This window comes from Sediminicola sp. 1XM1-17 (assembly GCF_037203765.1).
Lineage (GTDB): Bacteria > Bacteroidota > Bacteroidia > Flavobacteriales > Flavobacteriaceae > Sediminicola.
Map to the genome: position 1 here is coordinate 57,672 of NZ_JBBCAS010000006.1, position 57,671 is coordinate 115,342.

Annotated in this window: 54 protein-coding genes and 1 tRNA gene (2 of these 55 cut by a window edge); 30 read left to right on the top strand and 25 right to left on the bottom strand. The window is 43.3% G+C overall.

The window, feature by feature from the left end; genetic code table 11:
• Both WAA86_RS10200 and WAA86_RS10205 read left to right on the top strand, forming a co-directional pair.
• Positions 1 to 779: the 3' portion of an aspartate kinase gene (locus WAA86_RS10200; RefSeq protein WP_337300901.1), read on the top strand. 472 nt of this gene lie to the left of the window's left edge; the window shows 779 of its 1,251 coding nt (coding positions 473-1,251); the start codon falls outside the window, past its left edge; its stop codon occupies positions 777 to 779.
• Positions 780 to 865: 86 nt separating this feature from the next.
• Positions 866 to 2,698 carry a lysophospholipid acyltransferase family protein gene (locus WAA86_RS10205; protein ID WP_337300902.1) on the top strand — a complete coding sequence of 611 codons (1,833 nt, stop codon included), beginning with the start codon at positions 866 to 868 and terminating at the stop codon, positions 2,696 to 2,698.
• A 61-nt stretch (positions 2,699 to 2,759) separates the two neighbouring features.
• On the opposite strand, the gene WAA86_RS10210 is transcribed toward WAA86_RS10205, so the two are convergent.
• The 17 genes from WAA86_RS10210 to WAA86_RS10290 all read right to left on the bottom strand — a co-directional run bounded on the left by WAA86_RS10210 (position 2,760) and on the right by WAA86_RS10290 (position 16,471).
• A complete protein-coding gene (locus tag WAA86_RS10210; protein ID WP_337300903.1) occupies positions 2,760 to 3,248 on the bottom strand; it encodes a GNAT family N-acetyltransferase in 489 nt (162 codons plus the stop codon).
• Positions 3,249 to 3,258: 10 nt separating this feature from the next.
• A complete protein-coding gene (locus WAA86_RS10215; RefSeq protein WP_337300904.1) occupies positions 3,259 to 3,750 on the bottom strand; it encodes a DUF6428 family protein in 492 nt (163 codons plus the stop codon).
• Between the two features lie 19 nt (positions 3,751 to 3,769).
• The gene (locus WAA86_RS10220) at positions 3,770 to 4,093 is read right to left on the bottom strand and encodes an ArsR/SmtB family transcription factor (RefSeq protein ID WP_337300905.1); all 324 of its coding nucleotides are present in this window, start codon (positions 4,091 to 4,093) and stop codon (positions 3,770 to 3,772) included.
• 80 nt (positions 4,094 to 4,173) lie between these two features.
• The gene (locus tag WAA86_RS10225) at positions 4,174 to 4,650 is read right to left on the bottom strand and encodes an NINE protein (protein ID WP_443217585.1); all 477 of its coding nucleotides are present in this window, start codon (positions 4,648 to 4,650) and stop codon (positions 4,174 to 4,176) included.
• Positions 4,651 to 4,921: 271 nt separating this feature from the next.
• Entirely contained in the window at positions 4,922 to 5,308 is a 387-nt protein-coding gene (locus WAA86_RS10230; RefSeq protein WP_337300907.1) for a VOC family protein, read from the bottom strand.
• Positions 5,309 to 5,318: 10 nt separating this feature from the next.
• Positions 5,319 to 5,687: a hypothetical protein gene (locus tag WAA86_RS10235; protein WP_337300908.1), complete on the bottom strand. Its 369-nt coding sequence runs from the start codon at positions 5,685 to 5,687 to the stop codon at positions 5,319 to 5,321.
• 20 nt (positions 5,688 to 5,707) lie between these two features.
• Positions 5,708 to 6,586, bottom strand: a complete 879-nt coding sequence (locus WAA86_RS10240; RefSeq protein WP_337300909.1) for a DUF2911 domain-containing protein — start codon at positions 6,584 to 6,586, stop codon at positions 5,708 to 5,710.
• Positions 6,587 to 6,649: 63 nt separating this feature from the next.
• Positions 6,650 to 7,585, bottom strand: a complete 936-nt coding sequence (locus tag WAA86_RS10245) for a 2-hydroxyacid dehydrogenase (RefSeq protein WP_337300910.1) — start codon at positions 7,583 to 7,585, stop codon at positions 6,650 to 6,652.
• A gap of 8 nt (positions 7,586 to 7,593) precedes the next feature.
• A complete protein-coding gene (locus tag WAA86_RS10250; RefSeq protein WP_337300911.1) occupies positions 7,594 to 7,959 on the bottom strand; it encodes a cupin domain-containing protein in 366 nt (121 codons plus the stop codon).
• Between the two features lie 101 nt (positions 7,960 to 8,060).
• A complete protein-coding gene (gene mgtE / locus WAA86_RS10255; RefSeq protein ID WP_337300912.1) occupies positions 8,061 to 9,416 on the bottom strand; it encodes a magnesium transporter in 1,356 nt (451 codons plus the stop codon).
• Positions 9,403 to 10,278, bottom strand: a complete 876-nt coding sequence (rsmA, locus tag WAA86_RS10260; RefSeq protein WP_337300913.1) for a 16S rRNA (adenine(1518)-N(6)/adenine(1519)-N(6))-dimethyltransferase RsmA — start codon at positions 10,276 to 10,278, stop codon at positions 9,403 to 9,405. Before rsmA ends, mgtE begins: the two co-directional genes overlap by 14 nt.
• Before the next feature lie 20 nt (positions 10,279 to 10,298).
• A complete protein-coding gene (locus tag WAA86_RS10265; RefSeq protein ID WP_337300914.1) occupies positions 10,299 to 10,616 on the bottom strand; it encodes a gamma-glutamylcyclotransferase family protein in 318 nt (105 codons plus the stop codon).
• Between the two features lie 12 nt (positions 10,617 to 10,628).
• Entirely contained in the window at positions 10,629 to 10,940 is a 312-nt protein-coding gene (locus WAA86_RS10270) for a DUF4286 family protein (RefSeq protein ID WP_337300915.1), read from the bottom strand.
• A gap of 18 nt (positions 10,941 to 10,958) precedes the next feature.
• A complete protein-coding gene (locus WAA86_RS10275; protein WP_443217582.1) occupies positions 10,959 to 12,743 on the bottom strand; it encodes a tetratricopeptide repeat protein in 1,785 nt (594 codons plus the stop codon).
• 107 nt (positions 12,744 to 12,850) lie between these two features.
• Positions 12,851 to 14,122 (bottom strand): serine--tRNA ligase, encoded by a 1,272-nt coding sequence (gene serS, locus WAA86_RS10280; protein WP_337300916.1) that lies wholly within the window; start codon positions 14,120 to 14,122, stop codon positions 12,851 to 12,853.
• A gap of 96 nt (positions 14,123 to 14,218) precedes the next feature.
• Positions 14,219 to 15,544 (bottom strand): HTTM domain-containing protein, encoded by a 1,326-nt coding sequence (locus tag WAA86_RS10285; protein WP_337300917.1) that lies wholly within the window; start codon positions 15,542 to 15,544, stop codon positions 14,219 to 14,221.
• A complete protein-coding gene (locus tag WAA86_RS10290; protein WP_337300918.1) occupies positions 15,545 to 16,471 on the bottom strand; it encodes a bifunctional riboflavin kinase/FAD synthetase in 927 nt (308 codons plus the stop codon).
• A gap of 52 nt (positions 16,472 to 16,523) precedes the next feature.
• On the opposite strand from WAA86_RS10290, the gene WAA86_RS10295 reads away from it, so the two are divergent.
• Positions 16,524 to 20,303, top strand: coding sequence for a reprolysin-like metallopeptidase (locus tag WAA86_RS10295; RefSeq protein WP_337300919.1), 3,780 nt, complete (start codon positions 16,524 to 16,526; stop codon positions 20,301 to 20,303).
• On the top strand, positions 20,300 to 20,980 hold the full coding sequence (locus WAA86_RS10300; RefSeq protein ID WP_337300920.1) for a hypothetical protein: 681 nt from the start codon (positions 20,300 to 20,302) through the stop codon (positions 20,978 to 20,980). The genes WAA86_RS10295 and WAA86_RS10300 overlap by 4 nt, the downstream gene beginning before the upstream one ends.
• 4 nt (positions 20,981 to 20,984) lie before the next feature.
• Here the strand turns inward: WAA86_RS10300 and pth are convergent, their stop codons facing one another.
• The 3 genes from pth to WAA86_RS10315 all read right to left on the bottom strand — a co-directional run bounded on the left by pth (position 20,985) and on the right by WAA86_RS10315 (position 23,322).
• The gene (pth, locus tag WAA86_RS10305; RefSeq protein WP_337300921.1) at positions 20,985 to 21,614 is read right to left on the bottom strand and encodes an aminoacyl-tRNA hydrolase; all 630 of its coding nucleotides are present in this window, start codon (positions 21,612 to 21,614) and stop codon (positions 20,985 to 20,987) included.
• Positions 21,615 to 21,694: 80 nt separating this feature from the next.
• Positions 21,695 to 22,327 carry a 50S ribosomal protein L25/general stress protein Ctc gene (locus WAA86_RS10310; RefSeq protein WP_337300922.1) on the bottom strand — a complete coding sequence of 211 codons (633 nt, stop codon included), beginning with the start codon at positions 22,325 to 22,327 and terminating at the stop codon, positions 21,695 to 21,697.
• 53 nt (positions 22,328 to 22,380) lie between these two features.
• A complete protein-coding gene (locus tag WAA86_RS10315) occupies positions 22,381 to 23,322 on the bottom strand; it encodes a ribose-phosphate pyrophosphokinase (RefSeq protein ID WP_337300923.1) in 942 nt (313 codons plus the stop codon).
• A gap of 134 nt (positions 23,323 to 23,456) precedes the next feature.
• Between WAA86_RS10315 and WAA86_RS10320 the strand changes: the two genes are divergently transcribed.
• From WAA86_RS10320 to WAA86_RS10435, 24 genes are all read left to right on the top strand, one after another.
• Positions 23,457 to 23,537: transfer RNA gene (locus WAA86_RS10320), tRNA-Leu, on the top strand.
• 150 nt (positions 23,538 to 23,687) lie between these two features.
• Positions 23,688 to 24,410 (top strand): pirin family protein, encoded by a 723-nt coding sequence (locus WAA86_RS10325; RefSeq protein ID WP_337300924.1) that lies wholly within the window; start codon positions 23,688 to 23,690, stop codon positions 24,408 to 24,410.
• A gap of 183 nt (positions 24,411 to 24,593) precedes the next feature.
• The gene (locus WAA86_RS10330) at positions 24,594 to 26,828 is read left to right on the top strand and encodes a hypothetical protein (protein ID WP_337300925.1); all 2,235 of its coding nucleotides are present in this window, start codon (positions 24,594 to 24,596) and stop codon (positions 26,826 to 26,828) included.
• Positions 26,829 to 26,928: 100 nt separating this feature from the next.
• The gene (locus tag WAA86_RS10335) at positions 26,929 to 28,071 is read left to right on the top strand and encodes an MFS transporter (protein WP_337300926.1); all 1,143 of its coding nucleotides are present in this window, start codon (positions 26,929 to 26,931) and stop codon (positions 28,069 to 28,071) included.
• A gap of 81 nt (positions 28,072 to 28,152) precedes the next feature.
• Positions 28,153 to 28,629, top strand: a complete 477-nt coding sequence (locus WAA86_RS10340; protein ID WP_337300927.1) for a hypothetical protein — start codon at positions 28,153 to 28,155, stop codon at positions 28,627 to 28,629.
• A gap of 4 nt (positions 28,630 to 28,633) precedes the next feature.
• Entirely contained in the window at positions 28,634 to 29,191 is a 558-nt protein-coding gene (gene ruvC, locus WAA86_RS10345) for a crossover junction endodeoxyribonuclease RuvC (protein ID WP_337300928.1), read from the top strand.
• Between the two features lie 42 nt (positions 29,192 to 29,233).
• Positions 29,234 to 29,596 (top strand): four helix bundle protein, encoded by a 363-nt coding sequence (locus WAA86_RS10350; protein ID WP_337300929.1) that lies wholly within the window; start codon positions 29,234 to 29,236, stop codon positions 29,594 to 29,596.
• Positions 29,597 to 29,651: 55 nt separating this feature from the next.
• Complete coding sequence (hemW, locus tag WAA86_RS10355; protein ID WP_337300930.1) at positions 29,652 to 30,788, top strand: radical SAM family heme chaperone HemW; 1,137 nt, start codon at positions 29,652 to 29,654, stop codon at positions 30,786 to 30,788.
• Positions 30,789 to 30,799: 11 nt separating this feature from the next.
• Positions 30,800 to 31,552 (top strand): cyclase family protein, encoded by a 753-nt coding sequence (locus WAA86_RS10360; RefSeq protein ID WP_337300931.1) that lies wholly within the window; start codon positions 30,800 to 30,802, stop codon positions 31,550 to 31,552.
• A 51-nt stretch (positions 31,553 to 31,603) separates the two neighbouring features.
• Complete coding sequence (locus WAA86_RS10365; protein ID WP_337300932.1) at positions 31,604 to 32,233, top strand: DUF4230 domain-containing protein; 630 nt, start codon at positions 31,604 to 31,606, stop codon at positions 32,231 to 32,233.
• 4 nt (positions 32,234 to 32,237) lie between these two features.
• The gene (locus WAA86_RS10370) at positions 32,238 to 32,633 is read left to right on the top strand and encodes a Dabb family protein (RefSeq protein WP_337300933.1); all 396 of its coding nucleotides are present in this window, start codon (positions 32,238 to 32,240) and stop codon (positions 32,631 to 32,633) included.
• A 21-nt stretch (positions 32,634 to 32,654) separates the two neighbouring features.
• A complete protein-coding gene (locus tag WAA86_RS10375) occupies positions 32,655 to 33,014 on the top strand; it encodes an MmcQ/YjbR family DNA-binding protein (protein WP_337300934.1) in 360 nt (119 codons plus the stop codon).
• Between the two features lie 59 nt (positions 33,015 to 33,073).
• Positions 33,074 to 34,846, top strand: coding sequence for a MutS-related protein (locus WAA86_RS10380; RefSeq protein WP_337300935.1), 1,773 nt, complete (start codon positions 33,074 to 33,076; stop codon positions 34,844 to 34,846).
• Between the two features lie 255 nt (positions 34,847 to 35,101).
• Positions 35,102 to 35,422 carry an Hpt domain-containing protein gene (locus tag WAA86_RS10385; protein ID WP_337300936.1) on the top strand — a complete coding sequence of 107 codons (321 nt, stop codon included), beginning with the start codon at positions 35,102 to 35,104 and terminating at the stop codon, positions 35,420 to 35,422.
• 294 nt (positions 35,423 to 35,716) lie between these two features.
• The gene (dinB, locus tag WAA86_RS10390) at positions 35,717 to 36,931 is read left to right on the top strand and encodes a DNA polymerase IV (RefSeq protein ID WP_337300937.1); all 1,215 of its coding nucleotides are present in this window, start codon (positions 35,717 to 35,719) and stop codon (positions 36,929 to 36,931) included.
• 60 nt (positions 36,932 to 36,991) lie between these two features.
• Complete coding sequence (locus WAA86_RS10395; RefSeq protein WP_337300938.1) at positions 36,992 to 39,991, top strand: DNA polymerase III subunit alpha; 3,000 nt, start codon at positions 36,992 to 36,994, stop codon at positions 39,989 to 39,991.
• Positions 39,992 to 40,099: 108 nt separating this feature from the next.
• A complete protein-coding gene (locus tag WAA86_RS10400) occupies positions 40,100 to 40,441 on the top strand; it encodes a hypothetical protein (RefSeq protein WP_337300939.1) in 342 nt (113 codons plus the stop codon).
• A gap of 3 nt (positions 40,442 to 40,444) precedes the next feature.
• Positions 40,445 to 40,636, top strand: a complete 192-nt coding sequence (locus WAA86_RS10405; protein WP_337300940.1) for a hypothetical protein — start codon at positions 40,445 to 40,447, stop codon at positions 40,634 to 40,636.
• A gap of 244 nt (positions 40,637 to 40,880) precedes the next feature.
• The gene (locus WAA86_RS10410) at positions 40,881 to 43,274 is read left to right on the top strand and encodes a penicillin acylase family protein (RefSeq protein WP_337300941.1); all 2,394 of its coding nucleotides are present in this window, start codon (positions 40,881 to 40,883) and stop codon (positions 43,272 to 43,274) included.
• 144 nt (positions 43,275 to 43,418) lie between these two features.
• The gene (locus tag WAA86_RS10415; RefSeq protein ID WP_337300942.1) at positions 43,419 to 44,276 is read left to right on the top strand and encodes a mechanosensitive ion channel family protein; all 858 of its coding nucleotides are present in this window, start codon (positions 43,419 to 43,421) and stop codon (positions 44,274 to 44,276) included.
• A 26-nt stretch (positions 44,277 to 44,302) separates the two neighbouring features.
• A complete protein-coding gene (locus WAA86_RS10420; RefSeq protein ID WP_337300943.1) occupies positions 44,303 to 45,196 on the top strand; it encodes a dienelactone hydrolase family protein in 894 nt (297 codons plus the stop codon).
• 65 nt (positions 45,197 to 45,261) lie between these two features.
• Entirely contained in the window at positions 45,262 to 45,816 is a 555-nt protein-coding gene (locus WAA86_RS10425; protein WP_337300944.1) for a CIA30 family protein, read from the top strand.
• Between the two features lie 294 nt (positions 45,817 to 46,110).
• Entirely contained in the window at positions 46,111 to 48,660 is a 2,550-nt protein-coding gene (locus tag WAA86_RS10430; RefSeq protein ID WP_337300945.1) for a phosphoenolpyruvate carboxylase, read from the top strand.
• A 316-nt stretch (positions 48,661 to 48,976) separates the two neighbouring features.
• On the top strand, positions 48,977 to 51,040 hold the full coding sequence (locus WAA86_RS10435) for a response regulator (RefSeq protein WP_337300946.1): 2,064 nt from the start codon (positions 48,977 to 48,979) through the stop codon (positions 51,038 to 51,040).
• Positions 51,041 to 51,043: 3 nt separating this feature from the next.
• Here WAA86_RS10435 and WAA86_RS10440 read toward each other — a convergent pair whose 3' ends face one another.
• The 5 genes from WAA86_RS10440 to WAA86_RS10460 all read right to left on the bottom strand — a co-directional run bounded on the left by WAA86_RS10440 (position 51,044) and on the right by WAA86_RS10460 (position 55,010).
• Positions 51,044 to 52,222 carry an acyl-CoA dehydrogenase family protein gene (locus WAA86_RS10440; RefSeq protein WP_337300947.1) on the bottom strand — a complete coding sequence of 393 codons (1,179 nt, stop codon included), beginning with the start codon at positions 52,220 to 52,222 and terminating at the stop codon, positions 51,044 to 51,046.
• Between the two features lie 58 nt (positions 52,223 to 52,280).
• Positions 52,281 to 52,994 (bottom strand): tRNA1(Val) (adenine(37)-N6)-methyltransferase, encoded by a 714-nt coding sequence (locus WAA86_RS10445; RefSeq protein ID WP_337300948.1) that lies wholly within the window; start codon positions 52,992 to 52,994, stop codon positions 52,281 to 52,283.
• Positions 52,995 to 53,211: 217 nt separating this feature from the next.
• Positions 53,212 to 53,799: an SET domain-containing protein gene (locus WAA86_RS10450; RefSeq protein ID WP_337300949.1), complete on the bottom strand. Its 588-nt coding sequence runs from the start codon at positions 53,797 to 53,799 to the stop codon at positions 53,212 to 53,214.
• A 113-nt stretch (positions 53,800 to 53,912) separates the two neighbouring features.
• Positions 53,913 to 54,440, bottom strand: coding sequence for a ribosome maturation factor RimM (gene rimM / locus WAA86_RS10455; RefSeq protein WP_337300950.1), 528 nt, complete (start codon positions 54,438 to 54,440; stop codon positions 53,913 to 53,915).
• Between the two features lie 15 nt (positions 54,441 to 54,455).
• Positions 54,456 to 55,010 carry a 30S ribosomal protein S16 gene (locus WAA86_RS10460; RefSeq protein WP_337300951.1) on the bottom strand — a complete coding sequence of 185 codons (555 nt, stop codon included), beginning with the start codon at positions 55,008 to 55,010 and terminating at the stop codon, positions 54,456 to 54,458.
• A 270-nt stretch (positions 55,011 to 55,280) separates the two neighbouring features.
• Here WAA86_RS10460 and WAA86_RS10465 point away from each other — a divergent pair, with 270 nt between their 5' ends.
• Together WAA86_RS10465 and dnaE are read left to right on the top strand one after the other, a co-directional pair.
• Positions 55,281 to 55,748, top strand: coding sequence for a ferritin-like domain-containing protein (locus tag WAA86_RS10465; protein WP_337300952.1), 468 nt, complete (start codon positions 55,281 to 55,283; stop codon positions 55,746 to 55,748).
• A 154-nt stretch (positions 55,749 to 55,902) separates the two neighbouring features.
• Positions 55,903 to 57,671, top strand: the start of a protein-coding gene (gene dnaE / locus WAA86_RS10470; RefSeq protein WP_337300953.1) for a DNA polymerase III subunit alpha. 2,617 nt of this gene lie beyond the right edge of the window; the window shows 1,769 of its 4,386 coding nt (coding positions 1-1,769); its start codon is at positions 55,903 to 55,905; its stop codon lies beyond the right edge, outside the window.

Genomic DNA, 57,671 nt, shown 5'->3' on the forward strand with positions numbered 1-57,671 from the left:
ACATCAATTGGGAAGATACCCAGAAAAGGGTAACGGAAGGTATTGATAGATCCAAGCTGAATATTACCCAAGGGTTTCTTGGAAGCGATGAAAATAATTTTACCACCACCTTAGGTAGGGAGGGATCCGACTATACGGCAGCTATTTTGGCATACTGCATCAATGCCACGGATGTGACCATTTGGAAAGACGTTCCTGGGGTACTCAATGCTGATCCACGTTATTTTGAGAATGCCCGTCTGTTGAACAACATCTCCTACAGGGAAGCTATAGAACTTGCCTTTTACGGAGCTTCGGTCATTCACCCAAAGACCTTGCAACCGCTGCAAAGAAAAGAAATTCCCTTGCATGTTAAATCATTCATAAAGCCAAAGGATAAGGGTACAACTGTTGGTAAAGGGGTAGGCATAGAGCCAGAAGTCCCTTGTTTTATTGTCAAGAAAAACCAAGTATTGATGAAACTTTCATCCTTGGATTTTTCCTTCATTGTTGAGGACAGTATCAGTGAGCTTTTTAAATTATTGCACGACCACAGAATGAAGGTGGACCTGATACAAAACTCGGCCATTAGTTTTTCGGTCTGTGTGGACAATAAGTTTGGAAAACTACAGGACCTATTGGACCTGTTAAAAAGTAGGTTCAAGGTTGTATATCACGAAGATGTCTCCTTGTACACTATAAGACATTTTGATGCAGAATCCATTGCATCCCTACAAAATGGCAAGGAAATCTTGCTGGAACAAAGAGGGAAAGAGACGGTTCAATTGGTCGTAAAATAAGGGGGGAATACAAGCGCTTGCCGATTTTGTAAGGCGTTTCAACTTGGTTTTTCCTATATTTACAGTGACCAATATTTAAATGAACTATGGGCCTTGTAACCGCGAAGGAAGTAGCGAAAGCTATTCGTATTGATAAGTATGGCGTTTTGGGTACATTTATGGGGTGGTTCCTCATGAAGGTAACCAGATTATCCAGTATCAATAAATTTTATAAAGACCATCAACATTTAGAGGGAACTGCTTTTCTGGATGCCATTTTGGAGCATTACCAGATCAAATTTGAGATCCCTGAAGAAGATTTTAAACGGTTGCCCAAAGAGGGGGCATATATTACCATTAGTAACCATCCATTGGGGGGTATAGACGGGGTGCTTTTATTAAAATTATTATTGCAACACCGTCAGGATTTTAAGATCATTGCCAATTTCCTATTGTACCGCATAGCACCAATGGCGCCCTATATCATGCCTGTCAATCCTTTTGAAAACCATAAGGACGCAAAAAGTAGTATTGCAGGCTTTAAAAGTGCCATGGGCCATTTACGGGATGGCCACCCTTTGGGAATATTCCCAGCTGGGGAAGTATCTACGTATAGGGACGGCAAGTTGATCGTGGACAAACCTTGGGAGGAAGCGGCCCTAAAGCTTATCAGAAAAGCAGAAGTACCCGTTGTTCCCATATATTTCCACGCCAAGAACAGTAGAATGTTCTACCACCTTTCCAAAATCAGCGATATTTTTAGAACCGCCAAATTACCTTCGGAAGTGACCACGCAAAGGAACAGGGTCATTAAGGTAAGGATAGGTCACCCTATTTCTGTCTCAACACAAAATGAGCAGGACACCCTGGAGGAATTCACGGATCTTTTGAGGAGGAAGACCTATATATTGTCCAATGCCTACGAGAGGGAAAGTCTTTTGGGGAAGGTCCCTACCACCCTGAAGATTCCAAAGGCCCCCAAGAAGATTGCCACCGCCGTACGTACTGAGATCATTCAAGAGGAAATTGAGCGCCTAAGGGAAAAGGACTGCAGATTGTTGCAGAGCAAGAATTACGAGGTATTTCTGGCCACGGCCAAGGACATGCCCTTTATATTACAAGAGATTGGAAGGCAAAGGGAAGTTACTTTTAGAGCAATAGGGGAGGGTACCAATAAATCTATCGATCTGGATAGTTTTGATGAATATTACCACCATCTGTTTTTATGGGATGATGAGGATAAGGCCATTGTTGGAGCCTATAGGATGGGAATGGGCTCTGAAATTTTTGATAAATACGGTATTGATGGCTTTTATTTACAGGATCTGTTCCGATTGGAACCTGAACTGTACGAGATGATGCGCCAGTCCATTGAAATGGGCCGCGCCTACATTGTCAAGGAGTATCAGCAAAAACCCATGCCACTTTTCCTGCTGTGGAAAGGAATTGTGCATACCACCCTGCGATATCCAGAACACAAATACCTTATTGGAGGGGTAAGCATCAGCAACCAGTTCTCAAACTTTTCAAAATCCCTGATGATCGAGTTTATGAAATCGAACTACTGGGATCCTTATGTGGCCCAGTATATTAGACCTAAAAAGGATTTTAAGGTTAAGCTGAACGATGCCGACAAGGAATTCGTATTCGATGAAACCCAAGCGGATCTGAACAAGTTCGACCGATTGATTGATGAGGTAGAACCAGGAGCACTGCGTTTACCGGTATTGATCAAAAAATATATCAAGCAGAATGCGAAAGTAGTTGCCTTTAATGTTGATCCCCTGTTCAATAATTCTGTGGATGGGTTGATGTACATCAAAATTGCCGATTTACCGGAGAGTACGGTTAAACCGGTCATGGAGGAATTTCAGGCAGAATTGGAACGGAAGTTGGCAGAAGCGCAACAAAATGAAAACGGTGATATATCAATGGATTAGCTCAACTGGGAACATCACCAAGAACAACACCAAGGTCCAAGTTTTAACTTGGACCTTGGTGTTATATACCTACAGTGGTACTACGGCGTTCAAACAGAACATTGTCCTTCCAGATCCCATGAAGTTGGGCAACACGTTCCCGGTGTCCTATTCTTCTGAATCCCATTTTTTCATGGAGAAGGATGCTCCCTTTGTTTTCTGGAAAAATCCCTGATTGCAGGGTCCAGTAACCTTCTTTTTCACTTTCCTGGATAAGTCGCTGAAGTAATAGTTTGCCAACGCCCAAACCTCTGCTCTTTGCGCCTACATAAACACTTACCTCCGCCACTCCGCCATATACGCAACGGCCCGATACAGGGGAAAGTGCTGCCCACCCCACTATTTGATGGTCTTGTAAGGCGACCAATCGGCATTGGACCAGATGGTTGCCGTCCCAATGTGCATAGGTGGGCACCTTTGTTTCGAAGGTGGCAAAACCTGTCGCCATGCCCTCGGCATAAATGGCAGCAACCTGCTCCCAGTCTGCTGCGATCATTGTCCTGATCTCCATAATATAAAGATTAGCAGCAACCGCTCCCTGGGGCACATGCATTGGTAGCATTTGCCTCTACGGATATTTCCGGAACGCCACAGGTCTCTTTCGCCTTACAGTCGGTCTTCTCAACACCCAAACGAAGCAAGAGGGTATCCCCTTGGGTTTCATGGTCGTTCACAAATAATTGTGCGGTGTGGAAGTCGGGGTTACTGTATTCAAACTTAACTTCTGCATCCTTTACCATGGGCTTTATTCGGTCTACCTTGGAAAGAATGCCCATCGCTTTGTAGGCCGACATATAATCGCGCTTGTCCTTTTCGGATGGACTCTCCCAAAGTTGTATGATGGTTTCTTTCCAGTAATCGGTTCCGGCGCCACAATCGACCGAATCAATGGTCATATTTTTTACCTCTGTGATATGGTAATTGGCACCTACATGCTTACCGGGCTTGTATTCAAATACAAGGCTCTTGTTCGGGTTTTCTTTTAGGAGTGATAAAAATTCTGAAGTCTTCATAGTTTTTAGGATTATGATATTAACAGCAGTTCGCCTGCGTAGTGTTGAAAAATTTGTTCAGTTGTGATTGGATTTGTTTCCATTTGATTACATCGAGGCAATAGCACACCGTCTTGCCATCAATTTCCCCCTTAAGAAGCCCTATACTCTTGAGCTCTTTCAAATGTTGGGATATGGTGGGTTGTGCCAGTCCAATTTCCGCTACAATGTCATTGCATATACAAGATTGTTGTTGGCTGATATATTCAATGATTGCAATACGGGCAGGATTGGACAATACCTTAAAGATCGAGGCAAGCTCATTCTGTTCCGAAGTGAAAATCTGTGTCTTGGTAGTGCCCATGTAATATTTATATATTGCAATATTACGATAATAAATCGAATAAAAAAAAGTCAAGCTGTAGTGACTTGACTCTCCTATGTCTAGAACCAGGGTTTACGTCCTACTTGATAGGTGTTGTAAAAATCCGCATCTGATTTTGTCAGGTAGATAATCCCTTCAATAAGGCCAATTGCCCAAGTGGCAACCAATATAAAGCTACCAAAGAAAAAACATGTTGTTGCGTATCCAATAATTGAAATAACTAAAAGTGTTATCCCTTCTTTTTGATAACCCAGTATAAATTTGTGGATTCCAAGATGACCAAAAATAATAGCTAATATCCCGGCTAGTATTTTTTTATTGTCGCCACCAGCACTTTTAAAACCGTCAGAAAATTCTTGGGCTGTTTTTTTGGCTTCTTCCTTAAATTCATGCGCAGTATCTTTGGCCTCTTCCTTAAAATCCTTGGCGGATTTTTTGGCTTCTTCAAAAGTCTCTTTGGCACCTTCCTTAAATTCTTTGGCTGTTTCTTTTGTCTCCTGCTTTAAATCTGCTGCTTTCTTTTTGGAGTCGTCCATGGTTTTCTTGGACCCGGTCTTCGCCTTGGTGGCCTTATTTGCTGCTTTGGCTCCTGCGGCTTTGGTAGTTTTCTTGGCAGCGTCCGCTGCTTCCTGGGTTTTGCTCTTGGCTTTTGTCACCTTCTTTTTGGCGGTCTCACCAGTTTTTTTTGCGGCCTTTTTTGCTCCCTCCAAGGAGTCTTTGGCCTTATCGCCTAAATCTTTGTTTTCTTCTGCCATGGTTGCTTATTGATGGTTAATAGGTCTCCTAAAAGTAGTAATTATTTCATTATCAAAGAAATGCTTTGTCAATGGGTTCCCATAGTTCCAATTTGTTGCCTTCCGGATCCAGTATCCACCCAAATTTACCATACTCGTATTCCTGTATTTCTCCTACGACGGTAACCCCTTCCTTCTTCAAGACTTCCAGTAATTCTACCAAATTTTCCACCCTGAAATTCATCATAAATTGCTTTTGACTGGGCTCGAAATAGGTGGTATCCTCGTTCATGGGACTCCATTGTGTGGAACAGTCGTTCCCTTCTTTGTCCTTCCACCAAAAAGTGCAACCGTATTGGTCAGTGTTTAGGCCTAAATGGGTATTGTACCATTGTTTGGTACTATTTGGATCTTTGGATTTGAAGAAAAAGCCTCCCAGGCCCGTTACTCTTTTTTTCATGTGTGTCGATTTAGATTAGTTTGTCTTTTTGATATAATTGTACACCTAGGGAAACCATATTATTTAATTCATGAACCATAGCCTGGTCCATCTTTTTGAAGTGAAAGCAACTTTTTCCCTTAAGGCATTTTTGCATGGCCTGCGACAGCGGTTCAAATTGCTTGGGATGTGTATATATTGGAAAAAAATAGAAGCGTATGTCCTTGGGCTTGGGTACTACACTGGCAAAATAAAATCCGTCTACTTTTTGTCTCCCTTGCATGGCGGGTATAGTTCCGCAAACCTCAAATTCCTCAGGGGTATCCTTGCGTACCCTTAATGGCGGAATGTGCGATTTTAGAAGGCGGTGGAGTTTTTTTTGAATTTCAATCAGTTCCATGGCATGGGTTCAATGGCTTTTTATTGTTGTAGGGATGCTATGAGCTTTTCATTGAGCCGCACATAATCCATATTTTCCCCTATTCGTGCCAGTTCCATGGATTTCTTGGCCGTAGCAAGTGCTCGCTTTATGTCCCCGTTTTTGGCCTGTATTTTGGCCTTTAAATGGAATTCCCAATACTTTTGCTCTCCACTTCCTGTAATGGCTTTGTCTATCCATTGCAGGGCCAGTTCTGGGTCACGGTCCGTATCATAATAGTAAGAGGCACCATAATAATAGCTAACGGGATTTTCAGGTGTCCCATCCATCAATTTGGCCTTGATTTCTTTCATGACCTTACCGTCCACATCGGATTCAATGCTGAACATGGCTTTGGTGTGTTCCCATTTCAGATTCAGGTTGGCCGAATTGCTGGTGAAGTCCGAAAAGCTTATGGTAAAGGTTTCATAGTGGCTACTGGGATGTTTTACCGGGACATCAAACCGCAATTGGTCTTCTTTGGGATCATAGCCCAAGGCTCCCCACCAGCTGAGGTTCTTACTTAATATTATGGTGGCTGTTTCTTCTGTAAATATGGTGTAAAGGGCATATTCCCCTGCAGGAACGGCATTGCCATTGAGTTTTACATCTTCACTGAAACTTATTTTGGTGGATGCATTGGCCCCTGTGCGCCATACCTCATGGTAAGGGATAAGGTTACCCGCCACCTTTCTTCCCTTGGCGCTAGGTCTTGAATAGACCACCTTCACCTCAGAAAAACCTACCGGTCCTTTTATCTCAAAGGTCGGACTGGGGGCGGGCATCGCAATTTGTCCATTTGTGCCGAGATGCCAGAAAGATAGTAGGACTAAAAGTACAACACTTTTTATTTTGTTGAAGTTGCAGATTGGTAGTTTCATTTCCTTGGTTTTGGGTTATTTCGTATTAAAATTACACGAAATTTTCTGAACCAAGGAATGGGTCTAGCTAAATTGTTTTTTTACCTTATCCACGATGGTTTGTGCAAGCTTCTCTTTACTTTCCACGGTCCAACCGGCCACATGGGGGCTAAGCAGTACATTGTCTGCCTTAATGAGATATTCGAAGGCTGCGGGCATTTCTTTGGTAAAGAGTTGCTCAAATGAGGATTTCTCATATTCCAGGACATCCAGTCCGGCTCCAAGAATTTTACCCGATTCCAGAGCGGCCACCAAATCCTGGGTCACCACGCTTTTTCCCCTGGCGGTATTCAAAAACCAAAAAGGTCTCTTGAACCCATGGATAAATTCCGAATTGATCATGCCCACCGTCAATGGTGTTTGTGGAGTGTGAAGACTGATGATATCGGCCCGTTGTCTCAATTCCATGATGCCCACCTGTCTGGCATTTTTATCGCCCACGCCACCCTGAATGTCATAACAGATGACCTCTACATCAAAACCGGCCAGTTTTTTGGCAAAGGCCTTCCCCATATTTCCATAGCCAATGATCCCCACGGTCTTGCCATCGAGTTCCAATCCGCGGTTGCCTTCACGGTCCCAAATACCGTTTCTGACCTCCCTATCTGCCTTGTTCAGTTTATTGAAAAGGGCCAATAGCATGCCCAAGGTGTGCTCTCCTACGGCATTTCGGTTCCCCTCGGGGGCCGAAGCCAGAAATATGCCCCTGTATTTGGCATATTCCACATCGATGTTCTCTAGGCCGGCTCCGACGCGACCGATGAATTTTAGGTTGGTGGCCTTATCCAGAAAGGCCTCGTCAATGGTGAACCTGCTGCGTATTATGATGCCCTCATAGGATGCTATTTTTTTTTCGATCTCCTCTTTACTGGAGGTAAAGTCAAACTCGTTCGTATGGCCCAAGGCTTCCAGGCCTTCTGCCAGTATATTGTGGTTGCTGTCTAAATGTAGAACTTTCATAGATGGTTTTAAATCTTTGGATAATTGGTTTGCGTTTTTTCGTGCGTTACATTGCCGGTATGTTGGGTGTCGGTTTTCTCAAATAGAAGTACATGTACCTCCTCATTGTCCTTGGTCTTGGGATTGTGTTCTACCCCCTTGGGCACAACAATGATTTCCCCTTCCCGGACCACCTCTGTCCTGTCCCTAAACTGCATATACAAGGTGCCCTTAAGGACATGGAAGAGCTCATCTTCCTTTTCATGGGCATGCCAGACAAACTCGCCCTGCAATTTGGCCAAAAGCACTTGCATATCATCTACAACGGCAATCTGATGTGGATGCCATTGTTTTGTGAATTCTGCGTGTTTTTTTAGAAGGTTGATCGGTTTCATTGTTGTTCTATTGATGACTCTAGGTCATGATCGCACTAGGGATTGAGAGCAGCTACCGTGTAGTGCAAAAAGCCCGGCACCAACATGGTTGGTGAAGTGCCCTAAAAATTTAAAATTACCTTGGCAATGGAAAAATAGATGAGTATCCCCAGTACATCGTTGCTAGTGGTGATAAAAGGTCCCGTGGCAATGGCCGGGTCTATTCCCCTTTTGTTCAGGAATATGGGGATGAAAGTCCCTATCAGGGCCGCATTTACGATGACCGTGACCAGGGCAATGCCTACTGTAAAAGAAACCAAATAGGAGGTGTTGAACCCAAAGTGGCTGATCAACAAAAATATGAATGCCAGGGCTAGGCCATTGACCAGTCCCAATATCAATTCTTTTAACAACCGCCCCCAGATTTCTCCTTTGATTGAATCATTGGCAAGCCCTTGAACGACGATGGCGGAGGATTGCACCCCCACATTCCCAGCAGTGGCCTGCATGAGTGGGATAAAAGCCAATAAAATGGGGAATTTTATAAATGCACCTTGAAATACGTTGATGATACTCGCTGCCCCTATACCTCCCATCATTCCGATGAACAGCCACGGCAAACGCGCTTTGGTGAGTTCCCAAATACTGTCATCTGCCTCTACATCCTGGGAGATACCTGCCGCCATTTGGTAATCCTTTTCGGCCTCTTCCTTGATAACGTCTACAATATCATCGATGGTGATCCTTCCTACAAGACGTCCTATTTCGTCAACCACGGGAATGGCCTCCAAATCGTATTTGGACATGATCTTGGCCACCTCTTCGGGGTCTTCGTTGACGTTTACATAATCTACCTTGGGAATATAAATATCCTTGATATGCGTTTTGGTGGAAGTGGTCAAAAGATCCTTGAGGGAAAGTCTACCTTTTAGCTTTTCATCATCATCCACCACATAAATGGAATGTACCCTGGTGACATTTTCTGCTTGGGCCCGCATTTCCTTAACGCAGGTAAGCACGTTCCAGTTTTCGTTTACTTTCACGAGCTCCTTCGCCATGAGTCCACCGGCAGAATTCTCGTCATAGCGCAACAAGTCCACAATATCCTTGGCGTGTTCCTTGTCCTCCAGCTCGGAAATGACCTTTTGGACCATTTCCTTGGGTAGCTCACCAACAATATCGGCAGCATCATCCGTATCCAGTTCATTGAGCTCCTCTGCAATTTCCTTGGCGGACAGATTGCCCAAAATGGCCTCTCGGATGTCCTCATCCAATTCGGTCAGAATATCCGAGGTCTTATCGCTATCCAGTAATTTTATCAGGTAGGTAGCCTCATCATCGTTAAGCTCATTGATGATCTCCGCAATATCCGCATAGTGGATATCGTCCAAAATGGACAAAAGCTCTGTCTCTTTTTGGTCTTCTATCAGCTGTTCAATTTCAGCGATAAGGTCATCTGTTAGCTTAAATGGTATCATCCTCTATCTTCTTTGTCAGCGCAATAAAGTCCGTCACAGACAACTGTTCCGGTCTTTTGTCAAATATAGCATCTTCTTTTAGATTATCGGATAGCTCAAAGGTTTTTAAACTGTTGCGCAGGGTCTTTCTGCGTTGGTTGAAGGCTGTTTTTACGACTTTGTAAAATAGCTTTTCATCACACGAGAGGGATAGGTCTTTTTTACGGGTCAGCCTGAGTACGCCTGATTGTACCTTTGGTGGGGGATCGAACACCTGTGGGTGCACGGTAAATAGATATTCCGCATCATAGTAAGCTTGGGCCAAAACGGAAAGAATACCATAGGCCTTGCTCCCTTCCTTTTCGCAGATACGCTGTGCCACCTCTTTTTGGAACATTCCAGTAAATTCAGGAATCTGTTCCTTCATTTCCAACATCTTGAAAACGATCTGGGTGGATATGTTATAGGGAAAATTACCGGTGATTGCGAATTGTTCCTCTCCAAAAATTGTAGAGAGGTCATACTTTAAAAAATCTGCCTCCAATACCTTGAAACTGTGTTCGCGCTGCATCAACTTATGGTGTTCCAGCGGAAAACTGTGGTTGAGGTAAATGATGGATTCCTCATCGAGGTCCATGGCCACAAGGTCTATATCTTTCTGCAGGAGGTATTTGGTGAGTACCCCGGTGCCCGGTCCTATTTCAATGACGTTTTTGTACCCCTCCAACGAAAGGGTGTCCGCAATATCCTGGGCTATTTTTTCATCCTTTAGGAAATGCTGGCCGAGGTGTTTTTTTGCTTTTACAGGGCCCTTGTCCTGATGGGACGCCTTTTTGTGGTTGGTAAAGTTAGGACTGTATTTTTTTCCTTTTTTTTTGGACATGGAGCAGTTTTGATTCGTAGTTAGATGGAATTTTCCACATAGACCCAGGCCTTTTTGCCGGAGGCTAAGGTAACCAATATTCTTTTGTAGGCCTTCCCTTCATAGGTGTCCGTAATCAATAATTCCTGAAATTCCATGGTATAACGGACACCTTTCAAGCTGTTGTTCTGGTTCTGTGATTCATGAATGACCTTGTATTTTCCCATAATTTTTTTGTCGGACATTTCGTATCCGATCAGCGCATCGGGGTAACCTGTCAGTTTCCTGCCAAACAGCCTGAATTGTATTTCGAGATCTTGAAGGGTGCCGTACGTAAAAAGTTCAATGGGTTCTCTCAAGGACAAAAAGATTTAAAATTCACCAATAATCTCAAGTTCTGTTCTAAAGGCCACCATTTTGTCTGCAAATAGTTTTAGGCCATTTTGGCGCATGGCTGGGGCGTCTTCGGTGTAATATTTTTTTAAGGTCTCCTTGCTGTCCGTGGTATATTGAACGGAATAGGTGGTCCCGCCCATTTGTTCTTCTACCATGACCCTACACATTTTGGCCTTGGTAAATTTTCCTGTGGCAAGCATTTCCGGGATATGGGTGTTCTGCATCCAGGAAAGCCATTGTTCATGTGCGGAATCTTCAATATTTGTGGTTACGTTGTAAATGTACATAAATGTGTTTTTTAATTATTAGTTGATGGCATCCCCTCTTAATATCCTATAGTTTTTCCGTGCCAAAGGAAAATAATAGCTGTCTTGATAATCATAGATAATTTTTTCATAGTTATCCTTGGCCTTATCAGGATCATTAAGTTTGTTTTTATATAATTCTGCCAGGGCGTAGTATGCGTCGTCAGCTAGAATGCCGCTACTGTAAAAGGTTATAATCTTTTGATAATTGAACTTGGCGGCCTCATAGTCCCTAAGGCTTTCCAACAATTGTCCTTGCTTGAACAGGGCCTCGTCCTCAATTTTCTCCCCTTTATGGTGCTCCAAAATATCGTTCAATTCGGCAATGGCTTCCTTGGTCTTTTTTTGATAGGCCAAAAGATCTGCTTTTGCATATTTTTTAAGTGCGGTCTGTGTTGAGTCCTCCAGGGAGTTATCGGAAATCAGAAGGCTTAGCTGCATGGCATCATTGGCGATAAGCTGGGAGGTTGAACTGCGGAGGACCTTTAACTGGGTCAGGGCCCAATCAAAATCGCCCTTGTAAAAACTGGTCTGTGCCACCTTAAAGCGGGCATCTTGGGCAAGGACATCATTTTTAAGATCTTTTTGTACCTGGGAAAAGTCGATCAGCGCCTCATTGAATTTTTGGTCGTATACCAAAATATCACCCAAGGCCATTTTTATATAGGCACTGCCGTACTTGTTCAAAGGGAGCTCCAAGCATTTTTTGAGGATGCTAATGGCCATATCGGGTTGATCCATCTTGAAGGTAAGGAAATTGGCGTAGGCTATCTGCAACTGTAAGGATTGGCTGTTATACCCATAGGATTCCATCAGTTGCTGGAAATTTTTATCAACCGCCTCCAATTTTTTGTCATCGGCATCCAAAAGATCTATTTCGATCAGGCTCAGTTCTGCATTCAATTTTATACTGCCCTCATAACCGTTGTCCACAATATATTGAAAAATGGTTTTGGCATCTTCCGTTGCGTTTTCTTCCATGGCCAGATTGCCCAAACTGACCAACCGCTGCAGGGTTCCTCCCGGATCCCTCTTGTAAATGGCCTTTTCTTGGTTAAAGGCACTGTTATATTGTTTTTGCTGTATAAAAAGCCAGCTCAATAGTTCGTTCCACAGGATATCTGGATTTTTTTGGGCATTCTGGAGGAGTATGCGCTTTAACTTGATGTTGTTTTCATTGGCGGGATCCGAGGAAATAAAATCATCTATATTTCTAAGGATATTGCTTTTGGAAGTGCTGCCATTGCTGATCAGGGTCAAATAGGACTCGTACATTTTTTCAATGTCGCCCTGTTCCCCATATATCCTTGCCAATTGAAAGTTGTAATCCAAATTGGGATTCAGTGCCATCGCCTTGATAAAGGCCTTTGTGGCATAATCCAAAAGGACGTACTGTTGAAATTTGGACCCAATGACATAGCCGTAATTGGGATTGTCATCGATCCGTGCCAGCGCCTTTTCATATTGTTCTTTGGCCCTTTCAGAAAGGCTTTGTAGATCGTAGTTGTGACCCAATTCTATAAGTAGGGTGGGGTAGGTGTTGCCATTTTGGATGCTTTCCACAAGGAATTTCTCTGCCTCGTCATAGCGTTCCAGTTGCTGATAGCAAGCAACAAGCCCTTCCAGATAATCGGGACGTCTCGGGTTTTTTTCTGCTAGTTTTTGGTAATAGATCAGCGCTTTTTCAAAACTCCCGTCATTAAAATATTGCTTCGCCAAAAAATCCTCCTGCGCATGGGAGGCCTGAAGGCAAAATAATGCTAATATGACAAGGATAGGCCGCACTATAGGTTTTTATTCAAATATACCATAGAATATGGAAAGTTGGTGTTAAGGGAGTCTAAAACAAAAGCCCGAACGTTGGTCCGGGCTTTAATTTATATTTCAGTTTTTTAATCTATCCTATCAAAACCGGTGTAGGGGCGAAGGACTTCAGGGATCATGATACCCTCAGGGGTCTGGTAATTTTCCAAAATTCCTGCCAATACTCTAGGTAGGGCCAGCGAGCTACCGTTAAGGGTGTGGGCAAACTGACTTTTTCCATTTTCATCCTTGAATCGCAGTTTCAATCTGTTTGCCTGATAGGTCTCAAAATTGGATACGGAGCTTATTTCCAACCAGCGGTCCTGGGCAGTTGAAAATACTTCGAAATCATAGGTCAATGCAGAGGTAAACCCTAAATCCCCTCCACATAATCTCAAGATCCTGTAAGGTAAATTCAGTTCCCTTAGAATGTTTTTTATATGTTCCACCATACCATCCAAGGCCTCATAGGATTTGCTAGGGTGTTCTACCCGGACAATTTCGACCTTGTCAAATTGGTGCAGACGGTTCAGGCCCCTAACGTGTGCGCCATAACTTCCGGCTTCCCTTCTAAAACAAGGGGTATATCCGGTGTATCGGATAGGGAAGTCGCTCTCGCTCAAAATAACATCCCTAAAAATATTGGTCACGGGAACCTCTGCAGTAGGAATCAAATAAAGATCATCTGCTCCTACGTGGTACATCTGCCCTTCTTTATCAGGCAATTGTCCGGTACCGTAACCGGAAGCCTCGTTGACCAAATGGGGCACTTGGATTTCTGTGTAGCCCGCCTCAGTATTCTTATCCAAAAAGTAGGCGATCAATGCCCTTTGGAGTCGGGCTCCCTTCCCTTTGTAAACAGGAAAACCAGCACCTGCGATTTTAACGCCCAGTTCAAAATCTATGATATCGTATTTTTTGGCAAGTTCCCAATGCGGTAATGCCTCGGCGTTGAGTTCGGGGACATCCCCTTCCTTGAAAATTTCCTCATTGTGCTCTTCGGAGCTACCGGCAGGAACCGAATCGTGGGGTATGTTGGGGATTTGGTACAATAAGGCCTGAAGCTCATCGGCTGTTGTGGCCAGATCTTCGGATAATTGTTTGGAGTCTTCCTTTAAGGTAGCGGTCTGTTCTTTTAGGCCATTGGCTTCTTGGGCTTTCCCACTCTTGAACAGTATACCGATCTCTTTGGAGAGTTTGTTGGATTCTGCCAGGGTATTGTCCAATTTGCTCTGCAGCGCACGTCTCTTTTCATCCAATTGGATGATATTGTCCATTAGTGGCGCCGCATCAATATTTCTTTTTTTAAGTGCGGTAACAATACCGGCTGTATTTTCACGTATAGCTTGTAGCTGTAACATTGATCTTTATTTTGATGGCACAAATTTAATGGATTACTCTTAATTCCCTTAAGAGTTTTTGGCTTAAGTTTTATTGCGGTTAAAATAAGCGCTTTCCTAGTTGGAAAGTTGCTTTGGAGAGGGCAAGATCCACTGGTGATGAGAAAAATGATCCCATGGTTCGGCAGCTAGATCCACCTTGGGGTCAATGAACATTCGTAAGGGCTTGCCATTGATGCTCAGTCTTGCCGTGACATAAACCCCAACATCCTGGCCCTTTTCGGCAGCCTCTTTTTTCAACCGTTGCGCAAACTGCCATATAAAATCAGGATAGGCCACTACCTTGCGCCTCTGGTTTTTGGTGAGGTAATCTTCCAGTCCAATAATCTTAAAGCTGCCATCATCCTTGTCCACCACCTTAAAACTGATGGTCCCGGTTCTTGACCGTAACATCATTCTCCAGCTCATGCGGTGTCCCTCTTCGGTCCAGAGTACATCGTCCGGGATAAAATGGTGCCTGATAGGTAGGGCCAATTGAATCAGGAAATAGATTGCCAGGGCCGTTACAATTCCATTTCTATAGGAAGGGATATGGAAATCATTTCCTTGAAATGGGATGCTTTTCCGGAAAAATAAACGCCCAATGGTTTTAGGTTCAAAGAAAAAGACCATAAAAGCGATGGACAGATAAGGGAATATCCCGATCTGGAAAACTATGGAATTGAAAAGGTGAAAGAAAATAGCGACAACGAAGGCCATTATCCGTGTTGGTTTCCACAATAGGGCAGGGATGATCAAAAGATCGAAAAGGATCCCTACCAGGCCAATGACAACATGTACCCAAGATAGTTGCAATAGGCCGCCAATAATAGGGTAGCTGGCTTTGGGAGCCATCAAGACCTCTATAAATCGGAAATCGAGCCAATCCCCGTACATTTTTGCTACGGCTGCATAGGTATAAACAATGAAAAGTTGAAAAACGATGACCCATTTGACATAAGCGGGCATGGAGCCGGAACGGATAGTGGGGTTCCGATGGGCATCCACGGCATAGCCGCGCTCTGCCGGTAGGAAAATCATGATAAAGGAGATCAATATCAACAAATAATAGTGATTGTTGTACGATGTCTTTTGCATGAGGTAAACGGCCGTCCACATAAGGGCGAAGGAGATGATGCTGAACCTATACTTATAACCAAGGGCGATGCACAGGCCCAGGGTGCCCATGATAAAGAAATATAGGTACATACCGTTCCCGGGTAAGGGCTGAAGCCATTCAAAACCAATAAAGGTAAAGGTGAACTGTGGATCTATAAGAGTCCGCTTGACCCATCCCGTGAGGATGGCGCCATAGCATTCCATACTAATAAGGATTCCAAAAAATATGCGGAAGATGAGTAAAGGGCTGTTGTCTATTCTTTTAAAAAGAAATTTGTCCCACATCTACTTTGATATTATGGCCAGGGATGTTTTTTTGTCTGCCAGTAACTGGGCTTTGAGCTCTTCCAAGGTATCGAACTTGTGTTCGTCCCTGATACGTTCCAAAATATCGATCTGTATCTTTTTGTCGTACAGGTTGTTCTCAAAATCAAAAAAATGGGTCTCTATACTTTTTTCGGTCCCGGATACTGTTGGATTGTACCCAATATTCATCATGCCAAATACGGTCTGCCCCTCGATGGTGCTTTTTACCACATAGACCCCTTTTTTGGGAATAAGCTTGTATTCCTCCGGAATATGTAGGTTGGCCGTGGGAAAATTAATTTGCCTTCCCAAGCCCTTGCCCTTGGAAACGGTTCCCGTCAACATATACGGGTAACCCAGATAGTTATTGGCAGTCTCTATGTCCCCTTCCAATAATGCCGTTCTAATTTTGGTGGAGCTTACAGATACATCGTCTATTTCTTGGGCAGGAATTTCCTCGACATCGAAACCCATCGATTTTCCAAATTCGATCAGATCGGTGATATTGGCATTTCTGTTTCTTCCGAAGCGATGGTCGTACCCTATGATAATCTTTTTTGTACCCAGGGAATCCACCAAAATATCCTGAACAAATTCTGTTGCCGATAGCCTTGAAAATTCTTTGGTAAAAGGGTGAATGATGAGGTTATCAAGACCAGTTTCCCTCAATATTTTGGCCTTTTCTTCAATGGTATTCAACAGTTTTATATCCGCTTGCTGCTGTAGTACCATCCTTGGATGGGGAAAAAAAGTAAGGACCGTAGATTTTAGATCCAACAATTTGGCATTGTTTATGAGGCGTTCCAATATCTTACGGTGGCCAATATGAACTCCATCGAAAGTTCCTATGGTTATGGCCGTAGGATGTTTTTTATCGTATTTGGAAATGCTTTGAACTGTAATCACGGATATTAAATAATAAAAAGGCTTATTTTTGAAACTATAACTGACCCTCTTGATGAATACAAAATTACATCTTGTTTTTTCAATTACCATATTATTTCTCTCCTTTTACGGTTCTGCACAGACCAATTATTGGGAAAGGGAGGTTTCAAGGGCGTCAGTTGTTGTAAAATCACTACCACAGTTAGATATGGACAGGGCAGTCATGTTCTCCTTGAAGGAGGCTGAATTTTCCAGGGAACTGCCAACCAAGAAAACAGACAAACAAGCCTCGAAGGTGGTCTATTTTCCAAATGAGAAAGGGGAGTTGGAAGGCTTTCAGGTGGTTGAAAAATCGGTTCTGTCCCCAGAGTTGGCCGTTAGATATCCAGAGATAAAATCGTATGTGGGAGTAGGTCTTTCCCATCCGGAAGATAGGATTCGCTTTAGTGTTTCCCACAAGGGGATCCAAAGTATGATTGTCCACGGGAATAGTGAGAAGACTACCTTTATGCAGAAGGCCTCTGAAGGCGGCAGTGCTTATGTGGTGTACTCCAATGAAATGAGTGCGGCTTCCAAGGCCGAGTTTATTTGTAACACCACCGCTGTTATGGAAAAGAACGGCTCGGGAGTAACTCAAAAGTTGGTGGACGATCAGCAGTTGCGAAAATTTAGGTTGGCTGTCTCTGCCACGGGGGAATATACGGTATATCATGGTGGGACCAAGGCTGATGCACTTGCTGCCATCAATGCCACTGTTACCAGGATCAATGAGGTCATGGAAACAGATCTGGGGGTGTCCCTGGAATTGGTGGCAAACAACGATTTGGTCATTTATACAGATGCTGCCACAGATCCCTACAATGGAAATTTGAACAATCAGGTTCAGAATACGTTGACCGCAAATATTGGGGAGGCCAATTACGATGTGGGGCATTTGTTCCATAAGGATGCCAATAGTGGTAATGCGGGATTTATTGGCGCGGTATGCCAAAATAATAAAAAGGGGAGTGGCTATTCTTCGGCGGTAAACCCTGAAGGGGATCTTTTCGATCTTGATTTTGTAGCCCATGAGATGGGGCATCAATTTGGCGCCAACCATACCTGGTCCTTTGAATCTGAAGGTACGGGCGTACAGGCAGAACCAGGGAGCGGTTCTACGATCATGGGATATGCGGGAATTGCGGAAGCCAATAATGTGGCCTCCAGCGGGGATGATTATTATCATTATTACAGTATATTTCAGATTACAGAATATTTGAAGACGACCAGTTGCGCCCAAATTATTACACGTTCCAATGCCACTCCGGTCATAGCGCCCATCGGTGATTTTGTGATACCCAAATCCACTGCTTTCGTGCTTACGGGTTCTGCTACGGATGCTGATGCCGGGGATGTGCTTACCTATGCTTGGGAACAAATAGATGACGGGGTGGTGACCAACTTGACTTTTGGCCCTACCAATCCCAGTGGGGCCAATTTTAGGTCCCTGAAGCCGACCACAGACCCCAAAAGATATTTTCCAAAACTATCCAGGGTCATGCAGGGAAGGCTTACGCAGGTAAACCCTTCTGTCAATTCGGCTTGGGAAACGGTATCGGATGTTGAGCGGGAGTTGAATTTTGCGCTCACCGTTAGGGACAATGCCGCAGGTGGCGGACAGGTAAATGCGGAGCTCACCAAGGTTGATGTGGTGAATAGTGCCGGTCCTTTTGTGGTGACTTCACAGACGACGAATGAGGTTTACCAGGCGGGTACCGTGCAAGAAATAACCTGGAATGTGGCCAATACCAATACCGCTCCAGTCAATGCCAGTACTGTTGACATATTTTTGTCGACCGATGGCGGACAGACCTTTCCAATGGTATTGGCAAACGACGTGCCCAATGACGGACTTCATCCAGTTTTATTGCCGGGCAATGCCACTCCTACAGCTAGAATTATGGTCAAGGCGCATGACAATATCTTTTTTGCGGTCAATGCTGCCAATTTTTCCATACAGGCCGCTCCCATTGTTATGGAGTTTGGTACTCTGAATTATGAAACCTGCCAGCCCAATGACTGGTTCATTCCATTTACCTATAGGACCTATTTGGGTTTTAATGAAGAGGTGACCTTTAGCGCCTCCGGTGTACCTGGCGTATTGAGCACCAATTTTACGCCAGCTACGGCAACGGCCGATAATACCCCTGTTACCCTTACTTTTGGCAATTCCGGAAGTCTGCCGGAAGGTAGTTATCCCATTGATATAGTGGCTACGGCTTCCGGGGGCACCAGCAGCCAGGTGCAAATTCTGTTAAAGGTTTATGATGCCTCCTTCCCTGATGTACCCTTGATTTCTCCAACTGATGGTGTAATTGGAGTTGGACTTGCCCCTACATTGACCTGGCAAAACGGTGATGCCTATACCTCTTATGACGTGGAGGTTGCCACCGATGCCTCATTTGTTGATTTGGTAGACACCAAAACCGTTATTTTTAATAGTTATATCCCTTCTGGTTTGCAGCAGGACACCACCTATTATTGGAGGGTAAAGCCGCGCAACAGTTGTGGGGAGGGTACTTTTGGGCCTGCCTTTAGTTTTACAACCAAACAGATCAATTGTAAGAGTTTTGTTGCCAATGGACTGCCTGCAGCCATTACTTCGGTAGGAACCCCGGTGGTGACCTCCAAGATTAGTTTTATTGAAGATCTCCCTATAGCAGATATCAATGTTAACCTGGATATTAGCCATACCTATTTGGAAGATTTGGTAATTACCTTGATCTCTCCGGCAGGGACCAAGGTTGTCCTGACCTCCAGTTCTTGCGGTTCTCTCAGAAATATAAATGCCACCTTTGACGATGACGCCTCACCGTTCAGCTGTATGAACAACCCGGCCATAAGTGGGGTGGTAAAACCTTTGGGTTCCCTTGCTGCTTTTAACGGGGAGTCTTTGTTTGGGGAATGGACCTTGGAGATACGTGACAATGCTCCTTCGGATGGAGGATCTTTAAATGCCTTTTCATTGGATGTTTGCGTGGAAGGGGCCTTTAGGCCAGATGCTGATGAAGATGGGGTTTTTGATGATGGTGATGATCTTTGTCTTGGCACTCCAAAAGGATTTGAAGTAGATGTAAACGGATGTGCCATTTACAGGCTCCCAAAGGATAACTTCCTGGTAGAGGTACAGAGTGAGTCCTGTAGGAACAACAATGATGGATCTATTGTGATTACAGCCAAAGAGGCATTGGATTATTCCATTACAGTAGTCGGCAATGGGATTAATGAGGCAGATAATTTTACCGCCTTGTACAACCTGGATACCCTGCCCGCAGGAACCTTTCAAGTTTGTATTGTAGGTAGCTCAGGAACCATTACTTATGAAGAATATTGTTTCGAAATTGTAGTGGCGGAGCCGGTACCCTTGAGCGTGTTCGCTAAAATTACTACCGATGGAAGACAGGTGGAACTCAATTTGGCAGGTTCCAACCTATATAATATTGAATTGAACGGGGAAGTTCAACAGACCACCAAATCGGAAATAACACTCGACTTGAAAAATGGACTGAACACACTGAAAATATATACCAATATTCCCTGCCAGGGAGTGTATGAAGAAGATCTGTTTGTGGCGGACAAGGCTATATTGTACCCTAATCCGGTTGAAGATAGTGCCACTTTGTTTTTCGGAGCCATGGTGGAGCGCGTATTTGTTCAGGTATATAACGTTCAAGGAACCTTGGTGATGAAAAGAATGCAACGAGTGGGTGATAGGGAAATGCACTTGGATTTCACTGGCCTGTCTACCGGGGTTTATATTTTAAAGTATGATGCAGGTACTAATAGGGGGGCGTTTAAAGTAATTAAAAGATGAGGTATATAGCGGTTTTGTTTCTGGTGTTGATTTTTTTGGGCTGTGGTGGCAAGGATGCGCCAAAGGCCCCGGAAAGCAGTATGTTGGTTTTTCCCCTGAAAAATTCTGAGTGTACCACAGGGGTGAGTCTTAACAACACTACCAGTGAGGTGGAGTTCCAATGGCAGGCCTCGGATTTCACAGAATCCTATCAGATCAGAGTAACCAATTTGGTGACCAATGTGAGTCAGAATATGAGTACTACGGCAACCTCGATAAGGTTGCCACTGGATAAAGGGGCGCCGTATTCGTGGTTTATAACCTCTTCAAATACGAATGTGGCGGAAACGGCCACGAGTGAGATATGGCTTTTTTACAATGCAGGTTTTCAAACATCCTATGCCCCGTTTCCTGCGGAAATTATAGCTCCAAAATCTGGGGCTTCGGTCTTGAGAAGCGCCAATAATGAGGTGGAATTAGATTGGTCCGGTGCGGATGTGGACAATGATATTACCGGTTACGAAGTCTATTTTTCTACCGATAACCCTCCAGAAACACTTATTTTTTCTCCTTTGGCGAACGACACGAATGTGAATGTGACGGTGGTGCCAAATACCGTATATTACTGGCGGATTAAAACCTTGGATAGTGAGGGCAATTCCTCAGATACTGGGGTGTACCAATTTAAATCACTTTAGGCAACTAGGAGTTGTTGTATTGGTTCATGGTGCGGTTTATTCCGGCCAGAACAAAGGATTTTATCAATTCCGTAGCCTTCTTAAAGCGTTCCGGTAATGCTTTCTGTTCCTCTTCGTTCCATTCCCCAAGTACATAATCAACTTGTCTTCCCTGACCAAAATCGGCCCCTACCCCAAATCTAAAGCGATTGTAATTGGTGGTTTCCAAACTCGCTTGGGTATCCTTTAAGCCATTATGGCCGCCATCGCTGCCCTTGGTCTTTACCCGAATGGTGCCAAACGGGAGGTTGATGTCATCGGTGATGACCATCAGGTTTTCCATGGGAATCTTTTCCTTCTCCATCCAGTACTTTATGGCTTTGCCGCTACGGTTCATATAGGTAGAGGGCTTTAGAAGTAAGACGCTTCGTCCCTTCACTTTTAGGATGGAGACATCCCCTAATTTTTGGGTCTCAAAAGTCAGTTCCTCCGTTTTGGCAATATCATCCAAAATTTTAAAACCAATATTATGTCTTGTATTGGCGTATTCTGCTCCAATATTTCCTAAACCGACAATTAAAAATTTTTTCATGGGTTCCTTTTCCTCGAGGAGGGTCTTTTTGGTGGTAAAAAGGGATTTAAGCAATCCAAACATAGTCTGGGCATTTAATTTGGCGTAAAAATACAAAAGCATCCCAATTTCTTGGGATGCTTTTAAGTATAGTGAATATGTAACTATTCTGTAGCTTCAGTAGTTGCTTCAGCAGCCTCTGCTCCTTCTGCTCCTTCTGCTCCTTCTTCTTCATCCTCTTCAACAAGAACTGCGTTACGGGCAGATTTAACCTGTACAACCAAAGTTGAATCTGGATGTAAAATAGTAAAATCGTCACTTAGAAGAGATGCAACTGTAATGTAACCTCCAATTTTCAATTTAGAGATATCCACATTGAAGAAATCTGGAAGATTGTCAGGAAGTGCCTTAATGGCAAGTTTCCTTTTTCTCCATAATAATCTACCACCATTTCTTACCCCTGGAGAGTTACCTACCAAGTTAACTGGAATTTGCATAGTAACAAGCTTGTCACTGAACAATTGGTAAAAATCAACGTGTAGGATGGCATCCGTTACAGGGTGAAACTGGATATCCTGCAATACCGCGTTGAATTTAGTTTTACCCAAATCAATCACAGCCGTGTGAGCGTTAGGGGTGTACACTAAATCTTTGAATGATAACTCATCTGCTGTAAAGTGTAGTGGCTTATCCCCTCCGTATAACACGCAAGGAACCTTTCCAGCATTACGTAGAGCCTTACTAGCCTTCTTGCCCACGCTTTCTCTTTCTGATCCTTTAATTGTAATTGACTTCATTATATATATTAATTATTAATTAAATACGCTTTCTATTCCTGGGAATTCCAGGCTTACATTAAAAATTTTGAACTTATGGAGGTGTTTTGGTGTACACGTTGCATAACATCCGAAAACAATTCCGCACAACTCAATACTTTTACCTTATTGCTTTCCTTTTTTAGGGGAATGGAGTCGGTCACTATAAGTTCTGATAGTTTGGACTTCTCAATTTTTTCATAGGCATCACCGGATAACAAGGCATGAGTTGTGATAGCCCTAACACTGACAGCACCGCGTTCCATCATCAAATCGGCTGCTTTTGTCAAGGTTCCGGCAGTATCCACCATATCATCTACCAAGACCACATTTTTGCCCTGGACATCCCCTATGAGTTCCATATGGGAAATTATGTTGGCTTTTTCCCTCTGTTTGTAACAGATGACCACGTCGCATTCCAAAGCCTTGGAATAGGCATAGGCCCTTTTTGATCCACCCATATCCGGGGAAGCAATGGTCAGGTTGTCCAAATTCAGATTTTTTAGATAAGGCAAAAACAATGTAGAGGCAAATAAATGATCTACCGGTTTTTCAAAAAACCCTTGAATCTGATCGGCGTGAAGGTCCATGGTAATGATCCTTGTGGCACCGGCAACTTCCAACATTTTTGCAACCAATTTTGCTGCAATCGGAACTCTTGGCTTGTCTTTTCTATCTTGTCTGGCCCAACCAAAATAGGGCATCACCGCTGTAATATGTCTAGCTGAGGCACGCTTGGCGGCATCCAACATCAACAGCATTTCCATTAAGTTCTCAGAACTTGGATTTGTGGATCCCACTATAAAAACCCTCGCCCCACGTACCGATTCTTCAAAAGACGGTTGAAACTCGCCATCGCTATATCTGGAAAAGATAACCTTTCCTAAATCGGATCCAAATGATTTTGCAATCCTTTCCGCTAAATGCGTACTTTGGGTACATGCAAAAATTTTAGGTTCTGGTACTTGATAGGGCATTCTTAAAGTGTTTATTTTCAAGGATTTTCTCAAACGAGGTGCAAATTTAGAAATTAATTGTGTTGAGAAGATATAAATTTTGTTTTTTTTTGTGTGAAAATGAAAATAATTTCTATTTTTGCAGTCCAAAATTTGCCTTGGTGGCGGAATTGGTAGACGCGCTGGATTCAAAATCCAGTGTCTTTGACGTGTGGGTTCGATTCCCACCCAAGGTACAAAGCCTCACAGAAATGTGGGGCTTTTGTTTTGTTAACCCCATCTCCTTCTTGAAAAGTTATGTGACTTTTGGGCATTCGTTACAAGTCTTAAGAGAATTTTAATACCCATTATATGGGGAGGAACCTATTTTTGTAAAAAAAAAAGAGATGTCCAAAAACACAGTTCTTCATAAAGCTAACACAAGAGGTCATGCCAATCACGGGTGGTTGGATAGCCACCACACCTTTAGCTTTGCAAACTACCACGACCGTGAACGCATGAATTTCGGAGTTCTTAGGGTCCTCAATGATGATGTCGTGGCAGGAGGTATGGGTTTTGGGACCCATCCCCACAACAACATGGAAATCATTTCCATTCCGCTGGAAGGGGATTTGCAGCATAAGGACAGTATGGGGAATGTGGCGGTTATTAGTCAAGGAGACGTTCAAGTGCTGAGTGCCGGAACCGGAATCTCACACTCAGAGCAAAATAAGAACCGGGATAGAGCTGTAAAATTTTTGCAGATTTGGGTGTTCCCAAACAAACAAAATGTGACCCCGAGGTATGACCAGATTGCCATTGGTGATGTAGAAAAAAGGAATGAACTCTATCAGGTGTTGTCTCCCAATCCCGACGATGAAGGGGTTTGGATACATCAGGATGCCTGGTTTTTTATGGGGAACCTAGAGGCAGGTATATCTCGGAACTACCATCTTCACAAGCCTGGGAACGGTATCTATGTCTTTGTACTGGAGGGCAGTGTTTCTGTAGATGGACAGGCATTGGACAAACGGGACGGATTTGGTATCTGGGATGTGGAAGATATCGAGATCAAAGCAGATACAGATGCCAAGGTGCTAGTTATGGAAGTGCCCATGGAGCTGTCCTAATATCTACCAAAGCTCAGCACAACAGAATTAATGTCTTACTGGAACAAAGTCCAAAATAGATCCATTGTACTGTAATAGTGGGCGGTACTGGCCCCTATCGGAAGATATTATACCCACATATTCCTATAAATGTTCTGAATATTATGTAACTTATTTCAAATAAGCCACTTAATATTTAGCAACATGAGTAAAACCCTTGCTTCAGCTAAAGCCAATTTTGGTACACTCCCGGTATTTTTAACGGCCATTTCCACTATTTTGGGGGCCGTGATGTTTTTGAGGTTTGGATTTGCAGTAGGGTCCGTGGGATTCGCTGGGACCCTGTTGATTATCCTCATTGGCCATATGGTTACCATACCCACGGCCATGGCCCTGGCAGAAATTGCAACCAATCAGAAGGTGGAAGGGGGAGGCGAATATTTTATTATTTCCCGTTCCTTTGGGGTTACCATAGGTGCGGCCATAGGAATAGCGCTATACCTGTCCCAAGCAATTAGTGTTGCATTCTATGTCATTGCCTTTGCGGAAGCTTTTGAAGCTATTAAACCCTGGGTACTCAGCGAATTTGGCTATGAACTCTATGATAATAGGTTGTTCAGTATCCCTGCATTGTTGGCCTTGATATGGTTGATGGTTACCAAAGGTGCCGATTTGGGTATGAAGGCACTATATGTGGTTGTGGCCATACTTGCCATTTCCCTGATCCTTTTTTTTATGGGTTCCACGGAGTACACCGAGGTGTTTGATAGTACCATGCTCTTTAATGGTGTTACTTCCGATAAAGGATTCTTTTATGTGTTTGCCATTATTTTTCCGGCTTTTACCGGAATGACGGCCGGGGTTGGACTCTCCGGGGATCTGAGGGATCCCAAAAAATCCATCCCCATGGGGACCTTGGCCGCTACCATTATCGGCATGGTGATCTACGTGTTCATCGCCTATAAATTAATAAGCTCTGCCAGTACGGCCGACCTGGTTAACGACCAATTGGTGATGGGTAAGATTGCTATCTGGGGCCCCATCATCCCCATTGGACTGGCCGCCGCAACCATATCCTCAGCACTCGGCTCATTTATGGTGGCCCCCAGAACCTTACAGGCCATCGGAGGGGATAAGGTTTTTCATAATAGGTTTGTGAACTATTGGGTGGCCAAGGGCGTAAAAAAGAACAACGAACCCCGTAATGCCACAATCCTTACCAGCGTGATTGCCCTGATATTTGTGTTGCTGGGCGATGTAAATGCCGTAGCGGAGATAATTTCCATGTTTTTTATGGTCACCTATGGGTCCCTATGCCTAATATCATTTATGCAGCATTTTGCGGCCGATCCTTCCTACAGGCCCTCTTTTAAATCCAAATGGTACCTTTCCCTCTTGGGGGCCATTATGTGTATATATCTGATGTTCAAGATTAATACCCCTTATGCTTTTGCCGCCATCCTGCTCATGGTGGTGTTGTATTTTTACATATCCCTAAAAAGCGATACCGAGAAAGGGATGGCCAGTATTTTTCAAGGGGTCATCCATCAGTTCAATAGGACCATACAGGTATTTCTACAAAAATCGGAAAAGGTGAAAGAGGAGGAGGATTGGCGCCCTGCCGTGCTTTGCCTGTCCAAGGACAGTTTTGAGAGATACAGTGCCTTGGAAATGATGAAATGGATCTCCCATCGGTATGGCTTTGGAACCTATATCCATTTTGAAAAGGAATATTTTTCCAAGGAATCAAAATTGATGGCCGAGGAAAAGTTGAAAAAACTGATCACCATTGCTTCCAATAGTAAATCCAACGTTTATTTGGAAACCTTGATTTCGCCTTCCAATACTGGGGCGATCATTCAGGCCATTCAACAACCAGGGATATCGGGCCAGCCCAATAATATGATGCTCTTTGAGTTCAAAAAGGGAGAAGTAGATTGGCTTTCCGTTATCGTGGATAATTACAGCGTCCTTAAAACGGCCAAATATGACCTATGCATCTTGGCGAGTTCGGATAAGGGATTTGGATACAAAAAAGATATCCATGTCTGGATCCGAAAAGAGGATTATGAGAATGCAAACCTTATGATCCTGTTGTCCTATATCATCCTAGGCCATCCGGATTGGAAAAAAGGACAAATTAAAATATTTGCCACCTTCCCAAAGGAAAACCTGAAACAAGAGGAAGAAAACCTGATCCAACTTACCTCTAGCGGACGTTTGCCGATTTCTGCAAAAAACATCCGGGTCATAGCCACGGACGAAGGGGTGGACAGGAAGCAGCTCGTAAACGATTTTTCCATGGATGCCGATCTTACCCTCTTGGGCTTTCACGAGGGGATGATCAAATCTGACAGGGGCATCGAAATGTTCGAAGGCTATGATCATGTTGGTAATATTCTGTTTGTGAATACGCTGACCTCTAAATTCATAATTTAAGAGTTGATGTTCGTCACCGAAATCAATTTTGTTGTTGGGAATTGCGAAAAATGTGTTTATTCCAATATACTTGGCGATATTTGCCCTTTTTTAAAGGAGTATGGAGTTAAAGGGCAAGCAAAGGATTACCTTAAGCATTTATTTTTTTCTCTCGGGCTTTTGCTTTGCGACCTGGGCTTCCCGTATCCCCACGATAAAGTCGAATTTTGATTTCAACGAAGCGGAATTGGGCAGTCTCTTGCTGGCCATGCCGATAAGCTCTTTGGTGGGGTTGCCTATTTCAGGGTGGTTGGTATCCCGTTTCGATAGTCGGATCCCTTTAGTGGTGTCATTCTTCTTTTTTAGTTTGGGACTTACAGCCATAGGTTGGGCACAGACCCCATTTATGTTGGTGGCCGCCATATGCCTGTTTTCCTTTAGTATGCGCATCTTGAACATTGCCATGAATACACAGGCGATTACGCTTCAAAAGCTGTTCAATAGAAAAATTAACGGTAGTTTCCACGGCATATGGAGTACAGGCGGGATAGCGGGGGTTGGCTTTTCTTCCCTTTTGGTGAAACTACAGGTTTCCATGGCCGTACATCTGATGGCCGTTTCCCTAATAGTATTATTGGTGGCCCTGATGGCTTTTAAGCTGTTGTTGCGCAATGATAGATCACCCCATGGCAACAAATTGATCATAGGAAAACCAGACCCATTTATCCTGAATCTGGGTATCCTGATTTTTTTTGCGGCCTTGTGTGAAGGTGGAATGTACGATTGGAGCGGGGTCTATTTCAAGGAGGTGATTCAGGTGGAGGTGTTTACCTTGGGGTATTTGGTCTTTATGATTTTTATGGCCCTCTCCAGGTTTCTTTCAGATCATATCATTGATCGTATCGGGGTTGAGAAAACCTATTTGCTCAGTGCCCTTTTGATTTCAATAGGAGTTTTAATGATTATTGTGCTACCTTTCTTCTGGCCTGCCATGATAGGATTCTGTATTGTAGGTTTTGGGGCGGCATCCATTTTTCCGATGACCATGACTTTGGCGGGAACCTCAAAGAAGTATTCTGCGGGAATGGTAATTTCCATTATCGGAACCTACGGGATATTGGGGATGTTCATAGGCCCGCCCTTAATTGGTTATCTGGCACATGCATTTGGATTAAGGATTTCCTTTATTCTATTTATCATATCTGGATTAATGCTTATTCCCGTCTCCCAATTGATATTTAGGTACCAAAAAAATCAGGAATAGGGCTTTTAGGTTGGATAGGTCATGGATTATGTCTGCCACGTGCACAAAAAATTGTAATTTTCAACAAAGAATTTGATATACATGCGCAAGTATGGATTTTTATGGCTTCTGTGTATTTTGACCTCTTGTGACTGGTTTCCTTCCAAGGAAGTCCGGACCCAAAGACTGGTGGACCAAGAAATGCAAACCATTGATTGGAATGGGGTAGACCAGTATCCACTCTTCGACAATTGCGACGAGGTTGCCAGTTTGGCGAGCCAGAAAGCATGTTTTGAAAACACGTTGCTCGGGCATTTTTCCGCTACATTGAATGAGTTCGAATACGAGCTGGAGGGAGATGTGCATGATACTGTCTTTATCGATTTTAAGATTGATAAGATGGGGGCTATTTCATTGTTGCAGATGAATAAAAATGCACGGATAGAGGACCAGATTCCAGAGTTTGAAATTATCATCACCAGAAGTTTGATGACCTTACCGCCGGTGGCACCCGCTTTAAAAAGGGGTATTCCGGTAGGTGCAAAGTTTAGGATACCGATAGTGTTGAACACAAAATAAAATTTTGGCAAACGAAAAGATTATATTGGGGATAGACCCGGGAACTACCATAATGGGTTTTGGCCTGATCAAGGTGGTTAACAAGAAGATGGAGTTTTTACAGATGAACGAGCTCTTGCTCCAAAAGTACGACGACCCATACATAAAACTAAAGCTTATTTTTGAACGGACCATAGAGCTTATTGATACCTACCATCCGGATGAAATTGCCATAGAAGCTCCCTTTTTTGGTAAAAATGTGCAATCCATGCTCAAATTGGGAAGGGCACAGGGGGTGGCCATGGCAGCCGGACTTTCCAGGCAGATCCCGATCACGGAATACCTTCCAAAGAAAATAAAAATGGCGATCACCGGAAATGGTAATGCCAGCAAGGAACAGGTTGCTAGAATGCTGCAAAGTACCTTGGGATTGAAATCCCTCCCCAAAAATCTGGACAGTACGGACGGACTGGCAGCTGCTGTTTGCCATTTTTATAATGAGGGCAGAATTGAGATCGGTAAAAGTTATTCGGGTTGGGATGCTTTTGTAAAACAGAATGCCAATAAGGTAAAGAAACAGTAAAACAATAATCAATTAATAATAAAAGGCTCTAAAACTTAATAGATGGGTATTGAAAATAATCCCTTATCAGTGAAGCCCTATAATTTTGCTTTATGCATTGTTGAATTATATAAAGATTTAATCCAGAACAAAAAAGAATTTACGCTTTCAAAGCAATTATTAAAATCAGGAACTTCAATTGGGGCTAATGCAGCCGAGGCGAACGGTGCAATTTCTAAAGCCGATTTCTCTTCAAAGATCTCAATAGCATATAAAGAAAGTTTAGAAACGAAATATTGGTTGTCTTTAATGAAGGATTCGGATTATATTCCCATAAATAAGGCAAATAAATTAATTGATAATGCTGATGAGTTATCAAAAATTATGTTTTCAATTTTAAAAACCACCAGAATCGGTAGTAAATAATAATAATAGTGATTTTTGCTAATTGCTAATTGCTAATTGCTAATTGCTAAATGAAATGAGCGGAATTTATATCCATATCCCTTTTTGCAAACAAGCTTGTCATTATTGCGACTTCCATTTTTCCACAAGCATGGGGAAGAAGGAAGCGATGATCAATGCCTTGCAGCGTGAGCTTGAACTGCGCAAGGATGAATTTAAGGGAGAAACCGTAGGGACCATTTATTTTGGTGGGGGGACGCCTTCGGTCCTGAGCACATTGGAGATCAATGCCATCATTGCAACGATATACAAGAATTACAACGTCATTGAAAATCCGGAAATTACCCTGGAGGCCAATCCCGATGATCTTGACAGTTCAAAAATAAAGGCCCTGGCAGATTCACCAATCAACAGGCTGAGCATTGGGATACAATCCTTTTTTGAGGACGATCTACGAATGATGAACAGGGCCCATAACGCGGTAGAGGCCGAGACCTGTATCCGGGAGGCCAGCACTTATTTCGATAACATATCCATAGATCTTATTTATGGTGTTCCCGGGATGACCAAGGAACGTTGGCAGCAGAACATTGAAAAGGCACTATCATTCCAGATTCCCCATATATCCAGTTATGCATTGACAGTTGAACCCAAAACGGCGCTTAAAAAGTTTATAGATCAAGGCGTGGTTCCCCCAGTAGATGATGAGCTGGCACAGGAACATTATACTATTTTGGCCAATACCCTATCACAGGCAGGCTTTGATAATTATGAAATATCAAATTTTGGCAAACCAGGGTTTTATTCCAAAAACAATACGGCCTATTGGCAAGGGAAAAAGTATATGGGGATTGGTCCGTCCGCCCATTCCTTTGACGGGAAAAGAAGGGGTTGGAACATTGCCAACAATCCGAAATACATCAAATCCATCCAAGAGGGAAGGTTGCCCATGGAGGTTGAGGTATTGTCCACTACAGATAATTACAATGAATATGTTATGACAGGGCTACGCACCATTTGGGGAGTCTCCTTGAATCGGATCAAAACCGAATTTGGTGATCGTTACCATGCCTATATCTTACAGCAGGCCAAAAAGCATTTGGAGGAACAGTTGTTGTTTTTGGATGGAGATACCCTTTTGGTATCCAAAAAAGGCAAGTTTTTGAGCGATGGGATTGCCAGTGACCTGTTTCTTCTTAATTTAGGAGAATAAAACACATTCCTTTGATAGCCAAAATTACATACAACACCAAAAATTACCATATAGACCTTTCCAGGCCTTTGGATATTTCCATGACCCTTCGCAGCGGCGTTTCCAATGTTAACGCCTGGTATGTTGGTCCACCAAAAATAGAGCCCCATACCGAAGGCGATTTTGTGGGCAAGGTTACGGAAGGGGCTTCAACCAATTTCAATGATATTTCCTTCAACCCGCACGCCCACGGAACCCATACCGAATGCGTAGGGCACATTACCGAGGCGTTCCATTCCGTCAACAAGTGTTTGGACCAGTTTTTCTTTATGGCGGAGGTGATTACCATAGCACCCGAAAAGCAAAAAGGGGATTTTGTGATCTCCAAGAAACAACTAAAATATGCCCTTGGTAACAAAAGGAGGCAGGCAGTGATTATCCGGACCCTGCCCAATTTATCGGATAAGCTTTCCAAACAATATTCCAATACCAATCCGCCCTACCTGCAGGTAGAGGCAGCAGAATTTCTTGTGGAAAGTGGTGTGGAACACTTGCTTATAGATCTGCCATCTGTAGATAAGGAAAAGGATAACGGAGAACTCTTGGCACACAAGGCCTTTTGGAATTTCGGAGGAAATGTTAGAAACAAAGCCACAATAACCGAATTTATTTTTGTGGCCAATACCATATCTGATGGAAAATATTTCTTGAACCTACAGATAGCACCAATGGAAAACGATGCCAGCCCCAGTAGGCCGGTACTGTATAAAATTATGGATCAGTAAACTGTACGGATTAACACAACATCTGTCGGATAGGGTAAAACAATACGTGAAATGGGAGATATACTTGAAATATTCCTTGGCCTGATCTTAGGAGCCATTGTTACCTATTGGGTTTTTTCGTATTTCCGTAAGAAGAACAGAAAAGATCTTACGGAGCATCAATCTGTAGTCTTATTGGATAAGATCAGAAGTGTGTGCCGGTTGGTTTCCGTGGAAGGGGAATTTGCCGAAATCTATAGATACGAGAACACCAAAGGGGGTTTCAAAAGCCTGTGGAGCGGAAAAAAGAGAGCTTTGATCGTCATCAATGCCAAGGCCCATATTGGTTACGATCTCAAAAAGGTGAAGATGCATGCCGACACTGATAAGAAAAAGATCATCCTGATCAATTTTCCACAACCCGAAATATTGTCCATAGAGCCCGACCTACAATTTTATGATATAAAAAACGGATTGTTCAATTCCTTTTCCCCGGATGACCTTACCGCGTTGAACCAAGAGGCAAAAAAGCATATCAGGGAAAAAATACCGGAGAGCGGGCTAATGGATTCAGCCCGGAAGGAAGCTTTGGAGGCCGTGCTCCTGATCGAGAAAATAGTGGAGACCATTGGCTGGACGTTAGATTTTTCCGCTTTGGAAATGAGTGATCGGGAAAAACAAATATTGGAAAGTAAAGAATAAAAACATGCGAAAAATAGTAGTACTGGTTGGCTTTTTGATGTCAATTGTTATAGGAACCGCCCAAGAGAAAAGTAATAGCCAAGATTTTGATGACAATTATGTGCATACTGTATTCTTTTGGATGAAAGACCCCACAAATGAGGCTGCCAATAAAAAATTTGAGGTTTCGCTCAGAAAATTTTTGGACCATTCCAAATATGCCAAAACCCAATTTATTGGGAGACCACCCAAGGCATCGCGGGAGGTGGTTGATGATTCATTCACCTATTCCTTGGTCTTAAGTTTTGAATCGGCTGCGGCCCAGGAACTTTATCAAAAGGAAGAAGCCCATTTGTTGTTCATTGAAGAATCCCAAGAGCTTTGGGATCGGGTCATTGTCTATGACGCCATGGGAATTTAGAACGTTTATCAATCTCAGCATATGGATATTGAAGCATTTAGGGCCTATTGTATTGCCAAAAAAGGAGTCACAGAGGAATTCCCTTTCGATGCCGATACCTTGGTATTTAAGGTCATGGGCAAAATGTTCGCCCTGGCCCCATTGGAGCGAATTCCTTCCCAGGTCAATTTAAAGTGTGATCCGGACAGGGCCATTGAACTTAGGGAAGCCTATGACGGGATCATCATTCCGGGTTATCATATGAGCAAGACGCACTGGAATACCCTTTATATAGAACATCATTTGCCAACTTCCTTGGTCATGGAGCTCATAGATGACTCCTATGATCTGGTTGTCGCTGGTCTTACCAAAAAGTTAAAGGCAGCCTTGGATGCCCTTTGAGCATTCTAAATATGGGTATATTTACGGCCTTTAAAGAATAGTAATCTTCAATTTCCAAGATGGAGCACCTTATTGCCTTTTATAGGAACCAAATTGTAAAGCACACAACAGAATCGACTCAAATCAAGAAACTTTTATGGGTTTCCAGTATGTTGAGGTTGTTGGTGTTTTTGGCCGCAGTTGCCGGTATTTACTTTTCATTGGGGGATACCAAACTGGTCATCGGAATTATTCTGGGGACTATTGTTCTTTTTGTGTTCATGGTATCCCGCCATTCCGATTTGGTAATCAAAAAAGAAAAGTTGGTTGCCCTGATCAAGATCAACGAGACAGAGATCAAGGTATTGGCCAGGGATTACAAAGGATTGCCCGACGGGAGTCGGTTTGCAGACCCCCTGCACCATTTCAGTCAGGATATAGATCTGTTCGGGAAAGGTTCTTTTTTTCAGTATGCCAACAGGACCAACTTGGAAGAGGGAACCAAAAAATTGGCCCAACTGTTTACTGAAAATAATATTGAGAATATATCTGAAAAGCAAGCAGGGATCAAGGAGTTGGCGAATATGCCGGAATGGCGACAAAAATATGAAGCTGAGGCCGCCTTGGTGAAAACGGAAATAACGGCCAATACCATTACAGATTGGCTAAAGGCTTACAAACTGTTTGTTCCGAAGGTCATGAGATATGTCCCAATGGTATTTTCAGTACTATCCATAGTGGTTGCGATGCTCTATGTTATGGATGTGGTCTCAGGGTATGTATTGGGCTCTTGGTTCTTGTTGGGCTTGGGCATCACGGGATCATTTTTGGGTAAGATCAATATTTTGGCTGCGCAAACGGGAAAGGTCCAAACCGTTTTCCAGCAATATCAAAAGCTGATTTCTGAGATCGAAAATACAGAATTCAAATCGGGACTCCTAGAGCATAAAAAGAAAATGGTAGCTAGGAAAGATCGTAAAACATCGTCGGTGTTGAACGACTTTGCAAGACTATTGGGAGCTTTGGACCAGCGCAACAATATGTTCTTTGGGGTAGTTGGGAATGGCTTTTTGTTATGGGACCTGAAACAGGCCTATAAAATAGAGCAATGGATCAAAAGCTATGGGCAGGAGGTGGACCAGTGGTTCGATACCATCGCATTTTTTGACGCCTACAGTAGTTTGGGTAATTTTGCCTTTAATCATCCCAATTATGTATTTCCCGAGTTGACCGATAGCACTATTGTCCTAAAGGCTTCGGATGCGGCACATCCCCTATTGGATCCCCAAAAGAGAATTACCAATAATTTTGAAATACAAAAAGAACAGTTTTTTATAATTACCGGAGCCAATATGGCTGGAAAGAGTACCTTTTTGAGGACCGTATCCCTGCAAATTGTCATGGCCAATATGGGATTGCCCGTTTGTGCCAGCGCCACAGCCTATGCTCCAATAAAATTAATAACCAGTATGCGTACCTCGGATTCTTTAACAGATGATGAATCGTACTTTTTCTCGGAATTGAAACGGTTGAAATTTATTGTGGACGAGATTCAGACCGACCGCTATTTTATTGTTCTGGATGAAATACTCAAAGGGACCAATAGTACGGACAAGGCCATCGGATCAAGAAAGTTTGTGGAAAAACTGATTGGCTCCAAGGCAACGGGAATCATAGCCACCCATGATTTAAGTTTATGTGAGGCATCCGAAACCATGCCCCAAGTAGAAAATCACTATTTCGATGCAGAGATCGTTGATGGGGAACTCCATTTTGACTATAAGTTCAAAGACGGTATATGCCAAAATATGAATGCTTCCTTTCTGTTGAAAAAAATGCAAATTGTAGATTGAAGTGGTACATGGGTATTTGGGGGCTCCATGTATTGGATTAAAGTCTATACAATTTCTTTTTTTCGAAAATATCACGTATCTGTAGGCGTATAAGTCGCTTTAAAATGAGAATTTACCTACATTTGTAGCGCTGGAGAAATGGTAGCCATACCATGTCAAACCTTTGTCAGTATGGGGTTGTTTATTGGGCATAACTATGGGAATTGTTCTACGCGGGTTATTGAAGCCCTTCTTCTTTGGCGCTAACGAATCAGAATGAAAGAGGTACCACATTTAAATTACATCAGGGAATTGTCCGGAGGAGATGAGGTGCTCGAGAAAAAATTTATTGCGCTGATCAAGCAGGAGTTTCCCAAAGAAAAAGAGGTCTACCTGGAAAATCTTGGGGATAAGCGATATAGGGATACCATGCAAATGGTACAGAAATTAAAGCCCAAACTTAACTTTCTGGGGTTACAGGAAGGCTACCGCTTGGCCCTCCGTTATGAACAGGATCTCCGGTACGAGGACCCAAAATTACAAAAGGAGTTCTTGGAGATTCTGGAACGCATAGAGTCTTACATCAAAACCCTATAGAGGGCTCCACCAAGGGTTCTTGGAAAACCGCTGCCCTTCTAAACTGATCTGACGCGTATACTGTGTATTCCTGGGTAGTTTAAGCTCTATATAACATTGTCCAAATACAGCAATAACTATTGTCCATGCCAATGGGATAGCATTCTTTCTTTTTCCTACCCACATTTGTTTTTGTACCGAACTTGAAAACCAAGGAGATCTCCTAAGTGGATAACTTTTTGATGTTAATAATTTGGAAATATTCCATTAAATTGGAAATATTCCATAATTTTGTATACCTTTTTTTGGTGTGCAATGGATAAGACGATACTTCATTTGGATTTGGATACATTTTTTGTATCCGTGGAACGGCTGCAGGACAGTAGGTTAAAGCACCGTCCCCTGCTGGTAGGTGGTACCAGTGACAGGGGTGTCGTTGCCGCATGCAGTTATGAGACCAGAGGGTTTGGGGTGCATTCCGGAATGCCCATGAAAATGGCCAAACAGTTGTGTCCTGAAGCGGTGGTCATCAAGGGCAATGCAGGGACCTACAGCAAGCACTCGGACATGGTCACCGATATCATTAAAGAGCAGGTGCCCCTTTTTGAAAAATCGAGTATCGATGAGTTTTACGCGGACCTCACGGGAATGGACCGTTTTTTTGGCTGCTACCACTATGCCTCCGAACTTAGGAACAGGATCATCAAAGAAACCGGTCTGCCCATCTCTTTTGGACTTTCGTGCAACAAGGTGGTTTCCAAAGTGGCGACCAATGAGGCAAAACCCAACAATCAATTAAAAATAGATCTGGGTTACGAAAAGCCTTTTTTGGCCCCCTTGTCCATCAAAAAAATACCTATGGTGGGCGATAAGACCTATCAGGTACTCCGCAATTTGGGACTGCGACAGGTGAAGACCATCCAAGAAATGCCCATGGATATGATGCAACGGGTACTGGGTGCCAATGGGGGCGTTATTTGGAAACGCGCCAATGGGATAGACAATACCCCCGTGATTCCTTTTTCGGAGCGAAAATCCATTTCCACTGAACGTACTTTTGATAAGGACACCATAGATGTTATCAAACTTCGGGGCATCCTTGTCGCCATGACCGAGAACCTCGCCTTCCAATTGAGGAGGGGCGATAAGTTAACGGCCTGTATAGCGGTCAAGATCCGCTATTCGGATTTCAACACCTATTCCAAACAATTGAAGATTCCTTTTACCAGTGCAGACCATATCCTGATTCCCAAAATTTTGGAAATGTTCGATACCCTTTACAATAAAAGGCTATTGGTGCGGCTCATCGGGATCAGGTTCAGCCATTTGGTACAGGGCAATTATCAGATCAATTTGTTCGACGATACCGAGGAGGCCCTGAACCTATATGCCGCCCTGGACAAGATCAGGGAACGCTTTGGGGACAAAAGTGTGCTCAGGGCCTCTGGGTTGGGGGCAAAGACCATTGGCAGGATGCAGAATCCGTTCAACGGACAGCCGCCCATCATTCTGGCACACAGAAAGCAGTAGGAAGATCGCGTTTGCCCTTAGTACCGAACATTGAAACTTTTGTATTGAAAAACAACTATAATGTACATCAACTGCCATACCTACTACAGCATGCGTTTCGGAACCCTTTCCGAACTGGAGCTCCTGCAATTGGCACAGGAGAACCATGTGGGGCAGTTGGTGCTTACCGATATCAACAATACTTCGGCTTGCCTAAATTTTGTACGGAAAGCGCCCGACTATGGGGTGAGGCCTATTTTGGGAATCGATTTTAGAAATGGGGTGGATCAGTGTTTTGTGGGCATTGCCAAAAACAATGCGGGGTATCAGGAACTGAACAGTTTCCTATCCGACCACCTCCACCGCGAAAAAAAGTTTGTGCCAAGGGCCCCGGCCTTTAAAAATGCCTATGTGGTCTATCCCTTTGAGAAAGTGTTGCTGCACGAACAAAAGACCTTTTTGGAACACGAGTTCATAGGTATTTCCATAGCGGACCTCAGGCGGTTGCCCTTTTCCAAGATCATAGAGCTAAAGGATAGGTTGGTGGTACAGCAGCCCGTTACGTTTCGGAACAAGCGCGATTTTAATGCGCACCGATTGCTTCGCGCCATTGATAAGAATGTCTTGTTGAGCAAATTGCCACAGACCGAGGAGGCCAACCCCGAGGAAAAGATGTTTCCCATTCAAAATTTAGCGGCGGCCTTTTCCGAATACAGTTTTATCTTGGAGAATACGGAACGCTTACTGCGCGCCTGTAGCATCCATTTCGATTTTTCCGATGGGCGAAAGCCCCAGAACCTGGAAACCTATTCGGGAGATACCGCTGCCGATGAGGCCTTGTTGGAACAACTGTGCAGGGAAGGCCTGCCATACAGATATGGGGAAGCCGATGCGGTGGTTTTGGGACGCTTGGAAAAGGAGCTGGGCCTGATCAAGAAAATGGGGTTCGTGTCCTACTTTCTCATCAATTGGGACATTGTATCCCATGCCCGCAAACAAGGGTTCTTTTATGTGGGGAGGGGCAGTGGGGCCAACAGTATTGTGGCCTATCTGCTTCGGATCACCGATGTGGACCCCATTGAGCTCGATCTGTATTTTGAGCGTTTTATCAATCTGTACCGTGTAAATCCGCCCGATTTTGATATCGACTTTTCCTGGAAGGACCGGGAAGCCATGACGCAGTACATTTTTGGGCGTTTCCCCCACGTATCCCTCTTGGGAACCTATGTCACCTTTCAGGTCAAAGGAGTGATCCGGGAATTGGGAAAAGTGTTTGGTCTGCCCAAAGAGGAGATCGATGTGCTCTGTGATGGGAAATACAATCCGTCACAATTGGACGAGATGTCGCTTTTGGTCCTCAAATACGGGGAGCTGATCAAGGGTATGCCCAATTATCTGAGTATCCATGCCGGTGGGATTTTGATCACGGAACGACCTATACATTATTTTTCCGCCACCCATTTGCCCCCCAAAGGGTATCCTACTACCCATTTTGATATGGTGATTGCCGAGGATGTGGGACTCTTCAAATTCGATATCCTTTCGCAACGGGGACTGGCAAAAATAGAGGAGACCTTGGAAATTTTGGCCTACAACCAACCAGAGCAGGTGGAGACCTTTGATATCCATAATATCAAAAGGTTCAAAACCGATCCCGTAGTGAACGCCCTCGTAAAAAGTGCCCAGTGTATGGGCTGTTTTTATGTGGAGTCCCCGGCCATGCGCATGCTATTGAAAAAGTTGGAGGTAGATACCTATTTGGGGCTGGTGGCGGCAAGCTCCATCATACGGCCCGGGGTATCCAAAAGTGGCATGATGCGCGAATATATCCTAAGGCACCGGGAGAAGGGCAGGGCAGCGGAAAGGGCCCACCCCGTGATGCTGCAAATCATGCCAGAAACCTATGGGGTTATGGTCTACCAAGAAGACGTTATCAAAGTAGCGCATTATTTTGCCGATCTGGATCTGGGGGAAGCAGATGTGCTGAGAAGGGGGATGAGCGGAAAGTTCCGCTCCCGGGAGGAGTTCCAAAAGGTAAAGGACAAGTTTGTGGACAATTGCCGGAAAAAGGGATATACCGATGCCCTCATTTTTGAAATATGGGACCAGGTGGCCAGCTTCGCGGGGTATGCCTTTGCCAAGGGGCATTCTGCTTCCTACGCCGTAGAGAGTTATCAAACCCTCTTTTTAAGGGCCTATTTTCCGTTGGAATATATGGTTGCCGTACTCAACAATGGAGGTGGGTTCTACAGTCCGGAATTCTATATCCATGAGGCCCAGATGTTGGGGGCCATCATACACCCGCCCTGTATCAACAAAAGTGTTGCCGTCAATTGTATCTATGGGAAAGATCTGTATTTGGGATACATGTACCTGAGGGAATTGGAGGCAAGGGTCATGGAACGGATCTTGAAGGAACGGAAGGCGAACGGTCCCTTTTTGTCCTTGACCGATTTTGTGGACCGGGTCCCTATTTCCATTGAGCAATTGAGTATCCTGATCCGGATTGATGCCTTTCGGTTTACGAAGGTGAACAAGCATGAGCTCTTATGGGAGGCCCATTTGTCCCTTTCTAAAAGCACAAAATTGGACCAGCCCAAATTGTTTCCTGCCAAACGCCAGGATTTTACAATCCCCAAACTGCACACGACCGATCTGGAAATGGCCTTTACTCAGTTGGAGCTCCTGGGTTTTAGCCTCTGCAGTCCGTTCGAAATCTTGGCAGAACCTCCCAAGAATGCCAACGGCAAGCGGGATTTGGAGACCTATCTGGACAAATACATAGACATCTACGGTTATTTGGTAACGGTAAAGAACACCAAGACGCACAAAGGTACCCGCATGAACTTTGCCACGCTGGTAGACCAATACGGGGAGGTGTTCGATACGGTACTGTTTCCGCCCATAGCCGCCCAGTACCCGTTTCGGGGGAGGGGTATCTACAGGTTTTACGGAAAGGTGGTGAGTGAGTTTGGTTTTTTGAGCATAGAGGTCCTAAAAATGCAGAAACAGGACTATATCCAAGATCCGCGCTATGCGGATATGAAGACCTCCAAAAAGCCAGGGATTCCAGTGAAATAATTTTTTGAAAAAAATATACATACAATAGAAATTTTACTATATTTATAATCGGGTCAAAGTTAACTTTGATTTTTCCCCTACGAATTAAACTTACATAAATCCATAACCATGACATTAAAAAATAGCCTGCTGGTATTTTTTGCCCTTTTCAGTTTCGCCATCAATGCACAAACTGAAATCCAGAAAGTGACGGGAGTTACAGAATTTAAGGTGGAAACGGATGTCCTAGAGGAGTTGACAAACTTCGATTGGGAGGTCGTCGCCGACATATTTGAAGCCAATGCCCCAGAGACCGAAATAAAAATAGTTCTGGTCTATGATCAAGAAGTTAAATTCAATAATGTGCATGTGGACAACTTTGAATTGGTCCTAAACGGTAAAACGTCGGAACTGGTATCAATGATCGAAAAATCCAAAGGCATGGTTGCCAAACTAAGCAAGCTTAATTAAAGAATGAGCAAAGTTCAAATCATAGGTATATTTGTATTCCTGACCGGTATCTGTCTATTTTATTTGTGGAACAGTACCAATTGGAGTTTACTGGGAGCAGCCCTGATAGGATTTGGTTTTGGGGTTGTTCTCATAGGAAACATTGGGCCTTTTAGAAAACAGTCTACCAAAAGGTCAAAGCTTCAAGATGTATAGCGGCCTGTTCCCTATGCTGACCGAAGTGACCATAGAATTAAACTCTCAAAAAGAATAGGCCATATTCTTTGATCTCCCTGGGAAGTTAAATTCATTTTTTAGGAATAGGTACCACACACAATACATGTCATCCATGGTGCCTTTGAATACCTATATGGGTTTTAGGTTTGGAAAAATAATTACCTTTAAACAGGTAATGGTAAGCCATTGCAATTATAACCAAACCAACTACAACCCAAAACCCATGAGAAGCCTTTCATTTATTTTTATCGCTCTACTACTTTTTTCCTGTACTTCCGCTGATCATGACAAGGTTTTTGTCCCTGGTCTTAAGGAACCCGTTGAACTTGTCCGGGATCAATGGGGCATCAACCACATCTATGCCAAAAACCAACACGATCTATTTTTTGCACAGGGGTATGCGGCGGCAAAGGACCGTCTCTTTCAATTTGAGATCTGGAGGCGACAGGCCACTGGGACCGTCTCGGAAATATTGGGCGAAAGGGAGTTAAAGCGTGACATAGGAACCCGACTCTTTAAATATCGGGGGGATATGACCCAGGAAATGAACTACTACCATAAAGACGGCGTTGAAATTATTACGGCCTATGCGAATGGTGTGAATGCCTATATTGAGGAAATACTAAAAACTCCGGAACAATTGCCCATAGAATTCCAAATTTTAAACATCAAACCTGGAAAATGGACTCCAGAAGTGGTCATCTCCAGACATCAAGGCCTTTTGGGCAATATAGAAGAAGAATTACAGTTGGGACGGGCTGTTGCCAAATTGGGAGCGGCCACCGTAAAGGATCTCTCCTGGTTCCACCCAAAGGATCCCGTCATAGATCTGGACCCCAGAATTGACCAAGAACTTCTTTTTCAAGATATTCTGGAACTCTACAAGGCCTATAGAAAACCGGTTGCCTTTCAGGAAAGTGATGTACAGGAGGCCTATAAAAGTATGGCCTATGAGACGGCCTTGTTAACACCAAAAGTAGAAAGGGAAGACCCGCGTTCCATAGGAAGCAACAACTGGGTTGTAAGTGGGTCGTTAATGGCCGATGGCAACACCTATATGGCCAATGATCCCCATAGGACCATTGCCGTGCCATCATTGCGGTACATGACACATTTGGTGGCTCCGGGATGGAATGTAATAGGGGGCGGGGAGCCAGAAATTCCTGGAATTTCGATAGGACATAATGAATATGGCACTTGGGGGCTTACGGTTTTTGAAACAGATGGGGAAGACTTATATGTCTATGAGTTGAATCCTGAAAATCCCAACCAATACAAGTATAAAGACCAATGGGTGGACATGACCATTATTACGGAGACCATCAAAGTGAAAGGGAGGGAAGATGAACATGTAGATTTGAAATACACCCAACATGGGCCAGTGGTCTATGTGGACGGAGCACAGCATGTGGCCTATGCCGTCCGCTGTGCTTGGTTGGAGCCCGGGGGTTCACCTTATTTGGCCTCCTTACGCATGGACCAGGCTAAGACATGGGAAGAGTTCAGGGAGGCATGCAACTACAGTCATATTCCTGGTGAGAATATGGTTTGGGCCGATAAGAAAGGAAATATAGGTTGGCAGGCCGTTGGAATAGCCCCAGTCAGAAATAATTTTAGTGGAATGGTACCAGTACCAGGTAACGGCAGTTACGAATGGGATGGGTATCTGCCCATTGTCCAAAAACCTAACGCACTTAATCCGACAAATGGTTTTATTGCTACCGCTAACCAGAGTGTTACCCCAGAAGAATACGACCACTGGAATGCCATTGGCTACTCTTGGGCAGATCCGTATCGGGGAGATAGAATCAATGAGGTTTTGGCGTCTGGAACGAATATGACGATGGAAGATATGAAGTCCCTACAGGTAGACTACCTATCCCTGCCAGCCAGGACTTTGGTCCCCCTGCTCACTGTTTTGCCCATGCCCGGAAAAGTCAAGGAGGCTAGGGATAAGTTGGTGCAGTGGGACTATAAGTTGGAAGCCTCATCTGTTGAGGCGGCCATTTATGTAGCTTTTGAAAACCAGCTTAGAAAACTAGCCAATGATAGTTTTATTCCCATGGCAGGAAAGGGGATTATAGATAATATCCAAATGAAGAAGGTCATGGATTGGATTGAATATCCAGATGATAGGTTTGGTGCCAATCCCACTGTAGGACGAAATAAATTTCTCTTTCGGGCATTTGTGAACGGGATTGCAGATCTACAGGCCACGTTAGGGGATGATATGGATCAATGGCAATATGGGCAGGAAAAATTTAAACATACCTATATGGCACATGCCTTGGGAGGAGTGGTCAACGAGGAAACCAGGGCAAAGTTGGATCTTGGTCCCCTGCCAAGGGGCGGAAACTCCTTTACTCCCGGTTCCACGGGTGCAAATAACAGACAGCATAGTGGTGCTTCCTTTAGGATGATCGTGAATACAGGTGATTGGGATGCGGCCATTGGCACCAATGGTCCCGGGCAATCTGGAGATCCAGATAGCCCTTTCTACGACAATCTGTTTGAATCTTGGGCCAAGGATCAATACTTTCCCGTCTTTTATTCACGTGGTAAAATTGATTCCGTGGCTGTGTCCAAGACGTATTTACAGCCCCAAGCAAAGCAGTAACACCGTCTTCTTGGAACCATTGCGGAATCCTTTTGGAAACAGCTTTTTATAGGGGACTTCAGAAAGGAATTTCCTATATTTAGATGTGGCAGGAAAGGTCTGGACTTTTTGACCCTCCAATAAGTCATCAAAGAATACTACGGGATGGAGACGATCAACAAAATATTGGAGTTTGAACTTTTTACTATTGGAGATTATACGGTAAAATTTTCCAAACTGGTAACCGTCATTTTGATCTTGGCGAGCGCCAGGGTAATCCTTTGGATAATTAAAAAAGGGCTTTCCCGTAAATCGGCTCTTAATAAATTGGACCACGGTAGTGCTTACGCGCTTTACCAAATGATGAAATATATCATTTGGATTTTGGCAATTGCCTTTTTGTTGGAGAACATAGGTGTCAAGGTCACTATCTTACTGGCCGGTTCTGCGGCGCTCCTCGTAGGAATTGGGTTGGGTTTGCAACAGACTTTCAATGATATTTTATCGGGTATTATTTTACTTTCAGAACGCACCATAAAAGTGGATGATATTTTGGAGGTAGATGGTGATGTAGTCATGATACAGAGTATTGGATTGAGAACCTCCAAAGCACTGAACAGGGACGATATTTCCATAATCCTACCCAATTCCCTGATTACAAATAGCAAGGTGATCAATTGGAGCCATCAAACCGATAAGTCCAGGTTCCGGATAGACGTGGGGGTGGCCTATGGCAGTGATGTGGATCTGGTCATAAAGATTTTGGAAGAAAGCGCCTTTGAGCACCCCGATGTATATGCACGGGAATTGGTAGAAGCCCGATTGATGAATTTTGGAAACTCTTCCTTGGATTTTCAATTGTTGTTTTTTAGCAAGAGCATATTTAGGATCGGAAAGGCCAAAAGTGATATCCGTAGAATTATCAATAGAAAATTTAATGAACACCATATTACCATCCCCTTTCCCCAAATGGATGTGTACCTTAAATCAAATGCCCCTGCCAAGGGTTTGGACCAAGAGTAATTAGATAAACATTAAAATTTGATACGATGAAAAAATTGACCAAAGAGGACATCAAGCAGGAGGTTTTTGATCTGTATGATGACTATGCACATAACAAAATTGAGAGAAGGCAATTTATTGAAAAACTGTCTCTTTATGCCGTGGGTGGTATCACCATTGCTTCCCTACTCAGTTTTATGATGCCCAATTATATAGATTCTATCTTGGTGCAGCCAAACGACCCCAGATTACAATCGGATTATATTACTTATGATTCTCCAAAGGGCGGGGGTAAGATCAAGGGGTTATTGTCCAAGCCTATGGATGTAGAAGGGAAATTGCCGGGGATTATTGTAGTTCATGAAAATCGGGGCCTGAATCCCTATATTGAAGATGTAGGAAGACGGGCGGCATTGGAGGGATTTATTACCTTGGCCCCAGATGCGCTAACGCCGCTGGGAGGTTATCCCGGAAATGACGATGAAGGTAGGGAGATGCAGCGAAAGCGCGACCGAAATGAAATGTTGGAAGATTTTATTGCGGCCTATGAATATGTGATTTCACGTGAGGACTGTAACGGTAAGGTGGGCGTGGTCGGATTTTGTTTTGGGGGCTGGATTGCCAATATGATGGCAGTAAAGGTTCCCTCCCTCTCAGCTGCAGTTCCCTTCTATGGGGGGCAGCCAACCGATGAGGAGGCAGCACTAGTCAAAGCCCCATTGATGCTCCAATTTGCCGGATTGGACGAAAGGGTCAATGCGGGCTGGCCGGCTTATGAGAAAGTGCTGAAGGCCAATAATGTTGAACATATCGCACATTTTTATCCAGAGGTGAACCACGGATTTCATAACAATACTACCCCGAGATATGATGAATCTGCGGCTAATTTGGCGTGGGGAAGAACCATGGAATTTTTTAAGGATAAACTCAAAGGAAAGTAGAGGAGCCGTTAATGTGGCAAGACACAAGTAGGAATATCTCTTGATTTAGATGACAATTGACTATTATGGATATCTTTCCTTACAAATACATCATCCTTTCCCTAACATTTCTGGTAGTAACAATGATGCTCGACAAAATTATGATCTTTGATTTTAACAAGAACAGTAGTCTTTCCCAATGGACTATTCTGGACGACGTGGTCATGGGGGGAAGGTCCGCCAGTACCATTTCTGTCAATGCTGAAGGACACGGAGTTTTTGAAGGTAGCGTTTCCTTGGAAAATAATGGGGGCTTCGCCTCGGTACGCTATCAAGGAGAGACCATAGAGGTGAAGCAATTCACCAAATGTGTGATCCGACTAAAGGGCGATGGCAAAGATTATCAGTTTAGGATCAAATCCAAAGAACAGGATTATTATAGTTACATAAACAAATTCAGTACCACCGGCGATTGGCAAACTTTGGAAATTACTTTGGACGAAATGACGCCCTGGTTCAGGGGGAGAAGGCTGGATATGCCCAATTATCCCGGAATTACCATGGCTTCCATCAGCTTTTTGATAGGAAACAAAAAAGCAGAGGAATTTAAACTGCTGATTGATAGGATAGAAATACAGTAAAAAAACCTATTCATTAAAAAAGGCCTTTATCTTGTAGACAAAGGCCCTTTTACGAGAACACTATATGAAAATGAAAAAATTAACTCCTTAACTAATACATGGTAAATATATTTCCGTATTCCATCGTGGAGAAATTATAGTTGTGAAGTGCGTTAGTTTTGTGGTGTTATGGTACTATTTTGTTATTTGCTTTCTTTTTCATATCCTATTCTAGAATAATCACGATATTTATCAGTCGAAATTAATCTCCCTTGTAAATGGGGGTATCAACACAAAACTCATAATAAAGAAGCTATGCCAAAATTGGAACGAATAGAGGAGTTTAAAAAATCTGTCCATAACAAATTCAATATATACAACAGCCTATTTCTTAGTCTGCCCTATAGAAACATAGAAAACGTAGGGATGTTGATCCCTTTATTGGGGCATCAAGCAGACAAAGGCCTTAAATCTGGTAAAAATCCATTGGAGATCTTGGATGCCTTTTTTCAGAATTATGCCAATATTGAATCGGAAAAGGACAGGATAGATTTCATGTTCAGCATCATCCAGTATGTGGAACGCCAAGTAGTATTGTACGATAGCGTTGAGGATGCCGCTTTTCCAAAATTACAGGAACACAGTAATTCCCTGACCATCAAGGATTATGGTCAAATTGTGGAAAAAAATAAAAGTTGGGACGAAATATCCGAAAAGTTGTCCACCTTCAGTGCACGAATAGTTTTAACGGCACATCCAACCCAATTTTATACCCCTGCGGTATTGGATATCATGGATAGCCTTAGGTCGTTGATCGTAGACGATAAAATCGACGAAATAGACCTTACCCTGCAACAGCTGGGGCTTACCTCCCTTATCAATGCCAAAAAGCCCACACCCTTGGTGGAGGCGAAAAATATCATCCATATTTTAAGAAATGTATATTACAACGCCATTGGTGAGCTGTACTCCTATATAAAAGAACATATACAGAAACAGGATTTCAACAACCATAATATCATGAAACTGGGATTTTGGCCCGGAGGTGATAGAGATGGCAATCCTTTTGTAACGGCTGCGATGACCAATGAGGTTGCCGATGAACTGCGCACCACCTTAATGAAATGCTATTACCATGATTTAAAGGCCCTGCAACAAAAGTTGAGCTTTACAGACCTGCAAGACCTGCTCAATGAATTGAGGGAAAAACTATATGTGACCATGTTCAATGTGCAAAAGATCATGGGCTATGAGGAAATCATAGATCCCCTGTTGAAAATCCGGGAAATATTGATCAACGAATACAATTCATTGTATCTAAAAGATTTGGATCAGCTCATTGACAAGGTCAAAATATTCAAGACGCATTTCGCAACATTGGACATCAGGCAGGACCACAGCGTACATAAGAACACGGTAACTTCCATATTAAAACAACAAGGGCTCATCAAAGAAAATTTGGACGAGTTGGGAGAAGAGAATTTGATAGAACTGTTGTTGCGCAAAAACATCAACGTGCAATATGACGATTTTGAGGATGACCTGGTAAGGGATACCATCCAGAACATAGGTCAACTTAAGAACATCCAAAGCAAAAACGGGGAGGAAGGCTGTAATAGGTATGCCATCAGTAATTCTGAAGATATCTTTTCGGTGCTCTTTGTATATGGACTGCTAAGATGGTGTGGAGAGTGGGAAGAGGGTAAAATACCTTTTGATATCGTGCCATTGTTCGAGACCATGAACGGCATGGCAACTTCGGAAGATACCATGAACGGAGTATTCGATTTACCGGAGTATAGGGCACATATTAGATTTAGGGACAACAAACAGACCATTATGCTTGGCTTTTCCGATGGGACCAAGGATGGGGGGTATGTGAAGGCCAATTGGTCTATCTTTAAAACCAAGGAGAAATTATCCGCTGTTTGTGGCCAAAGGGATGTCAAGGCCATATTCTTTGATGGCCGAGGGGGACCACCGGCACGTGGAGGTGGTAAAACACATCGTTTTTATGCCGCACAGACCAAGGATATTGCCAACAACGAAATTCAGCTTACCATTCAGGGACAGACCATAACCAGTAATTATGGTACCAAAGACCTGTTTATGCACAATTGTGAGCAATTGCTGACTGCTGGTCTATCCAATGATCTTTTCGGGCGGGAAAATGCCATATCCACAGAGATGCGACAATTATTGGAAGAGCTTTCCGAGCTTAGTTTTGCCAAGTATGATTCCCTGAAGCACCATGAGAAATTCATGTCGTACCTGGAAGAAAAGAGCACTTTGAAATATTATAACAAAGCCAATATTGGGAGTAGGCCCGGAAAAAGGGGGAACAAGGCGAAATTGGAGCTATCTGACCTGAGGGCTATATCCTTTGTGGGTTCTTGGAGCCAATTAAAACAAAACGTACCTGGATATTTCGGCATAGGAACGGCTATAAAAACCTTGAAAGATAGAGGGCGACTCAATGATGTTAAGCAACTCTTCCAAGAAGTGCCATTCTTTAAGGCCTTGATGTTAAATAGTATGATGGCATTGTCCAAATGTTATTTTGAGCTTACCAGTTATATGAAGGACGATAAAGAATACGGGGAGTTCTGGAATATCCTACATGAAGAATACATGTTGTCAAAGGAAATGCTGCTTTTGATTTCCGATTTTAAAATATTGATGGAGGAAGAGGCCGTTTCCAGGGAATCCATAAAAATTAGGGAAGCTATTGTCCTTCCTTTGTTGGTTATACAGCAATATGGCCTTCAAAAAATAGCACAAGGATCGGAATATAAGGAACTATATGAAAAGATAGTGACAAGGTCGCTATACGGAAATATAAATGCCAGTAGGAATTCGGCATAGTTCGGGAATCTTAAATTTTAAAGCAAGGGGTGGAAACAATAGTTTTTACCCCTTATTTTTTGATATATGGCAAAAGTTTGAAGATTATTTGAGGATTGTTTAAAATTACTGGCTTAGACCAGCAGTAGTTGTGCCTCTAACCAACAAATATGTGTATTTGACAACAAAAACACCATAGTTGACAATTTTTATACGGTAACTTCCGTTAAATGGCTTATGTTTATGTAGATAATAACTTACAAATAGTTTTAGTTTTAGTGACAGCATGTAAATTTTAAAAGTGTATTACGCTAATTCCCCCTAATAGCAACCTAATATGACATTTAAATTTTCGAAGAAAGAATTAATATTTCCTTTATCGGTTTTCATCGTTTTGATGGTTTTTGCACTCTTTTTATGGGGCAAGACCTTAAAGACGCAAGAGGATCTTCTCAAAAATGAAATCCAAACTTCTGGTCATCTCAGGTCCCAGGAATTTTATAATTCCGTAACGCATAACATAAAGGCGTTGGAAAATCTGAAACAACGCATTGAGATGACCAATGGGGACTATTTTGCCTATTGGGAAGAAGATGCCCAGCTTATTTTGGACCAAAATCCATCCTTTAAATTTGTGGAGTGGATTGATAGTTCCATGGTCATTAGAAAGATAACTCCCTTAAAAGGAAACGAGGCCGTTGTAGGATTGGATATTTCCAAGCTGTATAGGGCTGCAGAATGGAAGGAACACAGCCATAACAGTAAAACCAATATAACTTCTTGGGTGAGTTTAACCCAAGGGGGCCATGCTTTTCTGGTAGACATACCCGTGTATTTTGAAGGAAAGCTCCAAGGGACCATAACCGCAGGAATGGATTTCACCAACCCCTTCAATCAATTGGCTGCCGATCTTGACGCCTATGCCGTTGAGATCAAAGATGAAAAAGGTACTACCTTCTATAACTATAACGGGCCAAAAACTTCCGATTTCGACGAGGATTACAAGTATACGACCACCTTTTTGGTAGATACCTTGGATCAGCAGCAATGGAGCTTCTCCCTTATGCCCAAACATGTGGATATGTTGGCAGAACGAAAGGAGACCATGTTTATCGCTTTTGTCTTTGGATTGTTGCTCTCCGTGCTTACAAGCTCCCTGATCTACTTTTATAGGGCTTCTAGGACGGAAAACAAGCGCTATAAAGAATCCATACTTAAACTTAGGGAATTAAATAGAGATCTAAAGTCAGAGCAGTTAAAAGCTCAAAAGGCCAATAGGGCCAAAACCGAGTTCGTTTCCAATATGAGTCATGAGATCAGGACACCGCTGAATGCCATTCTTGGTTTTATTGAGGTGCTGAAGGCGTCCAATATCAAGAGCTCTTTGAAAGAATACCTTGACTTGATGGATATCTCTTCTAAGAAACTACTTCTTTTGGTGGATGATATTTTGGAAATCGACAAGATCGAATCCGGAAAAAGCACATTTAAAAAAGAACCTTTCTCCCCAGCCAAGGAAATCAGGAATATTATTAGTATTTACAGACCAAGTATCGAGCAAAAAGGACTATGCCTGGAGTTGGATGCCCCTGAAGACAGCAATATCTGTGGGATAGGGGATATGGGGAAATTTGGTCAGATCATTACAAATTTAATCCGAAACGCCCTCAAGTTCACGGATGTGGGAGGAATCCATATAAGTTATCGCGAAAAGGTCCTAGCAAGCAATTTAGAGGTGCATCTTGAGATCAGGGATACGGGAATTGGGATTCCGAAAAATAAGATCAAAACTATTTTTGACAGGTTTACCCAAGTAGATTCTGGGATCTCCAAAAAACATGAAGGCAGTGGTCTTGGACTTTATATAACGCATAATTTGGTGAAGATGATGGGAGGCCAGATCGAAGTGCAAAGTTCCAGAAATAATGGAACTGGATTTTTAGTAAGTCTGAAATTTCCTTTGGTGGAGTGTAAAGAGGAAAAGCAAAAGGTAATTGCTATCGGGACCGAGAATAAAGTAGATCTTGATGGAGCCTCTGTGTTGATCGTGGATGACAATAAAATTAATGTGATCGTCCTTAAAAAGGCGCTGGAAACCTTGGGAATCAAGGCCCAGTGGGTTTCCGATGGGGAGCAGGCCGTTGCAGAGATACAGAAAAAGGAGTACGACCTTGTCTTTATGGATATTCATATGCCGGTTATGGACGGTTTGGAGGCGACGAAGATCATCAGGAAGAACAATAAAGACCTTGCGATTATTGGCTTTTCTGCCGATGTGACGCGTGAGACCATAGAAACGGCCCTCGAAGTAGGAATGAACGATTACTTTACCAAGCCAATAGCCATGGATAAACTACGTCAGCATTTGTCGCACTACCTGATGAATGCCAAAGTTTCCTAATATTTACTGAAAGGCTTGCATCCCGGTGATGTCTGCCCCGGTAATGAGCAGGTGGATATCATGGGTGCCCTCGTAGGTAATGACACTCTCCAGGTTCATCATATGACGCATGATGCTATACTCACCTGTAATGCCCATTCCGCCCAAAATCTGTCTTGCCTCACGCGCAATTTTTATGGCCATTTCAACATTGTTGCGCTTGGCCATGGATATCTGGGCCGTAGTAGCTTTCCCCTGATTTTTTAACTGTCCCAGTCTAAAGGCCATCAATTGGGCTTTGGTGATCTCTGTAATCATTTCCGCCAATTTTTTTTGCTGTAGCTGAGTGGCGCCAATTGGTTTCCCAAATTGGATACGCTCTTTGGCATATCTCAAAGCGGTGTCATAACAGTCCATAGCGGCACCAATGGCTCCCCATGCTATTCCATACCGAGCGGAGTCCAAGCATCCAAGAGGGGCTCCCAAGCCGTTTTTGCCTGGCAATAGATTTTCTTTGGGAACTTTGACGTTGTCAAAAATAAGCTCCCCCGTTGCGGAGGCCCTTAAAGACCATTTGTTGTGGGTTTCTGGAGTGGAGAATCCTTCCATGCCACGTTCCACAATCAGTCCGTGGATCCTACCCTCTTCATTTTTGGCCCATACCACTGCGATATCGGCAAAGGGAGAATTGGAGATCCAAAGCTTGGCACCATTTAATAGAAAATGGTCTCCCATATCTTTAAATTTGGTTTCCATGCCTCCGGGGTTGGAGCCATGGTTGGGTTCTGTAAGTCCAAAACAGCCCATGAATTCCCCCGTAGCCAACTTGGGTAGGAATTTTTTTCGCTGCTCCTCGGTCCCATAGGTGTATATGGGATACATTACCAAGGATGATTGTACGGAAGCAGTAGATCTAACCCCGCTATCTCCCCGTTCAATTTCTTGCATGATAAGACCGTAGCTTATTTGGTCCAGGCCGGCACCTCCATATTCATGGGGGATATAAGGCCCAAAAGCACCTATTTCAGCTAGACCGCCAATAATCTGTTTTGGGAATTCTGCCTTTTGGGCGTACTCTTCAATGATAGGGGATACATCCCGCTTTACCCATTGACGAGCCGCATCACGTACCAGTTTATGTTCTTCGGATAACAAATCATCTAGATTGTAATAATCTGGAGCTTCAAATAAATCTGGCTTCATATAGGCATTGTTTGTCTCAAAGATAAATAAAGGAATATAACATTACAAGGTTCCAATGTTACATTTTAAGATAGAAGTCTTTGGTGAGCTCAATATATTCTGGCGTGTATTGGTGTCGTTGTTCCTCAATGGTCAGTTCACCTATAGCCATAACGTTTTCAGAAAAACTAAATTCCAATAAACTGCGCTTTGTTTCAGAGGTTGGGTTGCCTTTGACCCGGGTTATCCTTTTGGGGAAAAGATTAAATTCCGATGCCAATTTTATGAAAGATTCTTCCTCTTTGAAGGGAATGATAGTGCAAAAAATACCTTCGTCTTCCAATAATTGGCTCACCCCATCCAATAAATCCTCAAAAGGTAGGGCGCTGTTTTGGCGTGCCATATCGCGGGCATTGCTTCCACTGGATACTTCTTCGCTATAGAAAGGGGGGTTGGAGATGATGAGGTCGTACTTTTCCTCCATTTCATCCACAAACTCATCCAGACCTGCATGGTAACAATAGAGTCGGTCTGCCCATGGGGAGCTCTCAAAATTCTCTACGCACTGCTCATAGGCATCACCATCAATTTCTATGGCATCTATCATTTCGGCATCACAGCGCTGGGCAACCATTAATGCGATAAGACCCGTGCCGGCACCGATATCCAAGATAGCGAAAGGTCCTTTGTCAATATTGCACCATGCCCCAAGCAAAACACCATCCGTTCCGATCTTCATGGCACATTGGTCCTGCTCAATGGAGAATTGCTTAAATTGAAAGGGTTTGCTCATATGGCTCTAGTTTTTTTGCTGCCCAATAATAGTTGTAGGCAGTAAAAAAGAATATTTCTAAGGTTTAAAAAGGATATGTGTTTATTGAATTGCGATCAGCAAAGATATACAACGATATCCTTTGACACGGTACGGATTGTTGAAGTTTTGGTTCCCCATCAACCTTTGTCACACAAAAATGTAGCTAATGCTTCTGTTTTGAGGCCGCGCATTCCCATTATTTGCCGTAATAATAGTTCTCTTTGATGGAGTCCATTGGAACTTTTCCTTCCGCAATAGCGTTGATCTTGGCCCAAAGCGGTGCAGATATCAATGCCTGTAGGGGTTGGTTTATGGCTGGTATCTTGTGGAACACTCCTAGAAGCTTATTGTCCCAGGTTTTGTGGTACCTCAAGAGATCGTCGGGATATACAATCTTTCTTTCGGTCCCTTCGTCCGCCGCCTCAAAAGGTTCCGGAATATTCAGATAACCGTAATCATCCGTTAATTGCTCCCCAACATGGATATCCCTGATCGCAACTTCAAAATCGTAGGCGGTGGTGAGGCAGTTGGAATTGAAACTGTGGTTTACATAACGCGCGTTGTCCCAACATAGGATATACTTGCCCTGGTTGTCCCTAAAGGTATAGGTGTCCAAAATAGACTGGTATAAGGGATCCATAGCGGTCAATTGCTCTTGGGTAAATGCCCGGTCCAATTTGTCCAAAACCCAAGTAATGGTTCCGGCGGGTATAAATTCGGTGGCTACAACACCGTATCCAATTTCATTGTTAATGAACCTGAGTTCTGTCTTGGGGTGAATCATTATAAGTAAGAATTTAACCCATTAAAGGTAACATAAAAGTAGTATGAATTCTCAAATATATTGTAAGGTTCACCAGAGTTATGGTAAAAAATTGTATTTGAAAGGAGTTGATTTTAACCTAAATAAAGATCAACCAGGCCTTCTGGGGTAGTAACATGAATGGTTTTTGAATCCCGGTCCACGTGGGTTATGATCTCGTCGTTGATGGGTATCAGTAGTTCCTTGTTCCCTTTTTGTACGATGAACAAGGCTTGGGAAGTGGAATCGTTCACACTCTGAATGATGCCTATATCTCCATGGACGTCATCTTCCAGGCGGAAGCCAATGATGTCATGGTAATAAAATTTGTTTCCGGTAAGTTTGGGAAGAAACTTTAGGGGAAGGTAAAGTTCTGAACCCATAATATTGTCTGCGGCCGACTCGTTCTGAACCTCTTCAAAACGGATACGGAGCAAACTGGATTTGTGCAGTACACACTTATCAATAAAAAATGGAACCAGATTGTTTCCTAAAGAAACGAATACTGATTCCATATTTTCGTAAATCTCGGGTTCATCCGCATCGATTTTCACCAATACTTCACCCTTGTAGCTATATTTTGAAACGATTTTACCGAGGTAGAAACATTCTTCCTTTGTCATCGTTCTATGCTTAGCTTATTTTTCTTCTGTAGCAGCTTCATCAGAAGCAGGAGCAGCAGTTTCTTCTGCAGCTGGTTCTTCTGTTACTTCTTCTGTAGATTCCTCTACTTCAGGAGCAAGAGCGGCAGCAGCTTCGGCAGCACGCTTTTCGCTAACAGCTTTTTCAGCTTCCAATGCTTTTGCTTTGGCTTCTTCTTTAGCTTTGTCCAATCCACCAACTTTGTTGGATACGATAGCAGCTTTTTGTTCCAACCAAGCGTTGAATTTTTCTTCTGCCTGTTCTTCGGTCAAAGCACCTTTACGAACTCCACCAGCTAAATGATTCTTAAGAAGCGCTCCTTTGTAAGAAAGGATTCTGCCAGCTGTTTCAGTTGGCTGCGCACCGTTCTGTAACCAGGTTACAGCGCTGTCCACATTAAGTTCAATTGTTGCAGGGTTGGTGTTAGGATTGTAGATTCCTAATTTTTCCAAATACTTACCATCTCTTTTAGCGCGAGAATCTGCAGCTACTACCCAATAGAATGGTTTTCCTTTTTTACCGTGTCTTTGTAATCTAATTTTTACTGGCATATCACATTAATTTGTAGGGTGCCCGACCCTTGATTATTAATTCTTTTGTTCGCTAGGTCTGTCCTAAGCGGGTGCAAATATAATATTTCTTTTTATGTGGTTATCAAGAAATTGAACTAAAATCAAGTTTTGAGAAAAAATTCATTAACAATTCTTAAGAAAACCTGTTAAACTTGGGCTAAACCTCTTCTTGAACTTGGAATATCACTTCGTTCTGTTATCTTGAATAAAGCGCCAATGAAAGTCATTGGCGAAGAAATTAACCTAAAAATGAAGAGAGATAGTATGAAGTATTCAGAAAAAATTTCAAACCGATTGAACAACTTATTGGAAAAGACCTATGATGCCGAAAAAGGATTTAAACTGGCCCAAGATAAGATTGATAATGCAACAGCCAAAAAATTCCTGAACGATAGAGCCGAACAAAGGGCACAGTTTGGGCATGAATTGAAGCAGGATATATTGCAATATGGAGAATTGCCCGAGCATAATGGAAGTATCAAAGGTGATCTTCACAGAGCGTGGATGGATTTGAAGTCGGCCGTAGCGTCAAATGAAGAGGAAAGACTGATGGAGGAAGTGGAGCGAGGAGAAAGAGCTAGCTTGGAAGAGTACAATGAAATCATCAATGATAAGGACATGGTCTTGCCGCCTTCCACCGAAAGCATGTTGAAACGTCATCGGGATGCCATAGAATCATCGTTGACCGTGGCCAATATCCACGAGCGGATGGCATAGAAAAAGAAGATTTTTCCAGTGCATATTCAAGCCAGAAGTTTTTTCTGGCTTTTTTTCATTTTAAAGCGTTGATAACTCCTGATAAATCCTCTTTTCAGCTACGTTGGTTTTCCGTAATTTTACACCTTCAATTCCCATGAGATAAACCCGCACTATGTACCTTATTTTTGATACGGAAACCACCGGATTGCCAAAGCGATGGAACGCCCCGATTACCGATACGGATAACTGGCCGCGTTGTATACAAATTGCTTGGCAGTTACATGACGAAATGGGGAACCTCATAGAACATCAAGATTATCTGGTTCGCCCGGATGGCTTCAATATCCCTTATGATGCGGAACAGATTCACGGGATATCTACGGAATTGGCCCAAGAAAAGGGAATCTCTCTGGCAGAAGTATTGGAAAAATTCAATATCGCCATGTCCAAAACAAAGTTCATTGTTGGGCAGAATGTAGGTTTTGATGTGAATATTATGGGGGCCGAATTCTATAGGATGCAGGTGGATAATCCTTTGCAGGAATTGCCTGTTTTGGATACCTGTACCGAACACACGGCCCAATTGTGCCAGATCCCTGGGGGAAGGGGAGGTAAATTTAAGCTGCCCACCCTTACGGAACTCCACCAATATCTCTTTGGAGAATCTTTTGGAGAGGCCCACAATGCTACTGCGGATGTGGAAGCAACGACCCGTTGCTTTTTGGAGCTGTTGCGCAGGCAGGAATACACGGTAGAACAACTGGATGTACCTGCAGATTATTTTAAAAACTTCTCGGAAGCCAATCCCAAGGAAATTCAGTTGATAGGCCTTAAGCATATCAACCTTAAAAAAGCTTCCAAAAAAATTGCGGATCAACTAGGTCTCAATGACACCGTTGAAATTTCCAAAGAGGAAATAAAAGAAAACATTGCCGTCCTTTCCGATACGGATTTTGTCCATCTCCACAACCATTCACAATTTTCGGTATTGCAGTCCACCATCTCCATCGCGGACTTGGTACAGTCCGCTGCCAAACACAATATGCCGGCAGTGGCAATTACAGACCATGCCAATATGATGGGCGCCTTTCATTTCGTAAAGGAGGTGAAGGCGCAAAATGCCAAAGCCAAGGCCAAGAATGCGGAAGCCCTGGAAAAAGGAGAGCCCGCTCTGGAAAAGGAAATAAAGCCTATTATAGGATGCGAGTTTTATGTCTGTGAGGACCATACCAATAAAAACGTAAAGGATTACGGGTATCAGATCGTTCTTTTGGCAAAAAACAAAAACGGGTATCACAATCTGGCCAAAATGTCGTCCATTGCCTATACGGAAGGATTTTATTATGTGCCCCGTATCGATAAAAAGGTCATAGAACAGTACAAGGAGGATGTTATTGTGCTTACGGGAAACCTCTATGGAGAAGTGCCATCCAAGGTGCTGAATGTTGGGGAGAACCAGGCAGAAGAGGCCTTGATTTGGTGGAAGGAACAATTTGGGGATGATCTGTACATGGAAATCATGAGACATGGACAGGAAGATGAGGATAGGGTGAACCAAGTATTGGTGGAACTGGCCAAAAAGCATCAGGTGAAAATGGTGGCCACCAATAATACCTATTATTGTTCCAAAGAGGATGCAGACGCCCATGATGTGCTGCTCTGTGTTAAAGATGGAGAAAAACAGGCCACGCCCATTGGTCGTGGAAGGGGCTATAGGTACGGACTCCCTAACCAAGAATACTACTTTAAGTCGTCCGATGAGATGAAGGAGATCTTCAAGGATCTACCGGAAACCATTTTGAACATACAGGAGGTTGTCAATAAAATAGAACCCTATGAACTGGCAAGGGATGTACTGTTGCCCAAGTTCAGCATCCCTGATGAATTTAAGGTGGCCGAAGATAATGTGGATGGCGGAAATAGAGGAGAGAACGCCTATTT

Bases quoted from the DNA above. Each gene is read 5' to 3' on its own strand.
- WAA86_RS10205 (WP_337300902.1), top strand. From the start codon at position 866: ATGGGCCTTGTAACCGCGAAGGAAGTAGCGAAAGCTATTCGTATTGAT.
- WAA86_RS10210 (WP_337300903.1), bottom strand. From the start codon at position 3,248: ATGGAGATCAGGACAATGATCGCAGCAGACTGGGAGCAGGTTGCTGCC.
- WAA86_RS10215 (WP_337300904.1), bottom strand. From the start codon at position 3,750: ATGAAGACTTCAGAATTTTTATCACTCCTAAAAGAAAACCCGAACAAG.
- WAA86_RS10220 (WP_337300905.1), bottom strand. From the start codon at position 4,093: ATGGGCACTACCAAGACACAGATTTTCACTTCGGAACAGAATGAGCTT.
- WAA86_RS10225 (WP_443217585.1), bottom strand. From the start codon at position 4,650: ATGGACGACTCCAAAAAGAAAGCAGCAGATTTAAAGCAGGAGACAAAA.
- WAA86_RS10230 (WP_337300907.1), bottom strand. From the start codon at position 5,308: ATGAAAAAAAGAGTAACGGGCCTGGGAGGCTTTTTCTTCAAATCCAAA.
- WAA86_RS10235 (WP_337300908.1), bottom strand. From the start codon at position 5,687: ATGGAACTGATTGAAATTCAAAAAAAACTCCACCGCCTTCTAAAATCG.
- WAA86_RS10240 (WP_337300909.1), bottom strand. From the start codon at position 6,586: ATGAAACTACCAATCTGCAACTTCAACAAAATAAAAAGTGTTGTACTT.
- WAA86_RS10245 (WP_337300910.1), bottom strand. From the start codon at position 7,585: ATGAAAGTTCTACATTTAGACAGCAACCACAATATACTGGCAGAAGGC.
- WAA86_RS10250 (WP_337300911.1), bottom strand. From the start codon at position 7,959: ATGAAACCGATCAACCTTCTAAAAAAACACGCAGAATTCACAAAACAA.
- mgtE (WP_337300912.1), bottom strand. From the start codon at position 9,416: ATGATACCATTTAAGCTAACAGATGACCTTATCGCTGAAATTGAACAG.
- rsmA (WP_337300913.1), bottom strand. From the start codon at position 10,278: ATGTCCAAAAAAAAAGGAAAAAAATACAGTCCTAACTTTACCAACCAC.
- WAA86_RS10270 (WP_337300915.1), bottom strand. From the start codon at position 10,940: ATGTACATTTACAACGTAACCACAAATATTGAAGATTCCGCACATGAA.
- serS (WP_337300916.1), bottom strand. From the start codon at position 14,122: ATGTTACAGCTACAAGCTATACGTGAAAATACAGCCGGTATTGTTACC.
- WAA86_RS10285 (WP_337300917.1), bottom strand. From the start codon at position 15,544: ATGTGGGACAAATTTCTTTTTAAAAGAATAGACAACAGCCCTTTACTC.
- WAA86_RS10295 (WP_337300919.1), top strand. From the start codon at position 16,524: ATGAATACAAAATTACATCTTGTTTTTTCAATTACCATATTATTTCTC.
- WAA86_RS10300 (WP_337300920.1), top strand. From the start codon at position 20,300: ATGAGGTATATAGCGGTTTTGTTTCTGGTGTTGATTTTTTTGGGCTGT.
- pth (WP_337300921.1), bottom strand. From the start codon at position 21,614: ATGTTTGGATTGCTTAAATCCCTTTTTACCACCAAAAAGACCCTCCTC.
- WAA86_RS10310 (WP_337300922.1), bottom strand. From the start codon at position 22,327: ATGAAGTCAATTACAATTAAAGGATCAGAAAGAGAAAGCGTGGGCAAG.
- WAA86_RS10315 (WP_337300923.1), bottom strand. From the start codon at position 23,322: ATGCCCTATCAAGTACCAGAACCTAAAATTTTTGCATGTACCCAAAGT.
- WAA86_RS10325 (WP_337300924.1), top strand. From the start codon at position 23,688: ATGTCCAAAAACACAGTTCTTCATAAAGCTAACACAAGAGGTCATGCC.
- WAA86_RS10330 (WP_337300925.1), top strand. From the start codon at position 24,594: ATGAGTAAAACCCTTGCTTCAGCTAAAGCCAATTTTGGTACACTCCCG.
- WAA86_RS10335 (WP_337300926.1), top strand. From the start codon at position 26,929: ATGGAGTTAAAGGGCAAGCAAAGGATTACCTTAAGCATTTATTTTTTT.
- WAA86_RS10340 (WP_337300927.1), top strand. From the start codon at position 28,153: ATGCGCAAGTATGGATTTTTATGGCTTCTGTGTATTTTGACCTCTTGT.
- WAA86_RS10350 (WP_337300929.1), top strand. From the start codon at position 29,234: ATGGGTATTGAAAATAATCCCTTATCAGTGAAGCCCTATAATTTTGCT.
- hemW (WP_337300930.1), top strand. From the start codon at position 29,652: ATGAGCGGAATTTATATCCATATCCCTTTTTGCAAACAAGCTTGTCAT.
- WAA86_RS10365 (WP_337300932.1), top strand. From the start codon at position 31,604: ATGGGAGATATACTTGAAATATTCCTTGGCCTGATCTTAGGAGCCATT.
- WAA86_RS10370 (WP_337300933.1), top strand. From the start codon at position 32,238: ATGCGAAAAATAGTAGTACTGGTTGGCTTTTTGATGTCAATTGTTATA.
- WAA86_RS10375 (WP_337300934.1), top strand. From the start codon at position 32,655: ATGGATATTGAAGCATTTAGGGCCTATTGTATTGCCAAAAAAGGAGTC.
- WAA86_RS10380 (WP_337300935.1), top strand. From the start codon at position 33,074: ATGGAGCACCTTATTGCCTTTTATAGGAACCAAATTGTAAAGCACACA.
- WAA86_RS10385 (WP_337300936.1), top strand. From the start codon at position 35,102: ATGAAAGAGGTACCACATTTAAATTACATCAGGGAATTGTCCGGAGGA.
- dinB (WP_337300937.1), top strand. From the start codon at position 35,717: ATGGATAAGACGATACTTCATTTGGATTTGGATACATTTTTTGTATCC.
- WAA86_RS10395 (WP_337300938.1), top strand. From the start codon at position 36,992: ATGTACATCAACTGCCATACCTACTACAGCATGCGTTTCGGAACCCTT.
- WAA86_RS10400 (WP_337300939.1), top strand. From the start codon at position 40,100: ATGACATTAAAAAATAGCCTGCTGGTATTTTTTGCCCTTTTCAGTTTC.
- WAA86_RS10405 (WP_337300940.1), top strand. From the start codon at position 40,445: ATGAGCAAAGTTCAAATCATAGGTATATTTGTATTCCTGACCGGTATC.
- WAA86_RS10410 (WP_337300941.1), top strand. From the start codon at position 40,881: ATGAGAAGCCTTTCATTTATTTTTATCGCTCTACTACTTTTTTCCTGT.
- WAA86_RS10415 (WP_337300942.1), top strand. From the start codon at position 43,419: ATGGAGACGATCAACAAAATATTGGAGTTTGAACTTTTTACTATTGGA.
- WAA86_RS10420 (WP_337300943.1), top strand. From the start codon at position 44,303: ATGAAAAAATTGACCAAAGAGGACATCAAGCAGGAGGTTTTTGATCTG.
- WAA86_RS10425 (WP_337300944.1), top strand. From the start codon at position 45,262: ATGGATATCTTTCCTTACAAATACATCATCCTTTCCCTAACATTTCTG.
- WAA86_RS10430 (WP_337300945.1), top strand. From the start codon at position 46,111: ATGCCAAAATTGGAACGAATAGAGGAGTTTAAAAAATCTGTCCATAAC.
- WAA86_RS10435 (WP_337300946.1), top strand. From the start codon at position 48,977: ATGACATTTAAATTTTCGAAGAAAGAATTAATATTTCCTTTATCGGTT.
- WAA86_RS10440 (WP_337300947.1), bottom strand. From the start codon at position 52,222: ATGAAGCCAGATTTATTTGAAGCTCCAGATTATTACAATCTAGATGAT.
- WAA86_RS10445 (WP_337300948.1), bottom strand. From the start codon at position 52,994: ATGAGCAAACCCTTTCAATTTAAGCAATTCTCCATTGAGCAGGACCAA.
- WAA86_RS10450 (WP_337300949.1), bottom strand. From the start codon at position 53,799: ATGATTCACCCCAAGACAGAACTCAGGTTCATTAACAATGAAATTGGA.
- rimM (WP_337300950.1), bottom strand. From the start codon at position 54,440: ATGACAAAGGAAGAATGTTTCTACCTCGGTAAAATCGTTTCAAAATAT.
- WAA86_RS10460 (WP_337300951.1), bottom strand. From the start codon at position 55,010: ATGCCAGTAAAAATTAGATTACAAAGACACGGTAAAAAAGGAAAACCA.
- WAA86_RS10465 (WP_337300952.1), top strand. From the start codon at position 55,281: ATGAAGAGAGATAGTATGAAGTATTCAGAAAAAATTTCAAACCGATTG.